Origin of the sequence: Yersinia artesiana, from assembly GCF_902726545.1 — a bacterium.
In the GTDB taxonomy this organism is placed as follows: domain Bacteria; phylum Pseudomonadota; class Gammaproteobacteria; order Enterobacterales; family Enterobacteriaceae; genus Yersinia; species Yersinia artesiana.
Genome location: NZ_CACVAD010000002.1, coordinates 57672 through 99451 on the forward strand (window position 1 = coordinate 57672; position 41780 = coordinate 99451).

Sequence of the window (41780 nt, forward strand, 5' to 3'; positions counted from 1 at the left end):
ATCTGCTAATACGGTACCAACCAGATTGAATTTCCCTTGAATAATCACTACGCCAACTAAAAATAGCGCCATCACCACAGCACGAACCGCGGTTGCGGTATTGGCATCTAAATGCTGCAAACCTATTTTACCGAAGATAGCGACCAGAGAAGCTGAGAGGGCAGACAGCAGGGCGTAAATCAACCAAGTGCTCATAATAAACAAGACCTATTATCATTAAAATCCTGATGCTACGCCGTTGGGTTTATTATTCATAGCCTTAAAGAAATTTTATAACAAATCAATCGTTATGGGATAAAACGATAGCCGACACCGGTCTCCGTAATTAAGTGCTTCGGCCGGGTAGGGTCGCTTTCTAGTTTCTGGCGCAGGTGGCCCATATAAATGCGCAGATAGTGGCTGTGCTCAACATAATTCGGCCCCCAGACCTGGTTTAGCAATTGGCGTTGGGTAATGACCTTGCCAGTATTTGCCAATAACGCTGAAAGTAAGCGAAACTCGATGGGGGTCAGATGGAGGTCAACACCGGCGCGTGTGACCTGGCGGTTAATTAAATCCACACTGATATCTGAAAAATTCACCAGCGGGCTTTCCTGGCTACCCCCGCTGTGACGGCGCAAAGCCACCCGTACTCGCGCAAGTAATTCACTGATACCAAAAGGTTTGCTGAGATAGTCATCAGCACCAGCATCCAGCGCCGCAACTTTGTCTTCTTCGCTGTTGCGGGCTGATAACACAATTATTGGGATAGCGCTCCACTGGCGCAGATCCTGAATATAGCTCAGGCCGTCGCCATCCGGCAGACCCAAATCCAAAATGATCAGATCCGGTTTGCGTGTGCCAGCCTCAATCAGGCCCCGTTGTAGGGTATCGCTTTCAAATACGCGCCAGCCTTCACTTTCCAGCGCAATGCGGACAAAGCGGCGGATCTCTTTTTCATCTTCGACGATGAGGATGTTAGTCGGCGATATAGTCATTTTTCAGCATCGATATTTTCACCTTCAATTTCCGGCGCTTTCTCCAGTGGCAAGGTAAAGTGGAAACTTGCGCCCCCCTCTTGATTCTTTTCAACCCAGATGCGCCCACCGTGTACATCAATAATGGCACGACAAATGGCTAAACCCAAGCCCACCCCTGGAATCGCTGACTCTTTGTTACCACGAGAAAATTTGTCAAAAATCAGTTGTTCCTGCCCAACCGTGACTCCAGGGCCATTATCCCAGACTTCGACATTGAGCCACTCACCTTGCACGGTGGCGCGAATCCCTAGCAATGCGTCGTAACCGGCGTATTTATGGGCATTTTCCAGTAGATTGATAAATACCCGCTCCAGCAAGCTGCCATCACAATTGATCAACACCATTTCATCCGGTAACTCGACACGAATGTGATGATGATTCAAAGCAGTTTCCAGCATATGTAACGCGCTGCCGACGATCTCTTCCAGTGATTGCCACTCTTTGCGCAGATTAAATCCACCCGATTGGATGCGCGCCATATCAAGCAAATTGTTGACCAGCCGGGTGGTGCTTAGCACTTGCTGGCGGATTTGGTTTGCTTGTGGCGCGTGGCGTGAACCTTCAGCGGCCAGGTCGAGAGTCAGGATTTCCGCCTGACCGAATAGCACTGTCAGCGGCGTACGTAAATCATGAGAAAGTGCTGCCAGCAGAGAATTACGCAGTTGCTCGCGTTCCGCATCCAGCTTGGCCAGTTCGGCGCTGCGGGCCAGATGCAACCTTTCTAATGCGTTGGCAATCAGGTTGGTAAAGGTTTGCAGCAAACGCTGTTGCTCCGGCACCATGAGCTGGCGCAGGTTAGCCGGCTCAATCGCCAGTACACCATAAGTTTGTTTAGCTGCGGTGAGCGGCAGTAATTGATAAGGCACTCCCGGCAAGGTGTCGGTGCCCGCGCCAGCGGGTGCACCGTTGTTAAAGCTCCAGCGGGCAATGGCCTCATCAACGGAAAGTGCACCGCCTTCGTCGGTGGCGATTTGTTGCAAACGCCCATCCTCTTGTGGCAGTAACAGGTCAGTTTTGGCCTGAAAACTGCTGGAGAGAAAATGACGGCTGGTTTTGGCAATATCCGCTGGGGTGAGGGCGCGGCTTAATCCTCGAGACATTTCATACAGATGTCGCGCACGTTGCTCGCGGTAACGGGCAATTCTGGCTTGATAACGCACGCCAGCAGTCAAGTTCCCCACCACGATACCGACAATCAGCATGACAGCAAAAGTCAGCAAATATTGCACGTCAGTGACCGCCAGCGACCAGTGTGGCTGGACAAAGAACAGATCGAAACTGGCAACATTGATAACAGCCGCCAATACCGAAGGCCAGCGGCCATAAAACAGCGCAATAATGACCACGCCCAACAAGTAAACCATCACCAGGTTGGCTTGGTCGAATCCCGGTATTAGCCATTGCGATAATATGGTGATCAGCGCGCATAAGCCGATGGCGGCGGCACAGCCGCGTAATTGCATGCGCCACTTGTCAGTGAAAGTACGCGAGTCCGTCTCTTTCACTGCATTGGTCGGGTTATCGCCCTCCAGCGCAATAATCACCAAATCTAAATCTGGCCCGAGTTTCCCCAAGCGGTCAGCAAAGCTGCCACGTAATTTCCAGTGTTTTTCCGCACGGCGGCCAATAATGATTTTGCCCAAATTATGTTCGCGGGCGTAACATAATATCGCCTGTTCTTCGCAGGCCTCAGATAAGGTTGCCGTTTCAGCCCCCAGCTCTTGCGCCAGTTTGAGGATACGCAAAATAGCACGGCGTTTGGCCTCCGGCAGGCGGTGTAGCCGTGGGGTCTCAACATAGACTGCATGCCAGATACATCCCAGCCGTGCCGCCAGTCGGGCAGCCGTTCGTACCAGTTTTTCATTGCCGCTATTATGGCCGATACACAATAAGATGGCATCGCGGGTGTGCCAAACCCGCTCGCGCCCTTGTGTGTCGCGAAAGGCACGCATTTGGTCGTCGACCCGATCAGCAGTACGGCGCAGGGCCAGCTCGCGTAATGCAATCAGGTTGCCTTTGCGAAAGAAATGCTCAATAGCCCGTTCCGCCTGCCCAGGGATGTACACTTTGCCTTCATTGAGGCGCTGGCGCAGGTCATCGGGGGGAAGGTCGACCAACACCACTTCCGTCGCTTCATCAAACATATGGTCAGGCACGGTTTCCCGTACCCGAATACCGGTTATCCCTCCGACTACATCATTCAGGCTTTCCAAATGCTGCACATTGACGGTGGTGAGCACATCAATACCGGCATCCAACAGCTCTTCCACATCTTGCCAGCGCTTTGGGTGGCGCGAGCCATGCGCATTGCTGTGTGCCAGTTCATCCATCAGGATCAAGGCTGGGTGGCGGGCGAGGGCCGCATCCAAATCAAACTCGCGCACCTGGCGATTGCGGTGATGAATCCGCTTTGGTGGCAGGATATCCAGCCCTTCCAGCAATGCGGCCGTTTCGCTGCGTCCGTGAGTTTCTACCACGCCGACCAACACATCCAGCCCCTGAGCACGCAGACGCTGGGCTTCTTGTAGCATGGCGTAGGTTTTGCCTACCCCCGCGCAAGCCCCAAAAAAGACTTTTAGCCGACCGCGAGACTTTTCATTCGCAACGGCAAGCAGGCTGTCAGGGTTTGGGCGGGTTGGTTCTGCATCCACCATGTTATGTCCTTAAGATTTTGTCGAAGTCGCCGGGACTTTCACATGGCTTTGGGCATCCAGCGCCATATTCAGGTTCAGTACGTTGACCACAGATTCACCAAAGAAATTAGGTGTCGCTTTTTGTACATTGTTATCAATCAACTGTTTCACCTCAGACAGCGGCATCTGGCGAATACTGGCAATGCGCGGCGCTTGATAATAGGCCGCTTCCAGTGAAATTTGCGGATCGAGGCCACTGGCGGAAGCGGTCACCAGATCAACTGGCACCGGCCCTGTTTGCGTCGGGTTTGCCTGGCGCAGTAATTTCACGCGCTCAGTGATAGCTTTATCCAGTTCTGGGTTGCTGATAGCCAGATTGCTGCCACCGGATGCCATTGGATTATAAGGCATATCAGCTGTCACGGATGGGCGTCCGGAAAAATACCCCGGTTGGGTAAAGTTTTGGCCGATCAAACTGGAGCCGACCACTTCATCACCCAGCATAACCAGTGATCCGTTCGCTTGCTGTGAAAACATCAGTTTAGCCAGCCCGGTGGTCAGCAGAGGATAAGCTATTCCGGTGATAAGTGTCAGTAATATCAGTAACACCAGAGCTGGGCGCAGGTATGACATATTGGTGATCGATGACATCTTCTATTACCTCAATTTGAGTCTTATAACCGGCCACCGTCAAAGCGCGGTGACCATTGCAAGATATTGTTAGTCGGGCAGTTAACTCATTATCAACGCGGTCAGCACCAGGTCGATGAGTTTGATACCGACAAATGGCACCAATAAGCCACCCAAACCATAAATCCACAGATTACGGCGCAGTAGGGCGGCGGCGCTCATCGCCTTATAACTGACCCCTTTTAGGGCCAACGGAATCAAGAACACGATGATCAGCGCATTAAAGATTACCGCCGACAATATTGCTGAGGCCGGTGAGTGCAACTGCATCACATTCAGGGCGTTGAGCTGTGGGTAAGTCGCCGCAAATGCAGCCGGAATAATGGCAAAATATTTGGCGACGTCGTTGGCAATACTGAAGGTGGTCAATGAGCCACGGGTCATCAACATCTGCTTGCCGATATGCACCACTTCAATCAACTTGGTCGGGTTAGAGTCCAAATCCACCATGTTGCCCGCCTCTTTGGCGGCTTGAGTCCCTGAGTTCATTGCCACCGCCACGTCAGCTTGTGCCAGCGCCGGTGCGTCGTTGGTACCATCGCCGGTCATTGCGACCAGTCGGCCTTCTGCTTGATATTGACGAATCAATGCCAATTTGGCTTCCGGTGTCGCTTCGGCCAGAAAATCATCCACGCCCGCTTCAGCCGCAATCGCCGCTGCTGTTAGCCGGTTATCGCCGGTGATCATCACGGTTTTAATGCCCATTTTACGTAGTTCCGCAAAACGTTCTTTAATGCCACCTTTAACAATATCTTTTAGTGCAACCACACCCAGCACCCGTGGGCCATCAGCGACTACCAATGGCGTCCCCCCGGTGCGCGCGACACTTTCTACGGCATCTTCTACCGCGCGTGGGAAGTGGCCCTGATTGGATTCCACATGACGGCGAATAGCATCGACAGCCCCTTTGCGAATCATCCGATCCTGAACATTGACACCACTCATCCGCGTTTGCGCTGAGAAGGGCACAAAGGTGGCATTCAGGCTGTGCAAGTCGCGTTCGCGCAAGTTAAAGCGCTGTTTCGCCAGCACCACAATGCTGCGGCCTTCCGGGGTTTCGTCGGCCAGAGATGAGAGTTGCGCGGCATCCGCGAGTTGTTGCTCGGTAACACCTGGTGCCGGTAAAAACTCGGATGCCTGGCGGTTACCCAAAGTGATGGTGCCGGTTTTATCCAGCAGCAGCACATCAACATCTCCTGCCGCTTCAACTGCGCGCCCGCTGGTGGCGATGACGTTAGCCCCCAGCATGCGGCTCATCCCGGCGACACCAATGGCAGAGAGCAACCCGCCGATGGTGGTTGGGATCAGGCAAACCAACAGTGCCACCAACACGGTGATAGTGACCGGTGAGCCGGCTTGATTAGCCTCAACACTGAAGACTGAGAATGGATACAACGTCGCGGTAGCCAGTAAGAAGACGATGGTCAGTGCCACCAGCAAAATGGTCAATGCCACTTCGTTGGGGGTTTTGCGCCGTTTCGCGCCTTCAACCATAGCAATCATTCTGTCGAGGAAAGTCTCGCCGGGGTTGACGCTGCACTCGACTACCAGCCAGTCTGACAGCACGCGAGTACCGCCGGTAACGGAGGAGAAGTCGCCGCCGGATTCGCGGATAACCGGCGCAGATTCACCGGTAATGGCGCTTTCATCGACTGAGGCACCGCCTTCCAATACTTCGCCGTCACAAGGTACGGTGTCGCCCGCTTCAATCAGTACCACATCGCCTTTGCGCAGGCTGTCGGCAGAAACTTTCTCTTGCGGCGCATCAAAGCGGGCTGCGGACAGTTTTTTCGCCCAACTGGTTTTTTTCACGCCACGCAGGCTTTCGGCTTGCGCTTTACTGCGCCCCTCGGCCAGTGCTTCAGCAAAGTTGGCAAACAGTACGGTAAACCACAGCCACAAGGCAACACTGCCGGTAAACAGGGCGCTGCCGGTGGTTTGTCCGCTTAAAATAGCCAGCCAAATCAGGGTAGTCAGCCCACTGCCCAGATACACCACGAACATCACCGGATTACGCCACTGAACGCGCGGGTCCAGTTTTTTTATGGCATCAATAAGCGCAGTACGAACCAGTGCGGGTTCAAAAATTGCGCGTTGTTTGCGGGTCATAGTTATTCTCTCTTCAGTGTACTAACCAAATTTGCAGATGTTCTGCGACCGGGCCTAAGGCCAGTGCGGGGATAAAGGTCAATGCGCCCACCAATAACACGGTGCCCACCAGTAAGCCGATGAACAGTGGCCCCGCGGTTGGCAGAGTGCCGTTGCCCGCCGGTTGGCGTTTCTTCACCACCAAGGAGCTGGCAATCGCCAACACCGGCAAAATCACCCCGAATCGCCCCAGAAACATCGCCGCAGCCAGCAACAGGTTATAAAACGGCGTATTGACACTCAGGCCCGCGAAGGCGCTGCCGTTGTTGTTGGCCGCCGAGGAGAGGGCGTAGAGCACTTCACTAAAGCCATGTGCGCCGGGATTCAGAATGCCTGCGCGCCCGGCATCGGTGCAGAGTGCCAGTGCGGTGCCAAGTAGCACCACTGCGGGCGTGACCAGAATCGCCAGCGCGGTCATTTTCATATCAAAAACGTCAATTTTCTTGCCAAGGTATTCTGGGGTACGGCCAATCATCAGCCCGGCAATAAACACCGTCAGCAGCACGAATAACAGCATGCCGTACAAACCAGAACCGACGCCGCCAAACACCACTTCGCCAATCTGCATCAGCCACATTGGCACCATGCCACCCAGCGCAGTAAAGGAGTCGTGCATGGCGTTAACCGCACCGCAAGATGCCGCGGTGGTGGCTACGGCATACATGCTGGTGGCGAGAATACCGAAGCGTGATTCCTTACCTTCCATATTGATATTGCTGTCCGCGCCCAGCTTGATTAGATGCGGGTTACCGGCCAGCTCGGCGTACATCACCACCACCACCGCCACCACAAAAATCAGTGACATCGCCCAGATAAGCGCATGGCCCTGACGGGTATCCCCAACCACCTGGCCGAACGCGAAGCACAGCGCACAGGGGATGAGGAAGATAGCCAGCATCTGGACAAAGTTGCTAAATGCCGTCGGGTTCTCAAACGGATGGGCCGAGTTGGCACCAAAGAAGCCGCCGCCATTGGTTCCCAGCATTTTTATTGCTTCCTGCGAGGCCACTGGCCCCATTGGTAAGGTCTGTTTCACGCCTTCCAACGTGGTGATATGCAGGTAGCCATCCAGATTTTGTAATACTCCCTGACTGACAAAAATCAGCGCGATGATCAGTGCAATCGGTAATAAGACATATAACGTGATGCGCACCAAATCGACCCAGGCATTGCCTAATGTGGCAGCCGAATGACGGGCAAATGCACGGATCAGTGCAAAAGCAACCGCAATACCGGTGGCGGCGGAGAGGAAGTTCTGTACGGTCAGGCCGGCCATTTGGCTGAGATAGCTGAGGGTATTTTCACCGCTATAGGCTTGCCAGTTGGTGTTAGTCACAAAACTGACCGCCGTATTTAGCGCCAGATGCCACGACATTCCCGGCATATTTTCTGGGTTGAGAGGCAATGAACCTTGCATCATTAACAGCGCGAACAGCAGCGCAATACCCAGAATATTAAACAGGAGAATTGCCAGCGCATATTGCCAGCCGGTCATTTCTTCATTTTTTACCCCACTGCATCGCCATAAACCGGCCTCAATTTTTTGCAATGGCGTGAAGGGGTCGCCTTCGATAAGGCGTGCCAAAAAGCCCCCCAATGGGCGAGACAGCACCAACAACACCAGCATAAAGCTGGCAATAAGTAGAAATCCTGACGCCGCCATTTAAAAGTCCTCCGCGTTAAATAGGGCATAAACCAGATAGCCCAATAGCAGTAGAACCAGTAGCGCACCGCATATGATGCTGACACTCACGATATACCTCCACAGCCCTTATTTTTTGATAACAGCAGCTTAGGAAGTTGTAAGAAAAGATCTTGATAAAAAAATAGGAAGGCGTGTAAAAAAAGTATAAAAACGAACAAAAAATAAGCTGAAAATGCGTGTAAATTAATCAATGGCGCAATGCAGTATTCAATTGAGTAAGCGGAGTAGATATTTCTTAGGTAAATACATCCAGTTTTCTAATTGATAAATTGCCGGTAACGCCAATGCAACAAATTATAAAGTGATATTAACCTTGCTGTAACAAAATTACAGAATGGGTGTTTTTTTTCTTTTTTTATGCAATTGAGTGGTCGGATGAGTGGTAAAGTTTCAACCAATGCGGTAAAATTTTGCTCAGTTTCCAATTTGTTTATTTTACTTTCAACGCCAAGCGGTAATAGGCCTGCGGTTAATAGGGTTAGCTGTTACACAACGGCGTTTTAAAGGAGGATTATTATGTCCATTTACAACGCATACCCATTACATCAAGTGATCTTGCGTCGCGTCGCAGTGATTCTTATGGGGTTATTGGCGCTGCCGGTCATGCTATTTCGCAAAGACCGCGCCCGCTTTTATAGCTATCTGCACCGTGTCTGGGTGAAAACCAGTGATAAACCGGTGTGGTTGGAACAGTCAGAAACAGCACCGCAATATTTTTACTGAGATAAACTATCAGGTTTACGGCGGTAAATTGCAGTAAAGTGAAAGGCCCATGAGTGAATGCTCATGGGCCTTTTTATTGATTGATGGAGAATGAAATGCCACAAAGTCATCAGGTAACACCGAGTCTGGAATATTGCCATGCGCGCGATGATCTTGATGCTCTCTGTGCAGCAGGTATCACCCGAGGCCAATTGATGGCGTTTCATAGCCGCTATAAATTAGTGTTGCTGGCACATTCGCAACCGGAATACCGTGAAATTGGGCCTTTTATTGCCTCAATGGATAAATGGTCATCACTGATTGAATTTACCGCTGAGTATCGCCAGCGTTTGCTGCAGCTACTCTCTCATTCTCCATCTGTGGCGAACCATACCAATGTACTCATGCATGTGCAGGGTTATTTCCGTCCTTATCTCACCTCTACTCAGCGTCAGGCGCTAGCGCAACTGATTGACCAATATCGCTTAGGTGAGTTGCCACTTAGTGCACCGATCGCTCAGATAACTGCTTATATGGTTGAATTTCCCAATGATTATCTGGCCGGGCAGCACTATTTCAATTTTTACTCAGAGTAAGGATAAGGCATGGCAACGCATCTGGTCTGGTTTCGAAATGACCTACGTATCACGGATAATTTGGCGCTGCATACAGCGTGTCAGGACCCACAAGCGACTGTGATTGCAGTGTTTATTGCCACGCCAGCACAATGGGCGGCGCATGATATGGCTCCACGACAAGCCGCTTTTTTGCTGCAAAACCTGCAATTGCTACAGGAGGCGCTCACTGCGCGGGCGATCCCGCTGCATTATCATCAGTGTGATGACTTTAACGATTCGATTGTCTGGTTGGATGATTTTTGTCAGCAGCAGCAAGTGGATGCACTGTTTTATAACCACCAGTATGAGTTGAATGAACGGATGCGCGATGAAGCATTGATGACAAAACTGAGTCATCGTGCGATTGCCTGTCATGGTTTTCATGACAGTGTGTTATTACCGCCGGGCAGTGTCCTGACGGGTAATAATGAAATGTATAAAGTGTTTACTCCGTTTCGCCGTGCTTTTATCCAGCGCTTAATGATGAGTGATTGCCGCAGTGTTCCCGCACCGAAAGCTCGCACCACCGCAGCGGTGATCCCCTCGCAGCCCTTGGCTCCGTTCGATTACCCGCAACAACCGGTTGATAACTCGCTATTTCCGGCGGGTGAAGAGGCGGCATTACAGCGTTTGCGCAGTTTTTGTCGCGAGGATGTTCAGGATTATCAACAGCAACGTGATTTTCCCGCTGTGGCGGGCACCAGTTGCCTGTCACCTTATCTTGCGCTGGGAATACTTTCACCTCGTCAATGTGTTAATCGCCTGCGTGCAGAATGTCCGGAAGTGTTGGAAAATGTCGATGGCGGGGCTTTTATCTGGCTTAATGAATTGATCTGGCGTGAATTTTATCGCCATTTATTGGTGGCTTATCCACGGTTATGCCAGCATCATCCCTTTATTGATTGGACTGATGCAGTACTATGGAATCACTCCCCGCAGCAATTAATCGCCTGGCAACAGGGGCGAACCGGTTATCCTATTGTCGATGCGGCCATGCGGCAGTTAAATGAAACCGGCTGGATGCATAACCGCCTGCGCATGATCAGCGCCAGTTTTCTGGTTAAAGATTTGCTCATCGACTGGCGACAAGGCGAGCGCTATTTTATGTCGCAACTCTTGGACGGTGATTTGGCGGCGAATAATGGCGGCTGGCAGTGGGCAGCATCAACCGGCACCGATGCCGCACCCTATTTTCGTATTTTCAATCCCACCACGCAGGGTGAGCGCTTTGATAAAGACGGCGTGTTTATTCGCCGCTGGTTGCCTGAACTGGCGGCGGTGCCAGACAGTGATATCCATCAGCCATGGCGTTGGGCTGAGCGACAACAACAACCATTGGATTACCCACCACCGCTGGTGGACCACAAGCAAGCCAGATTGGCAACACTCGCGGCAATTGAAGCCGCTAAGCGGGATGGCAGCAAGGATCCCTAATAACAAGGAGCCTTCATGTTTTTGACCTATATTTCGACTCAACCGGCATCGGCAGTCAATAAAACCAGCAGTCATAAGCGCCGTAACCGGTTGTTTAACGCCGGGTTGGTTCTCTCTTTTAGCCTTTATAGCAGCCTGGCTGCGGCAGGGTTTGAAGTGGTGGCACTTGGCGTGGACGGTGGCGTCAGTGACGGCAACCTGACCTCTTACCTGATACGCGATGATAGCCAGCCCGTGTATTTGGCGCTGGATGCCGGATCGGTGCTGCCGGGGATAGCCAAAGCATTGGCGAAAGGTAATTTCTCAGATATTACGGATGAAATGGCTGCACCGTTGACTCGGCAGGGCTACATTTTCCGTCAGCGCATTAACAGCTATTTCATCAGCCATGCCCATCTTGATCATGTCTCTGGGCTGATTATCGGCTCGCCGGAAGACAGCAAAAAAACTATTTATGCATCAGCTGATACTATCGATGTGCTGAGAAATTACTATTTTAACTGGCGCGTCTGGCCCAATTTTACGGACAGTGGCAGTGGCACGCGTTTGGGGACTTACCGGTTGCAACTGGTGCGTCCGGCTCAATCATTAAGCCTGGGACTGACTCATTTAACCGGCGAAATGTATCCCTTAAGTCATGACAAATCACCTTCTTCAATGTTGCTTATCACCAGCAATAATGCGGCTTTCGCCTATTTTGGTGATACAGGTCCGGATGAGATAGAAAAGTCGAAAAATCTGGACACGATCTGGCGTAAATTGGCAGAAAAGGTCAAACAGCAGCAGTTGAAAGGGATGATTATTGAAGTTTCTTATCCGAACGAAGTGGATGATGGCAAGTTGTATGGCCACATGACTCCCAAGTGGTTGCTGAAGGAATTGAAAAATCTTGAGAAATATAGCGGTGAAGGGCAGCCATTAAAGGGCTTACCGGTGGTCATCAGCCATATCAAACCCTCATTCCAGCAGGGTCAGGATGTGCGGAAACTCATCGCAACTGAACTAGAGCAAGGTAATGATATGGGCGCTAACTTTATCCTAATGGATCAAGGTGATAGCCAAAAATTCTAATTATCGTTTATTTTGCTAAAATGAGCTTAACGCACACTAAATAGTGAGACTGACAAAATGCGCAATACCGTACTGGAAGCTCTACTCAATAAGCAACTTGACACTACGGCTTTTCAGGATTATGCACCTAATGGCTTGCAGGTTGAGGGGCGTGAGGAGGTCCGGCGCATAGTGACTGGCGTCACCGCCAGTCAGGCATTGCTGGATGCGGCGGTTGGGCAACAGGCCGATGCTATCTTGGTGCATCACGGCTATTTCTGGAAAAATGAACCGGTAGCTGTGCGGGGAATGAAACGTAACCGGCTGAAAACGTTACTGACCAACGATATCAATCTGTATGGCTACCATTTGCCGTTAGATGCGCATCCAGAATTGGGTAATAACGCGCAATTGGCGAAGTTACTGGGGATTCGGGTGCTGGGGGAAATTGAATCCCTATTACCCTATGGTGAATTTGATACGCCATTAAACGCAGTCATTTTACGTGAACGGCTGGAAAAGCTACTGGAACGCCCGGTGTTACATTGTGGTGATCGCGCACCAGCGGATGTGCGCCGTATTGCCTGGTGTACCGGGGGCGGGCAAGGATATATTCAGCAAGCGGCTGAATTTGGTGTTGATGCATTCATCACTGGCGAGGTTTCTGAGCAGACAATTCATATTGCCCGTGAGATGGGGGTGAATTTTTATGCGGCAGGGCACCATGCCACGGAGCGTTATGGTATTAAAGCATTGGGTGAGTGGCTCGCGAACCATCATCAGCTTGACGTTATCTTTATCGATATCCCTAATCCAGCCTGACCCAATGTGACATTATGCACCGGTAATCAGTATCGGTGCATAACCTGCCGCTGATTTTTCCTCGTTAAAGCATCATTAAACCATACGTAAAACAAGGTCTTGTTCTTCTGCCGGCTATTTAAAATCATCATCTGGCCGTGGATGGGGGATAAAACGGTGGTTTTTAAGAATATCTTCTCGCTCTACTCTGATTCTAAATAAGAAAAAATCGTATCTATCCTCCTGTTATAGTGAAAAAACTATAAAAAGAAGTATTTGTAGGGATTAATATTGGCCTTTTCATCAGGTTTAGTGATTGCTCACAGCTATTAGATAATTCAGTTCTATTGACAGCGGCCAGACGCTAACGCATAAATATAAACTTATAACGAGTATTTATATAAAAAATGAAAGCTAGAAATTAATCAGGGGGACGGGAGTGCAACGAGCGCGATGCTATTTACTGGGAGAAAGTGCGGTGGTTCTGGAGCTGGAGCCGCCGGTTACATTAGCAAGTCAGCAACGGATTTGGGGGTTAGCTGATCGTCTGATTCATCATCCCGATGTACTTGAAGCCATCCCCGGAATGAATAACCTGACGCTATTGCTGACAGATCCACACCATACCGCATTGGATGCTATCGAACGGCTGCAACGTTGGTGGGAAGAGAGTGAGTCATTAGTACCTGAATCGCGCGATGTCACCATTCCGGTGATTTATGGCGGTGAAGCCGGGCCAGATTTGGCAGAGGTGGCGCGTCATACCGGTATGACTGAACGTCAGGTGGTTGAGTGTCACGCAGGGGTGAGTTATATCGTCTATTTCCTTGGCTTCCAGCCGGGTTTTTCCTATCTGGGGGGCATGCCGGAGCAACTGGCAACACCACGACGCGCGGAGCCACGTCTGGTTGTGCCCGCCGGTTCTGTCGGGATTGGGGGCAGCCAAACCGGTATCTATCCGCTGGCAACGCCGGGTGGCTGGCAATTGATTGGCCGCACATCACTGGCATTGTTTAATCCATTAGAGATGCCGCCAACCTTGTTGCGTCCTGGTGATAATGTGCGCTTCTTGCCTTTAAAGGAGGGCGTATGCTGAAGATTATTCGTTCAGGGATTTATACCACGGTGCAAGACAGTGGCCGTGGCGGTTTTCGTCGCTTAGGCATTAGTCAGGGCGGGGCTCTCGATTTACCGGCGCTGAGTATGGCGAATATGCTGGTGGGCAATGAGGCGGGTGCCGCTGGGCTAGAAATTACATTGGGCCAATTTACTGCCGAGTTTACCCGACCGGGCTGGATTGCAGTAACGGGCGCGGGTTGTGAAGCCATGTTGGGTGATCAATTGCTCTGGACGGGATGGCGTTATCCGGTCAAGCCGGGCCAGCAGTTAAAACTCAGTGTGCCACATCATGGTATGCGCAGTTATCTGGCAATTTCTGGCGGTATTGATGTGCCGGAAATGCTGGGGTCACGCAGCACAGATTTAAAAGCAGGCTTTGGTGGTTATCAGGGGCGGCTTATTAAAGAGGGTGACTGCTTGCCATTGGGTAAACCGACACGTTTACCGCGTGAATCTGTTGGTGTTAAACAACTGCTATTTGGTAACCGCGTGCGTGCCGTACCGGGGCCGGAATATCATGAATTTGACCCTGTTTCACAGGGCGCTTTTTGGCGTGAAGCCTGGCAACTCAGCCCGCAAAGTAACCGGATGGGGTATCGCCTGACCGGGCGCGGATTAACGCGCACCACTTCTCGCGAGATGCTATCCCACGGCTTATTGCCCGGAGTGGTGCAAGTGCCGCATAACGGCCAGCCCATTGTGCTGATGGCAGACGCACAAACTACTGGCGGTTACCCGCGAATTGCCTGCGTGATTGAAGCTGATCTCTACCATTTGGCGCAACTTCGCCTCGGAGAATCGGTGCATTTTGTGCCCTGTACTGTAGAAGAAGCACTTCGTGCCAAGTCAGAACAACAACATTTCTTGCAGCAGATTGAATGGGGCTTACAGTCAGGATTCGATACTGTGGAGGCCACATGAAGGTTGATTTAAACGCAGATTTAGGTGAAGGCTGTGCTAATGACCAGGCGCTGCTGCAATTGGTCAGTTCAGCTAATATTGCTTGTGGTTTTCATGCCGGTGACGCGCAAACCATGCGCCAGTCGGTGCGCTGGGCCATTGAGTATGGCGTGGCGATTGGCGCACACCCGAGCTTTCCGGATCGCGAAAACTTTGGCCGCACGGCCATGCAGTTACCCCCTGAGACAGTCTACGCCCAAGTGGTTTACCAACTCGGTGCGCTAGCCGCCATCGTGAAAGCCGAAGGGGGAATCATGCAGCATGTGAAACCTCACGGCATGTTGTACAACCAGGCGGCACTCGACCCGCTGCTGGCTGATGCTATCGCTCAAGCGGTCAAGGCTGTCGACCCGACATTACGGTTGGTGGGGTTGGCGGGAAGCGAATTGATTCGTGCGGGTGAACGGGCGGGTTTGGTGACGCGTCAGGAAGTGTTTGCCGATCGCCGTTATCAATCCGATGGCACGCTGGTACCGCGTAGTCAGCCCGATGCGTTAATTGAAAGTGACGACTTGGCTTTGTCACAAACCTTAGCCATGGTGCAACGTCATCAGGTGCAGGCGCGTGATGGCAGTTGGGTGCCAGTGCAGGCGGACACGGTTTGTGTGCATGGTGATGGTGCGCATGCTTTGAATTTTGCCCGCCGTTTACGTGACAGTTTTCAGCAGGAAAATATCATCGTCACCGCGCAATAACTGGGTAGTAAAAACCATAACCGCCTGGCCCGGGTGGAATAGCATCATAAGTTAGATACTAATAAACCTATTTTAGGACAGGAGAAGCACCTTGGAACAAACGGTAAACCTTTGGCCGCTGATTGGGATCGCGGCGATTGTAATAGGATTTTTACTGCGCATAAACGCAGTTTTGGTGGTGATTAGCGCCGGGATCATCACAGGTGTGGCGGCACTGATGCCAATAGCCACTATTTTAGAAAAACTGGGTGAGGGCTTTTTGAACACCCGTAATTTGCCCTTGATTCTGTTACTGCCACTGGCGGTTATTGGCTTACTTGAACGCCATGGTTTGAAAGAACGGGCGCAGGCGTGGATTTCGCAAATTAAAAGTGCCACTTCTGGCCGCTTATTGATCGTGTATCTGTTTGTTCGTGAAGCCACCGCAGCACTGGGGTTAACCAGCCTTGGTGGTCATGCGCAGATGGTTCGGCCGCTATTGGCCCCGATGGCTGAAGGTGCGGCAAAGACGCGTTATGGTGAGTTGCCGGAGAAAGTGCGTTATCGCCTGCGCGCCATGTCAGCGGCAACCGATAACGTTGGCCTGTTCTTTGGTGAAGATATTTTTGTCGCTTTTGGTGCCATCATTTTTATGCATAACTTTATGTTGGAGTCCGGTGGTATCCAAACCGAGCCGCTGCATATTGCGTTGTGGGGGATTCCGACGGCTATCTGTGCCTTCCTTATCCATGCCTATCGTTTGCAACGTTTAGATAAACATCTCGCCGCTGAATTAACCGCGCTGAATCAGTCTGCCCTGGCAACTAAGGGAGACGCCAAATGATTTTCCAACAACAATATCTATATTGGCTGGCTGGCGCAGTATTACTGATAGTTGCCGTCATGTCATTTCGCGATAAAGCTAACCCGCGCCGTATCACCACCGGGCTGTTTTGGGGGTTGTATGGGCTGATTTTCCTGGTGGGAGATTGGACTTACCGCCTGGCAAACACCCTGGCGGGTGAGGGGCCAGATGAAAAGCGGGTCCTGAATATTACTGTCGGCGTGGTGGTGGTTATCATGGCGCTAATTGCCGGTTTTGGCGGGGTAAAACTGGGTAGCTATCACCAGCGCACCGAGCAAGAACGTGAAATGAGCGCCAGGCGCCTCGGTAACCGGTTATTCCTGCCGGCACTGACCATTCCGGTTGTCACTGTTATCGGCGTGCTACTGTTTAATAATATTCCAGCTCTGGATCTGTGGTTATTTGGTGCGGGTAACCATGCCACTTTGGTGACGTTATTCTCGATGACAGTCGGTTGTGTCCTCGGCTTGCTGATTGCGGTACTTATGACCCGTGAAACTGCCGCTCAGCCGGTGCAGGAAGCACGGCGTTTATTGGATTCTATCGGCTGGGCATTTATCTTGCCGCAGATTCTGGCGACACTTGGTCTGTTGTTTACCACGGCGGGTGTCGGGACGGCGATTGCCCATCTGACGCAGGAATATCTGGCGGTAGATCATCGCTTTATTGCCGTGGCAGTCTATGCTATTGGCATGGCGGTACTCACCATGATTATGGGGAATGCCTTTGCAGCTTTCCCTATTGTCACTGCTGGTATTGGTATCCCTATTTTAGTGTTGCAGCATGGCGGTAACCCGGCAGTGATGGCCGCTATCGGCATGTTCTCTGGTTACTGCGGCACCCTGATGACCCCAATGGCTGCCAACTTTAACATTGTTCCTGCTGCATTATTGGAGCTGCCGGATAAAAATGCGGTGATCAAAGCTCAGATCCCAACTGGGGTCACTCTTCTGATTGTTAACGTATTTTTACTGTATTTCCTGATGTTCCTCTAGGAGAGGCGATGAGACGAGTATTAATTACCGGGTTTGAGCCATTTGGTGGCGAAGCTGTGAATCCTTCTTGGGAAGTGGTTAGTCAACTGAATGATTTAATGTTGGGTGGCGTCAGAGTGGTCGCGCGTCAGTTGCCATGCGCTTTTGGTGAGGCACTAACCGTACTCAATGCTGCAATAGATGATATTCAGCCCGTATTGGTGTTGGCCGTTGGTCAGGCTGGTGGGCGCGCTGATATCACCATCGAGCGGGTTGCGATTAATATTGATGATGCCCGCATTGCGGATAATCTTGGCAAACAGCCGGTCGACCAGCCGATAGTTGAAAATGGCCCAGCGGCTTATTTTACCCGTTTACCGATCAAAGCCATGGTGCAGGGGATTCGTGACGCAGGTATTCCGGCCTCGGTGTCCCAGACTGCTGGCACCTATGTCTGTAACCACGTCATGTATGGGTTATTGCATCGACTGAATCAGACGAATAATGAGATTAAGGGCGGTTTTATTCATATCCCTTATTTACCTGAGCAGGCGGTCAATCATCCTGGTGCGCCAAGTATGTCAGCACAATCGGTAGTGATAGCGCTGGAGTTGGCTATTTCTATTGCATTACAGGTTGATCATGATTTGCATATTGCAGGTGGCGCAATCCACTGATTCCACTATAAAAAACGCCACCGTCTAAGGTGGCGTTTCTTGATTAAACAGACAAGTAAATCTGCTTACTTCTTCAACTGGCTCTTGAAGTCACGTTCGGCGTAACCGGTGTAAAGCTGACGCGGACGGGCGATTTTGATGCCGTCATCGTGCATTTCATTCCAGTGAGCAATCCAGCCGATGGTACGGGCGATAGCAAAGATTACGGTGAACATGGAAGACGGAATACCCAACGCTTTCAAGATGATACCTGAGTAGAAATCGACGTTTGGATACAGTTTTCTCTCGATGAAGTACGGGTCGTTCAGCGCAATATGCTCTAACTCCATCGCCACTTCCAGCAAGTTATCGTTCAGGTTCAGCTCTTTCAACACTTCATGGCAGGTTTCACGCATGACAGTCGCGCGCGGGTCATGATTTTTATACACACGATGACCGAAGCCCATCAGGCGGAATGAGTCATTTTTATCTTTGGCACGTTTGATAAATTCTGGAATGTGTTCAACGCTTTTGATTTCTTCCAGCATTTTCAGGCAGGCTTCGTTCGCACCGCCGTGAGCTGGCCCCCACAGAGAAGCGATCCCCGCAGCAATACAGGCAAACGGGTTAGCACCCGATGAGCCGGCAGTACGTACGGTAGAGGTTGATGCGTTCTGTTCGTGGTCGGCATGCAGGATGAAAATACGATCCATCGCGCGTTCCAACACCGGGTTAACTTCATATTCTTCGCATGGGGTAGAGAACATCATGCGCAGGAAGTTACCGGCATAGGACAGGTCGTTGCGTGGATAAACAAACGGCTGGCCGATGGAGTATTTGTAGCACATTGCGGCGACTGTCGGCATTTTTGACAGCAGACGGAAGGCGGTAATTTCACGATGCCGCTCATTGTTAACATCCAGCGCATCATGGTAGAAAGCGGCCAGTGCGCCTGTCACACCGCAGAGTACGGCCATAGGGTGTGAGTCGCGGCGGAACCCGCGGAACAGACTGGTTATCTGCTCGTGGATCATGGTATGGCGGGTGACTGTTGCTTTGAAGGTTTCATACTCTTCTGCGGTGGGGGTTTCGCCGTATAGCAGGATGTAGCAAACTTCCAGATAAGTGGAATTTTTTGCTAATTGATCAATCGGATAGCCACGATGCAGTAATATCCCTTCATCACCGTCAATAAAGGTAATTTTTGATTCGCAGGATGCGGTAGAGGTGAACCCAGGGTCATAGGTAAAATACCCTTTAGAACCTAAGGTACGGATGTCAATCACATCGGTGCCTAGAGTTGGGGATAGCACGCCCAGTTCGATCGCAGCTTCGCCTTCCAGATTCAGCGTCGCATTTTTGTTAGCCATTTACAGTCTCCTTAGCGCTTATTTTAAAACCCCTAACAACTGAAATGTCTTAGATGCCCCTGGGGTCATCTCCTCATCAGCACTGCTCTGTTTTATTCACTATAAAAACATGATTTAGGGTACAGAGTGTCTCGCCAATGCGGCCAACAATCCGTGGGGTTGGATTGATGGCGACGTTACAAAGTTGTTAACGATTTGTCGGATACTTATCGTTTATGGTTCATTGCCTACGATATCTATGGGGATATTCACTCACTACACTGTTGCATAACTTAAGCTTATGGGGAAGTGTATCCGCAGACCTTTAGTGCATCATAGGGCTTATTTCTACCCTAGTTGTAATGGAAATGTTTATTCTTTGTCAAATCAGATAATTAATTTTATATAAATTGTGTAAATCGTGATCCTAATCACTGTTCAGGGGAAATGTTACCAATCAGTTTGTGTGGGAATTGTAATAAGAATGTGAACCACCTATACTGCCGCCAGGTCTCCGGATTACCCTGAAGTAGGAGCACCCAGCGTTATACAGAACACGCCATTTAAGCATTCAGGATGTTATGTCTAAATGTGCGATGTGAAGGGTTTCGGCTCTTAACGCTGTCTGATCCATGCCCAGGCCCGGAGGAAGGAAAATAATAAGAGCTGTGTGGGCAAAACCGTGAAAAAACAAAGACCTGTCAATTTGGATCTGCAAACGATTCGATTTCCTGTTACTGCGATAGCGTCCATTTTACACCGAGTCTCTGGCGTAATGACTTTCGTTGCCGTTGGTATCCTCCTTTGGCTGTTAGGTTTGTCTGTATCCTCGCAAGAAGGGTTCATGCAAGCCGCGGCTGTCATGAATAGCTTTTTTGTTAAATTCATCTTCTGGGGAATACTCACGGCACTGGCTTATCACGTTTGCGGTGGCATCCGTCACTTGCTTATGGATTTTGGCTATGTCGAAGAGAGCTTGGCTGCGGGGACCCGCTCCGCCCAAGTCGTCATGGTGTTAACCTTGGTGCTGTCAGTTTTAGCTGGAGTCCTTGTATGGTAAGCAATGCTTCTGCGTTAGGGCGTAATGGAGTACACGACTGGCTGTTACTGCGTGCTTCTGCAATCGTCATCACTCTATATATTCTTTATATTCTGGGCTTCGTTGTTATTGTCCCAGACATCACCTATGAAATCTGGCGTGGCTTCTTTGCTTCGCACATCACAAAAGTATTTACCCTGCTGACATTGCTGTCGATTCTGGCTCACGCCTGGATTGGTCTGTGGCAGGTATTAACGGACTATATCAAGCCGCTAGCGGTTCGACTGGTGTTACAACTGGCCGTCGTGATTACGCTGCTGGTCTACCTATTATATGGAACAATTGTGGTGTGGGGTGCTTAAATGAAACTGCCGGTCAGAGAGTTTGATGCTGTTGTTGTTGGTGCGGGTGGCGCAGGTATGCGCGCGGCACTGCAAATTTCACAAATGGGGCTGTCTTGCGCCCTGATATCCAAAGTATTCCCAACCCGTTCCCATACTGTATCTGCGCAGGGTGGTATTACTGTCGCACTGGGTAATACCCATGAAGATAACTGGGAATGGCATATGTATGACACGGTAAAGGGTTCCGATTATATCGGTGACCAGGATGCCATCGAATATATGTGTAAAACAGGCCCTGAAGCGGTGCTTGAATTGGAACACATGGGGTTACCGTTCTCCCGTTTAGAAGATGGCAGCATTTATCAGCGGCCATTCGGTGGGCAGTCGCTCAACTTTGGTGGTGAGCAAGCGGCGCGTACCGCGGCTGCGGCTGACCGTACCGGTCATGCACTGTTACACACCCTTTATCAGCAAAACCTGAAAAACCACACCACTATATTCTCTGAGTGGTATGCACTGGATTTAGTGAAGAATCAGGATGGCGCTTTTGTGGGCTGTACGGCTATCTGCATTGAAACCGGTGAAGTGGTCTATTTCAAAGCGCGGGCCACCGTGCTGGCCACCGGCGGTGCCGGCCGTATTTACCAATCAACAACCAATGCGCACATTAATACCGGTGACGGTGTTGGCATGGCCTTACGTGCCGGTGTACCGGTGCAGGACATGGAAATGTGGCAGTTCCACCCGACAGGTATTGCCGGGGCGGGCGTGTTGGTTACCGAGGGTTGCCGTGGTGAAGGCGGGTACCTGCTGAATAAACACGGCGAGCGCTTTATGGAACGCTATGCACCGAACGCCAAAGATTTGGCCGGTCGTGATGTGGTTGCGCGTTCTATTATGATTGAAATCCGTGAAGGCCGTGGTTGTGATGGCCCTTGGGGCCCGCATGCCAAACTGAAATTGGATCACTTGGGTAAAGATGTGCTGGAATCCCGTCTGCCGGGCATCCTTGAGTTATCTCGTACCTTCGCACACGTTGACCCTATTAAAGAACCTATCCCGGTCATCCCAACTTGCCATTATATGATGGGCGGAATTCCGACCAAAGTGACCGGTCAGGCCATCACAGTAAATGAAAAGGGTGAGGATGTTGTCATCCCTGGTCTGTTTGCTGTGGGTGAAATTGCCTGTGTTTCCGTCCACGGTGCCAACCGTTTGGGGGGTAACTCATTGCTGGACTTGGTGGTCTTTGGTCGCGCAGCCGGTATGCATCTGCAAGAGTCTTTGATGGAGCAGGGCGCTAGTCGCGATGCCAGTGATTCTGATATTGAAGCATCACTGGATCGAATGAACCGCTGGAATAACACCCGCTCAGGTGAAGATCCGGTTGAGATCCGCAAAGCATTACAATCCTGCATGCAGCATAACTTCTCGGTATTCCGTGAAGGTGATGCGATGGCTAAAGGATTGGAAGAGCTAAAAACTATCCGCGAACGTCTGCAAAATGCCCGTCTGGATGACACTTCTGGCGAGTTCAATACCCAGCGTATTGAGTGTCTGGAGTTGGATAACCTGATGGAAACTGCGTTTTCCACTGCCGTGTCAGCAAACTTCCGTACCGAAAGCCGTGGCGCGCATAGCCGCTTCGATTTCCCGGAACGTGATGATGCCAACTGGTTGTGCCATTCGCTCTATTTGCCAGGCACTGAAAGCATGACCCGCCGTGAGGTAAACATGCAACCTAAGCTACGCGCGGCATTCCCGCCGAAAGTGCGTTCTTATTAATGCATGTGTCGTGTTGATAGGGTTAAACCTAACCCGCTGCGGAGGAAAAGGTCATGAAACTTGAGTTCTCAATTTATCGCTATAACCCGGACGTCGATAACGCGCCGCATATGCAGGATTACACGTTAGAAGCGGAAGAAGGCCGGGATATGATGTTGCTGGATGCACTTATCCAGTTAAAAGAAAAAGATCCGACGTTATCGTTTCGCCGCTCATGCCGTGAAGGGGTTTGTGGCTCCGACGGTTTGAATATGAATGGCAAAAATGGGTTGGCTTGTATTACGCCGGTTTCAGCTTTGCAAAAAGGCAATAAAAAGATTGTGATTCGCCCATTGCCGGGCTTACCGGTGGTGCGGGATTTAGTGGTCGATATGGGGCAGTTTTATACTCAGTACGAGAAAATTAAACCTTACCTGTTGAATGACGGCAAAAATCCGCCAGCACGCGAGCATTTGCAATCGCCAGAACAACGCGAAAAATTGGATGGCCTGTATGAATGCATCCTGTGCGCTTGTTGTTCCACATCTTGCCCGTCATTCTGGTGGAATCCGGATAAATTTGTGGGGCCGGCAGGGTTACTGGCTGCCTATCGCTTCCTGATAGATAGCCGTGATACGGAAACAACAGCACGTTTGGATGATCTGGACGACGCTTTTAGTGTTTTCCGCTGCCATAGCATCATGAATTGTGTCAGTGTTTGTCCTAAAGGCCTTAACCCGACCAAAGCAATCGGCCACATTAAGTCGATGTTGTTACAGCGTAGTGCATGATAAGCGCTTCACAACGGATCATAGTTGCAACATAGTGCATGATGTGAGTTTATTAACCTGGGGAATGTTTCCCCCAGGTTGCTTAAAGGTAGGGAATCTCTAAAAACCGGCAAGTTGTCCGTTTTTAGAGGTTCCTTGAACGGGACCGTTAAGGTCCATAACAGAACGTGCATTGAGCACGTCGAGTGAACCGTTTTTACGGCAAACCGTTGATATTACGGTGTATATGTTAACCACGGCGAAAACTGAAGCTTCAAAGCTTAAGGGATCATGATGCAGAACGGCGCAATGAAGGCCTGGCTGGATTCCTCCTATCTGGCGGGCGCGAACCAGTCCTACATAGAGCAGCTCTATGAAGACTTTTTAACCGATCCTGGTTCCGTTGATGATAGTTGGCGTTCAATTTTTCTACAACTACCGACAACGGGTGTAAAACCTGATCAGTTCCACTCTCAAACACGCGAGTATTTCCGTCGCCTGGCGAAGGATCCCTCTCGTTATAACTCATCCATCAGCGATCCTGAAAATGATGCCAAGCAAGTTAAGGTGTTGCAGTTAATCAACGCCTTCCGCTTCCGCGGCCATCAACATGCCAACCTTGACCCACTCGGTTTGTGGAAGCAGGAGTCTGTTCCAGACCTTGACCCTGCCTATCACCATCTGACTGAAGCCGATTTCCAGAACACCTTCAATGTTGGTTCTTTTGCTATTGGCAAAGAAACCATGAAGTTGTCTGAGCTATATGCAGCCCTGAAACAGACCTACTGTGGTTCGATTGGCGCTGAATATATGCACATCACCAACACCGAAGAAAAACGTTGGCTTCAGCAGCGTATTGAGTCGGTAGTTGGGAAACCCACTTTCAGCGATGAAGAGAAGCGCCGCTTCCTGAGCGAACTGACTGCCGCTGAAGGTTTGGAGCGTTATTTAGGGGCTAAATTCCCTGGTGCCAAGCGTTTCTCACTGGAGGGCGGCGATTCGCTGGTCACCATGTTGAAAGAAATGATTCGCCATGCCGGTAAAAATGGCACACGTGAAGTGGTTCTGGGTATGGCGCACCGTGGCCGCCTGAACGTATTGATAAACGTGTTGGGTAAGAAACCGGAAGATTTGTTCGATGAATTTGCCGGTAAGCATAAAGAGCATTTGGGTACCGGTGACGTTAAATATCACCAAGGTTTCTCTTCTGATGTAGAAACCGAAGGCGGCCTGGTTCACCTGGCGTTAGCCTTTAACCCATCGCATCTGGAAATTGTTAGCCCGGTGGTTATCGGTTCTGTGCGAGCACGCCGTGACCGTCTGGATGAAGCGCGCAGCAATATGGTACTGCCAATCACCATTCATGGTGATGCGGCGATCGCCGGGCAGGGCGTAGTGCAAGAGACGTTGAACATGTCTCAAGCCCGTGGTTATGAAGTGGGCGGGACAGTGCGTATTGTTATCAACAACCAGATTGGTTTCACCACCTCGAACCCACTGGATGCGCGCTCTACCCAATACTGTACTGATATTGCCAAAATGGTACAGGCGCCTATTTTCCACGTGAATGCTGATGATCCTGAAGCTGTGGCGTTTGTAACCCGTCTGGCGTTGGATTTCCGTAACACCTTTAAACGTGACGTGATGATCGATCTGGTTTGCTACCGTCGCCATGGGCATAACGAAGCCGATGAGCCAAGTGCAACACAGCCAGTGATGTATCAGAAGATCAAAAAACACCCGACGCCGCGCAAGATCTATGCTGACAAGCTGACCGAGCAAAATATCGCCAGCCTGGAAGATGCCACGGAAATGGTCAACCTGTATCGCGATGCATTGGATCGCGGTGACTGTGTGGTGGAAGAGTGGCGTCCGATGAATCTGCAATCCTTCACCTGGTCACCGTATCTGAACCATGAATGGGATGAAGAATATCCAAGCAAAGTTGATATGAAACGCCTGCAAGACTTGGCGCGCCGTATCAGCCACGCGCCTGATGCTATTGAAATGCAATCCCGTGTTGCCAAGATCTATAGCGATCGTGCCTTGATGGCAAATGGCGAGAAACCATTTGACTGGGGCGGAGCTGAGACACTGGCTTATGCCACTCTGGTCGATGAAGGAATCCCCATCCGCCTATCGGGTGAAGATGCCGGGCGCGGGACTTTCTTCCATCGTCATGCTGTGATTCATAACCAGAAAAATGGCTCTGTTTATGTGCCACTGGCAAATATTCACAGCGGGCAGGGCGATTTCCAGGTATGGGACTCGGTATTGTCGGAAGAAGCTGTTTTGGCCTTTGAATATGGTTACGCTACCGCAGAACCGCGCACTCTGACTATCTGGGAAGCGCAGTTTGGTGACTTTGCCAACGGTGCTCAAGTGGTTATCGACCAATTCATCAGCTCCGGCGAGCAGAAATGGGGCCGCATGTGTGGTCTGGTTATGCTGTTACCGCATGGTTATGAAGGTCAAGGCCCAGAACACTCCTCCGCTCGGTTGGAGCGCTATCTGCAACTTTGTGCTGAACAAAACATGCAGGTGTGTATTCCGTCAACGCCAGCACAGGTTTACCACATGATTCGCCGTCAGGCATTACGTGGTATGCGCCGTCCACTGGTGGTGATGTCACCTAAGTCATTGTTGCGTCATCCATTAGCAGTATCGTCACTGGATGAATTGGCCAATGGCAGCTTCTTACCAGCCATTGGTGAAATTGATGAGCTGGACCCGAAAGGCGTCAAACGTGTCGTGATGTGTTCAGGCAAAGTTTACTATGATCTGCTGGAACAACGCCGCAAAAACGGGCAAACCGATGTCGCCATCGTGCGTATCGAGCAGCTTTATCCATTCCCACACCAAGCGGTACAAGCGGTGTTGGAACAATTTGCACATGTCCATGATTTCGTTTGGTGTCAGGAAGAGCCGCTCAACCAGGGTGCCTGGTATTGCAGCCAACACAACTTCCGCGAAGTGATTCCATTTGGTGCTTCCTTGCGTTACGCAGGCCGCCCAGCCTCAGCTTCACCGGCAGTGGGATACATTTCCGTACACCAGAAACAACAACAAGCTCTGGTTAATGACGCGCTGACTGTTGAATAGCGACCGGTTAACACATAAAGGATAGAGAATGAGTAGCGTAGATATTAATGTTCCTGACCTCCCTGAGTCTGTCGCCGATGGTTCGGTAGCAACCTGGCACAAAAAACCGGGTGATAGCGTCAAACGCGATGAAGTGTTGGTTGAGATTGAAACAGACAAAGTGATTCTGGAAGTTCCGGCCAGCCAGGACGGTATTTTGGATGCCATTTTGGAAGACGAAGGTGCCACTGTGACTTCGCGTCAAGTGTTGGGTCGCATTCGCCCAAGTGACAGCTCTGGCCTGCCGACCGAAGAAAAAAGCCAAAGCACCGAGTCCACTCCTGCTCAGCGCCAAACCGCCAGCCTGGAAGAAGAAAGCAACGATACTCTCAGTCCGGCGATCCGTCGTCTGATTGCAGAACACTCTCTTGATGCTTCCGCCATTAAAGGCAGTGGTGTGGGTGGTCGTATCACGCGTGAAGATATTGATAACCATTTGGCAACGCGTAAATCAGCACCCGCTGCCGTGGAAACCAAAGTTGAAGCTGCCGCACCGGTTGCCGCACTTGCTGGCCGCAGCGAAAAACGTGTGCCGATGACGCGTCTACGTAAACGTGTTGCCGAGCGTCTGCTGGAAGCTAAAAACAGCACCGCAATGCTGACTACGTTTAACGAAATCAACATGAAGCCAATCATGGATCTGCGCAAGCAGTACGGCGAGGCTTTCGAGAAGCGTCACGGTGTGCGCCTGGGCTTTATGTCCTTCTATATCAAGGCGGTGGTTGAAGCGCTGAAACGCTATCCAGAAGTGAATGCTTCTATCGATGGCGAAGATGTGGTGTACCATAATTATTTTGATGTCAGTATTGCTGTTTCTACCCCACGCGGTCTGGTTACCCCAGTATTACGTGATGTAGACACCATGGGCATGGCTGATATTGAGAAGAAAATCAAAGAATTGGCTGTAAAAGGCCGTGACGGCAAATTGAAAGTTGAAGAACTGACTGGCGGTAATTTCACAATTACCAATGGCGGCGTATTCGGCTCATTGATGTCGACTCCGATCATTAACCCACCACAAAGCGCAATCCTTGGTATGCATGCTATCAAAGACAGGCCAATGGCGGTCAATGGTCAGGTAGTGATCCTGCCAATGATGTATCTGGCACTGTCCTACGACCACCGGTTGATCGATGGCCGCGAATCCGTTGGCTATCTGGTGACGGTGAAAGAGATGCTGGAAGATCCAGCTCGCTTACTGCTGGATGTATAAAAAAGATAAATAACAAGGCCAGCCTGATTGCAAGGTGTTGATAACCTGCCTCCGCGCAATCAGGCTACCTGGTAGGCTTCGGCCCAACTCAGACCTTATATGGATAGAACATCATGAATTTACACGAATATCAGGCAAAACAACTGTTTGCTCGGTATGGCATGCCAGCACCAACTGGCTACGCTTGTACCACACCGCGTGAAGCAGAAGAAGCCGCATCTAAAATCGGTGCTGGCCCGTGGGTGGTTAAATGTCAGGTACATGCTGGTGGTCGCGGTAAAGCGGGCGGCGTGAAACTGGTTAACAGCAAAGAAGATATTCGTGCTTTCGCTGAACAGTGGTTGGGTAAAAAACTGGTCACTTACCAGACAGATGCCCATGGTCAACCGGTTCACCAAATCTTGGTTGAAGCGGCAACTGATATCGATAAAGAGCTGTATCTGGGTGCGGTTATTGACCGTAGCTCCCGTCGTGTGGTGTTTATGGCATCCACCGAAGGCGGCGTTGAAATTGAAAAAGTGGCCGAAGAAACACCGGAACTGATCCATAAGGTTGCGTTGGATCCATTGACTGGCCCGCAGCCTTATCAAGGTCGCGAACTGGCATTCAAACTGGGCTTAACCGGTAAGCAAGTGGCTCAGTTCACCAAGATCTTTATGGGGCTGGCGACGCTGTTCCTGGAACGTGATTTGGCGATGGTTGAAATAAACCCGCTGGTTATCACCAAACAGGGTGATCTGGTTTGTTTGGATGGCAAACTGGGTGCCGATGGTAACGCCTTGTTCCGTCAACCAGAATTGCGTGAAATGCGTGACAAATCTCAGGAAGACGAGCGCGAAGCGCAGGCCGCACAGTGGGAGCTGAACTATGTCGCCTTGGATGGCAACATTGGTTGCATGGTAAACGGTGCCGGTTTGGCAATGGGTACTATGGACATCGTGAAACTGCACGGTGGTGAACCAGCTAACTTCCTTGATGTGGGGGGCGGTGCCACTAAAGAGCGCGTGACTGAAGCGTTCAAAATCATTTTGTCTGATGACAAAGTGAAAGCAGTTTTCGTTAATATCTTCGGCGGGATTGTCCGTTGTGACCTGATTGCTGACGGCATTATTGGTGCAGTTGAAGAAGTGGGTGTCAACGTGCCAGTGGTGGTTCGTCTGGAAGGGAATAACGCCGAGCTGGGTGCCAAGAAACTGGCAGACAGCGGTTTGAATATCATTGCTGCGACCAGCCTGACAGATGCGGCTCAGCAAGTTGTAGCGGCAGTGGGGGCTAAATAATGTCTATTTTAATTGATAAAAACACCAAAGTTATTTGCCAGGGTTTTACCGGTAGCCAAGGGACTTTCCACTCCGAACAAGCTATTGCTTATGGCACAAAAATGGTGGGCGGTGTGACGCCAGGCAAAGGTGGAACCCAGCATTTGGGCCTGCCAGTGTTCAATACCGTACGCGAAGCAGTAGAAACGACCGGTGCGACTGCATCTGTTATCTACGTTCCTGCGCCGTTCTGTAAAGACTCGATTCTGGAAGCTATCGACGCAGGTATCAAATTGATTATCTGCATTACCGAAGGCATCCCGACTCTGGATATGCTGGTGGTCAAAGTCAAACTGGAACAGTCTGATGCGCGGATGATCGGCCCGAACTGCCCAGGTGTTATCACCCCAGGTGAATGTAAGATTGGTATTATGCCAGGTCACATCCACTTGCCAGGCAAAGTGGGTATCGTTTCCCGCTCCGGCACACTGACCTATGAAGCAGTAAAACAAACGACTGATATCGGTTTCGGTCAGTCAACTTGTGTTGGAATCGGTGGTGACCCGATCCCAGGATCTAACTTTATCGATATCCTGAAGTTGTTCCAGGAAGATCCACAAACTGAAGTCATCGTAATGATCGGTGAGATCGGTGGTAACGCGGAAGAAGAAGCGGCTGCTTATATTAAAGAGCACGTGACCAAACCTGTGGTGGGTTATATCGCGGGTGTGACTGCACCTAAAGGTAAGCGTATGGGCCACGCAGGTGCCATCATTGCCGGTGGTAAAGGAACAGCGGATGATAAATTTGCTGCTCTGGAAGCTGCGGGTGTGAAAACCGTCCGTAGTTTGGCTGAAATCGGCAATGCCGTGAAAGCTGTTTACCAAAGTAATAAATAGCATCGAGTGCACTGGTTTCAGTGCTAGTTCGACACCTCAGGCCACCTTGCGGTGGCCTGAGGTTAATGACAAGTAACATAGTGAGTGAAGGGTTTACCGCACCTCGGGGCACTCCGGTCGCTTACGCGACTACGACCCCAACGGCACGATTCCCCTTCATTTGACTTTGAGAGCACTCTGAGGCCACCTAGCGGTGGCCTTTTTAATATCTGATCAGAACTTATTTAACGCGGTAATTAATGCAATATCAGTTTGAGCCTGTTGTTTGGCCTGTTCACTGCTTGCTGGGGTGACTTGCTGGTGCAATGTTGCTAACGCCGCCTCATAGCTGGCTTTATCTTTAAATATCTTATCTTTGACATTAATGGATGCAATGTTGGTATAGCGGCCATCAGCCGTCGCGGGCACAGCAAGGGTGCCGTTATTAATCAGTTGCTTAACAATCTGCCGCTCTTTCTCGTAGCCTTCCAATCCCACTAAATGCCAGCGCTGTTGCAGCTTGCCCTCATATTTACCCGTCTTAACATCAGTCAGATAACGAATAGTCAGATTACGGATAGTGCCGGCTTCCTCTCCATATTGGGCTTTACTGTCTGATAGCACTGGGAATGTTTGTCCCTCGAGCACGCCACCTTTTTGCGTCAAATGCCCCATTCGATAGCTGTTCATGCCCAGATGAATTGGCGTAGTATCCGTAACGGGCGTGCCGTCATTGAGGCGCAGGTCGGTGATACGTGAGCCGACTGGCTGACGTAAATCAATGGTGTAAGTCACGCCGTCAAAGAAATCATTGGTGGAATATTTGGAGGCGCGGCGCTGAGGGTTAAAGCTGTAGGTCACATCCCCTGGCTTAACCTGGTTAAAGTAATCAGCCGACCATTCCATATATTGCTTCAGTTCTTTGCCCGTCAGAGCATAAACGGTAATTTCCCCACCGGCATATTGATAGTTAAATGCAATGTCTTTAGCTGTGATATCACCCACATCCATTTTTGGCCGGTCATTATCAATCTGCAAGGCAATGATTTGCGCCTGCGGAGCGTAATAATGGGCGGCTTCTTGATATAGTGCGCTGATGCCAGTGTCTTGCACATGGACTTGCGGAATGCCTTTAATCTCATCCGGCGGGACTAAATTCGTGCCACTTAGTTTTGCAATCACACGATTAGCATTGGCGCGTAAAATGTCGTGGTAAGGCTGATAGAGTGATTCCAGTGATTTATCGGACTCAATGCCTTTGATAGGGTAGGTGTAACTGTCTTTGTCTATCAGATGGTATTTTCCATCTCGCTGTTCAAATTTCAGGTCAATACGTGACAGAGCACGACCATATTTATCTGGCTCAGTGATAATGACACCATTCACCACGGCCTTATCAATCTTCACATGCATATGACCTGCGACGATGGCGGCAAGCTCAGGGTTGGCCTGAGCTATATCACCAACACCGGTTCCAGGGCGCTGATTTTCATTATCAATCCCCATATGCGCGACCAGAACAATAGCATCGACCTGTGGCTGGATCTGCTGAATGACCTTTTTCACTTCCTGTACCGGATCAGTAAAATGGATGCCATTGATGCGATCCGTGCCCTGTGCAAACTCGGCAGTCATGGGGGTGTCCATGCCGATAATGCCGATTTTAACCCCTTGGCGTTCAATGATTTTATAGGAGGGGAGATAAGGTTTGCCTGAATCCCAGAAGATATTACCCGCCAGCGCAGTGCCATCAAATTGCTTGAGCGAGGTAGAAAGGGCTTTTAAGCCAAAATCAAATTCGTGATTGCCCATCACCCATGCATCATATTTTAAGGCATTGAAGCCCAGTATCATCGGGCTAATAGGCTCATTTTTAAAGGTTTCGACAAAGTTACCCTGGATGGTATCTCCGGCATCCACCAAAATAATATTCGGCTGTTCGGCGCGTATTTTATGCACTTTGGTGGCAATTTGACTCAAACTGCCAGCCAAGTTCTCGCTGTCACTGGCGTAGTCCCATGGCACAAAGGTGCCGTGCAGGTCAGAGGTTCCCAAGATGGTGATATCAACTTGTTGAGCGGCGAGAGCGGGGGTACTGATACAGAGTAAAGTGGTGAGTGCTATTTTTTTCATCGTAGAGGATTCAATCTTTTATAATGTTATAGCACTTCATCATGCAACAAAATGGCAACACTTGCGAACGCTTCCCTCAGGATGAACTACTATATTGATATAAAACTTGGAAATGTGATTTAACTCACTCTGAAAATAATAAATTTAAACGTTAACCTGGATCGCATAATAAAGATGTAATAAAGCATTAGCTAAACGATAAAATTACATTTTATTAACAGCAATGGATTATATAAAAACAATCGAACTTTTAATTAACATGAGAAAGAATTAATTGTTCTAAATCAACTTTTGAATATGGCAATAATGTTCATATGGGCTTAAATTGTTCTGGATCAAATTACGGCGTGATAGGCGAATGGCCTATTTATTGACCTGTATCCAGAACTCGAAGCTGGGTCACGTAAAATCCTATTTATTGTGTGGGATTAGAAGCGTACTATTACCGCGGTGTAATACTGGGTAGTTGATATTGTTATTTTTGTTGTGTTTTTTTGGGCATTCACTGCGGGTAATTACTAAACTTCCAATATAGCGGAGGTCAAGTTGCCGCAAGTCGGAGTCTTCCTGCGAGGAGCAAGGAGTCAAGATGTTTGATATTGTCGAACTGTCACGGTTACAGTTTGCCTTAACGGCGATGTACCATTTCTTATTTGTCCCACTAACGCTGGGTATGGCGTTTATGTTGGCAATTATGGAATCGGTTTATGTGCTGTCTGGCAAACAAATCTATAAAGATATGACCAAGTTCTGGGGTAAGTTATTTGCGATTAACTTTGCCCTGGGTGTTGCCACTGGTCTGACTATGGAGTTCCAATTCGGGACTAACTGGTCATATTTCTCTCATTACGTCGGTGACATCTTCGGTGCCCCTCTGGCAATCGAAGGTTTAATGGCGTTCTTCTTAGAATCTACCTTCGTTGGTCTCTTCTTCTTCGGTTGGGATCGTCTGAGTAAACACCAGCATTTGGCCGTAACCTGGCTGGTGGCGTTAGGCTCTAACTTCTCTGCGCTGTGGATCTTGGTTGCGAATGGCTGGATGCAAAACCCGATTGCATCTGACTTCAACTTTGAAACCATGCGTATGGAAATGCTGAGCTTCTCAGAATTGGTGCTAAACCCAGTTGCTCAGGTGAAATTTGTTCACACTGTTGCAGCAGGTTATGTCACCGGCGCGATGTTTGTTCTGGGTATCAGTTCTTACTATCTGTTGAAAGGCCGTGATATTCCGTTCGCCAAGCGTTCCTTTGCTATTGCTGCAAGTTTTGGTTTGGCTGCCGTCTTGTCTGTTATCGTGCTGGGTGATGAATCCGGTTATGAAATGGGTGACGTACAGAAAACCAAACTGGCTGCAATTGAAGCTGAATGGGAAACTCAGCCACCTCCGGCTGCATTTACGTTGTTTGCTATCCCAAATCAGGAAACCATGGAGAACCGATTTGCGGTTCAGATTCCATTCGCCTTGGGGATAATTGCGACGCGTTCACTGGATACACCTGTTATCGGTCTGCGTGACTTGATGTCTCAGCACGAAGTCCGTATCCGTAATGGTATCCAGGCATACAGTCTGCTGGAAAAATTACGTGCAGGTAATACTGATCCTGCCGTGCGTGAAGCATTCAGTAAGACCAAGCAAGATTTGGGCTACGGTCTGTTGTTGAAGCGTTATACACAAAACGTAACGGATGCCACTGAAGAACAAATTCAGTTAGCCGCCAAAGACTCTATTCCACGTGTTCTGCCGCTGTACTTCGCTTTCCGCATCATGGTGGCTTGTGGCTTCCTGATGTTACTGATCATCGGCCTGTCGTTCTATAACGTGGTTCGTGGTCGGATTGGTCAGAAGAAATGGCTATTACGCGCTGCCCTGTTCGGTATTCCGTTACCGTGGATTGCAGTGGAAGCAGGTTGGTTTGTGGCGGAGTATGGCCGCCAACCATGGGCCATCGGTGAAGTGCTACCGACAGCAATCGCAAACTCATCGGTCACCGCCGGGGATATTCTGTTCTCCATGGGGTTGATTTGTGGTTTGTACACGCTGTTCCTGGTGGCAGAAATGTACCTGATGTTCAAATTCGCGCGCCTTGGGCCTAGCAGCCTGAAAACTGGCCGCTATCATTTTGAACAGCCGACTGCCCCAGTGCAGGAAGCACGGTAAACAGGAGTCCACTTATGTTTGATTATGAAGTATTACGATTTATCTGGTGGCTGCTGATCGGTGTGCTGCTGATTGGTTTCGCAGTCACCGATGGTTTCGATATGGGTGTCGGTATCCTGCTGCGTATCATCGGTAAGAATGATACAGAACGTCGTATTATGATTAACTCGATTGCCCCCCACTGGGATGGTAATCAGGTTTGGCTGATAACTGCGGGTGGGGCACTGTTTGCTGCCTGGCCAATGGTGTATGCAGCGGCATTCTCCGGCTTCTATATTGCGATGATTCTGGTGTTGGCTGCATTGTTCTTCCGCCCGGTCGGTTTTGACTACCGTTCTAAGCTGGAGAACAACCGCTGGCGCAACATGTGGGACTGGGGCATTTTTGTCGGTAGCTTCGTGCCTGCGGTGGTGTTCGGTGTGGCGTTCGGTAACTTGCTGCAAGGTGTGCCGTTCCATATGGACAGCTACATGCGCCTGTTCTACACCGGTAACTTCTTCCAGTTGTTGAACCCGTTTGGCTTACTGGCGGGTGTGGTCAGCTTAACCATGCTGGTGACTCAAGGTGCGACTTACTTGCAAATGCGCACCCGTGGTGAGTTACACCTACGTGCCCGTGCTGCTGCGCAGATTTCTGCTTTGGTGATGGGCGTCGCCTTCCTGCTGGCCGGTATCTGGTTAGTTAAAGGTATTGATGGTTTTGTTGTGACTTCAGTATTGGATACAGCAGCTGAATCTAACCCGATGCGTAAAGAAGTTGCTCATCAGGCAGGTGCGTGGTTGATTAACTTCAACAAGTATCCAAGCCTGTGGGCGCTGCCAGCACTTGGCGTGATTCTGCCACTGTTCACCATCTTGTTGTCGCGCTTTGAAAAAGGGGCTTGGGCCTTCGTATTCTCATCACTGACTATTGCCTGTGTGATCCTGACGGCTGGGGTAACGATGTTCCCATTTGTCATGCCGTCAAGCACAGTGCCAAATGTCAGCTTGACAATGTGGGATGCGACATCTAGCCTGTTAACGCTGAAAGTGATGACTGTTGTTGCGATAATCTTTGTTCCTATCATCCTGATTTACACCAGTTGGTGTTACTACAAGATGTTCGGACGTATTGATAAAGACTTTATCGAAAACAACAAGCATTCACTGTACTAAGGAGCATAAAGCATGTGGTATTTTGCCTGGATTCTAGGGACACTTCTGGCCTGCTCCTTTGGTATCATTACTGCTCTGGCGTTGGAGCAGAGTGAGGCCAATGCAGCAGCGAAAGCCGCTAATAATGGCAAAGATGATGTTGTCCGATAAGCTATACGATCTGATGGATAAGGGCCCGTTACGGGCCCTTTCACTGGTGCTCGCATTTGCTGTGGCTTTCTGTGTGTTCTGGGACCCTTCGCGTTTTGCGGCGGCGACCAGCTCACTTGAAGTCTGGCAAGAGGTCTTTATTGTGTGGGCCGTGTGTACCGGTGTGATTCATGGCGTAGGTTTTCGTCCCAAACGGATGTGGTTGCGTGCTTTTTTCTCACCACTTCCAGCAATTGTGATCTTGGGCGCGGGATTATTCTACTTTTTTGTCTAATCTGGTCTCGTTTCGCCTAATCTGAACACAATCTCTCCTTATGGGCCACCCGGCCCATAATTATTTTCGTTCTATTCTCGCAAGTGATTCCAAAGCTTAACGCTCTTCAGTATAGTGTGTCCGTTAACTGCATTACTGGGAAGTAGAGTGAGTAATACGTTGTTTCGATGGCCGGTTCGTGTCTACTTTGAAGACACTGATGCAGGTGGCATGGTCTACCATGCACGCTACGTTGCCTTTTACGAAAGGGCGCGCACTGAAATGTTGCGCCAACGCAATTTTCACCAGCAGCAATTGCTCAGTGAGCATGTCGCTTTCGCTGTCCGCCGCATGACGGTAGAATACCTGGCACCTGCACGTCTGGATGATATGCTGGAAGTTCAGAGTGAAATTACCGCAATGCGTGGGGCTTCTCTCACGTTTGCTCAACGAATTCTCGACTCACATGGCAATCTTCTGAGTAGTGCAGAAGTATTGATCGCATGTATCGATCCACACCAAATGAAGCCAAGAGCGCTTCCTAAGTCTATTGTCGCGGAGTTTAAGTAGTGGCTGACATGAACATTCTGGATTTATTCCTACAGGCAAGCCTATTCGTTAAGCTTATCATGCTGGTATTGATGGGCTTTTCTATTGCTTCATGGGCGATCATCATTCAGCGAACGCGTATTCTGAATGCTGCCACCCGCGATGCAGAGGCTTTCGAAGACAAATTCTGGTCCGGTATTGAGCTGTCTCGCCTGTATCAAGAAAGTCAGGCTCGCCGTGATACGCTGGGTGGTTCCGAGCAGATCTTCCATTCCGGATTTAAAGAGTTTGCTCGTTTACATCGCGCAAACAGCCATGCGCCTGAAGCCGTCATTGATGGTGCTTCCCGTGCCATGCGCATTTCTATGAATCGTGAATTGGAAGCGCTGGAAACTCATATTCCTTTCCTTGGTACTGTTGGTTCCATCAGCCCGTATATCGGCCTGTTTGGTACAGTATGGGGGATTATGCACGCCTTTATTTCTCTGGGTGCAGTCAAACAGGCGACATTACAAATGGTCGCACCAGGTATTGCTGAAGCACTGATTGCCACGGCAATCGGTCTGTTTGCCGCTATCCCTGCTGTTATGGCTTATAACCGCCTGAATCAGCGTGTGAATAAACTTGAACAAAACTATGACAACTTCATGGAAGAGTTCATTGCTATTCTGCATCGCCAGGCTTTTGCCAGCGCCGAGAGCAAATAAGTAGGGGGTTGTATGGCGCGAGTACGTGGTCGTAAACGGCGCGAGCTTAAGTCTGAAATTAACATTGTTCCCTTGCTCGACGTCTTATTGGTGCTATTGCTGATTTTTATGGCGACAGCACCGATTATCACGCAAAGCGTTGAGGTGGACTTACCTGATGCGACGGATTCCAAAACGGTCTCCAGCGATGATAATCCTCCGGTGATTGTCGAAGTATCAGGTGTCGGTCAATATTCGCTGGTTATTGATCATCAGCGGATGGAGCAACTGCCATCAGAACAAGTGGTGGCAGAGGCTCAGGCAAGGTTGAAATCGAATCCGAAAACTGTATTTCTGATCGGCGGCGCGAAAGAGGTTCCTTATGATGAAATCATTAAGGCCCTTAATATGCTGCATCAGGCTGGAGTGACATCGGTGGGCTTAATGACTCAACCGATATAAATTTGCGTTGATATTGGTTGGATTGATAATCAGTCCGGCCAGTAGATACCCTGTTTTTGGCAGTTCCGTTTTTTAGCAATAGATCGCGGACATCGAGTGTGGAAATCGAGCGTGGGTAAGGCAACCGAGCAAAATGATAAGCTGAATCGCGCTGTTATAGTGTCGGTGGTTCTGCACATCATATTGATTGCCCTGTTGATTTGGGGCTCTCTGACGCAGACGACTGAAATGGGCGGCGGCGGTGCTGGCGGCGAAGTTATTGACGCCGTTATGGTCGATCCGGGCGCAGTGACAGAGCAGTATAACCGTCAGCAACAGCAGCAGACGGACGCTAAACGCGCGGAGCAGCAACGCCAAAAGAAAGCTGAACAGCAAGCTGAAGAATTACAGCAAAAGCAGGCAGCAGAACAGCAACGCCTGAAAGAATTGGAAAAAGAGCGTCTGCAAGCGCAGGAAGATGCGAAGCAGGCGGCTGAAGAACAGAAAAAACAAGTAGCTGAACAGCAGAAACAGGCCGCTGAGCAACAGAAAGCTGCCGCTGCCGCCGCTGCAAAAGCGAAAGAAGAGCAGAAGCAAGCCGAGGCCGCTGCAGCGCAAGCTAAAGCAGAAGCCGATAAGCTGGTGAAAGCACAGGCAGAAGCACAGAAAAAAGCTGAAGCCGAGGCCAAAAAAGAGGCTGCTGTGGCCGCTGCGGCGAAGAAACAAGCTGATGCTGATGCGAAGAAAGCCGCAGATGCTGCTGAAAAGGCTGCAACAGCCGCCGCTGAAAAGAAAGCAGCAGCTGATGCTGAGAAGAAAGCTGCCGCGGATGCTAAAAAAGCCGCTGCCGCTGAGGCCAAGAAGAAGGCTGCCGCAGAAGCCGCAGCGGCAACAGATGTTGATGATTTATTTGGTGGTCTGGCTAATTCCAAGAATGCGCCGAAAAGTGGTTCCGGTGCAGGTGCTGCTGCTGCCGGTAAAGGTGGCGGCAAGAAGAGTGGGGCGTCAGCAGGTGATATCAGCGGCTATTTGGGCCAGGTCACTGCTGCAATCCAAAGTAAATTTTATGATGCCGATCTTTACAAAGGTCGCACCTGTAATCTGCGAATTAAACTGGCACCAGATGGTCTATTAATTGATGTTACACAGGAAGGGGGCGATCCGGCACTGTGCCAGGCGGCTATCGCTGCGGCGAAACTCGCTAAAATACCTAAACCGCCAAGTCAGGATGTGTATGAGGTGTTTAAGAATGCTCCGCTTGTATTTAAGCCTCAATAAGGTTTGATTGACAGGGTATAATTCTGTTAATCAACCGTGGATCATGTAGTTTTGTTTGCGTTGGTTTGTTAAAATTCTGCTAATTATCGCGGGCATCCCGCTCGGATAAGGGAGATAAGATGAAGCAGGCATTTCGAGTTGCGCTAGGCTTTTTAGTATTATGGGCTTCTGTTTTACACGCAGAAGTTCGAATTGAGATTACCCAAGGGGTAGACTCTGCTCGTCCGATCGGCGTTGTTCCATTCAAATGGATGGGGCCAGGTACACCACCGGAAGAGATTGGCGCGATCGTTGGCGCGGATTTGCGCAATAGTGGCAAATTTAACCCAATTGATGCGGCGCGTATGCCACAACAACCTTCTACCGCAGCTGAAGTCACCCCTGCGGCCTGGACTGCGCTCGGTATTGATGCCGTGGTGGTGGGGCAAGTTCAGCCGGGTGCTGATGGCAGCTATGTGGTTTCTTACCAGTTAGTGGATACTTCTGGTGCGGCTGGTAGCGTTTTGGCGCAAAATCAGTATAAAGTGACCAAACAATGGTTACGTTATGCCGCGCATACCGCCAGTGACGAAGTATTTGAAAAACTGACTGGCATTAAAGGGGCTTTCCGTACCCGTATTGCTTATGTTGTGCAAACCAACGGTGGCAAGTTCCCACATGAATTGCGGGTTTCTGATTACGATGGTTACAACCAGTTTGTAGTTCACCGTTCTCCAGAGCCTTTGATGTCACCAGCCTGGTCTCCAGATGGTAGCAAAATTGCTTATGTTACTTTTGAGAGTGGCAAATCAGCACTGGTTATTCAGACGCTGGCAAATGGTGCAATCAGACAAGTGGCTTCATTCCCACGTCATAACGGTGCACCCGCCTTCTCACCAGACGGCACTAAACTGGCCTTCGCTTTGTCTAAAAGCGGTAGCTTGAACTTGTATGTTATGGATCTCGCCTCTGGCCAAATTAGCCAGGTGACTGATGGCCGTAGCAATAACACTGAACCAAGCTGGTTCCCGGATAGCCAGAACCTGGCCTATACCTCGGATCAGGGTGGTCGTCCACAAGTGTATAAAGTGAATATTAATGGCGGTGCGCCACAGCGAATCACGTGGGAAGGTTCTCAGAACCAGAACGCAGATGTGAGCCCTGATGGTAAATTCCTGGTATTGGTTAGTTCCAATGGTGGGGGACAACACATCGCCAAACAGGATCTGGTAACGGGAGCCGTTCAAGTGTTAACGGACACGTTCCTGGATGAAACGCCTAGTATCGCGCCTAACGGCACCATGGTTATCTATAGCTCGACACAAGGGCTGGGAGCCGTGTTACAGCTGGTCTCGACTGATGGGCGTTTCAAAGCGCGTCTTCCGGCAACTGATGGACAGGTCAAATTTCCTGCCTGGTCGCCGTATCTGTGATGCATGTGTAAATACGTATGTATGGCAAACTATAAAAAAGGATCAAAGAGATGCAACTGAACAAAGTGCTAAAAGGGCTAATGTTGGCTTTGCCAGTTCTGGCTGTAGCAGCTTGTAGTTCCAACAAAAGCGCAAATAATGACCAATCTGGCATGGGCGCTGGCACTGGTACAGAAAACGGCAGCAACCTGTCTTCCGAAGAGCAAGCGCGTCTTCAGATGCAAGAACTGCAAAAGAACAATATCGTTTACTTCGGTTTCGATAAATACGATATCGGTTCTGACTTCGCTCAAATGCTGGATGCACATGCTGCATTCCTGCGTAGCAACCCATCTTACAAAGTTGTTGTTGAAGGCCACGCGGATGAACGCGGTACGCCAGAATACAACATCGCGTTGGGCGAGCGTCGTGCAAACGCAGTGAAAATGTATCTGCAAGGTAAAGGCGTTTCTGCTGACCAAATCTCTATCGTTTCTTACGGTAAAGAAAAACCAGCAGTACTGGGTCATGACGAAGCCGCATTTGCTAAAAACCGTCGTGCAGTTCTGGTTTACTAAGAGAATCGCATGAACAGTAACTTCAGACGTCACTTAGTGGGTCTGTCGTTACTGGTTGGCGTAGCGGTCCCATGGGCCGCTACTGCCCAAGCGCCAATCAGTAATGTCGGCTCCGGCTCGGTAGAAGATCGAGTCACTCAACTTGAGCGTATTTCTAACGCTCACAGCCAGCTATTAACTCAACTTCAGCAACAACTGTCAGATTCGCAACGCGATGTAGATAGTTTACGCGGTCAGATCCAAGAAAATCAGTATCAGCTCAATCAAATTGTTGAGCGGCAAAAACAGATCTACCAGCAGATGGATAGTCTGAGCGGTGGTCAGGGGGCGTCTACTTCAACGCCTGCGGCTGCTGGCGCTGCGACAGATAATGCAGCGACTGGAAGTTCTGATACTGCCGCCGCAGGCGCAGCAGCAGCCACAGCGGCACCTGCAGCCAGTACTGGTGATGAAAACAGCGATTATAATGCAGCGGTTTCTCTGGCTCTTGAGAAAAAGCAATACGATCAAGCGATCACTGCTTTCCAGGGCTTTGTGAAACAGTATCCAAAGTCGACTTACCAACCTAACGCCAATTATTGGTTAGGACAGTTGTATTACAACAAAGGTAAGAAAGACGATGCCGCATATTATTATGCTGTTGTAGTAAAGAATTATCCAAAGTCTCCAAAAAGTTCAGAAGCGATGTTTAAAGTTGGGGTGATCATGCAGGATAAAGGCCAAAGCGATAAAGCGAAGGCGGTTTATCAACAAGTGATCAAGCAATATCCCAACACTGATGCTGCTAAACAGGCACAGAAACGTTTATCTGCTCTTTAGCCTTTTTCGAGCCCAGAAATCGGTCTTATTGACTAATTTCTGGGCTTTGGCGAGCGAAGAACAAGCAGTTAGACGTCTTTACAGAAATTTAAGTTGCACTGTGAAGAGAAATTAGTAATATATGCCGCCGTTGCCAAGACAACTTGTAAAACGTTAAAGCAACAGGAAATTATGGTTCGTAGTAAACATAATGGGTCGTTAGCTCAGTTGGTAGAGCAGTTGACTTTTAATCAATTGGTCGCAGGTTCGAATCCCGCACGACCCACCATTATGTTTTACAGTAAAGAGTAAGCAGTACCGCATGACAGCGGGTCGTTAGCTCAGTTGGTAGAGCAGTTGACTTTTAATCAATTGGTCGCAGGTTCGAATCCCGCACGACCCACCAT

Annotated in this window: 39 protein-coding genes and 2 tRNA genes (1 of these 41 only partly in view); 32 read left to right on the forward strand and 9 right to left on the reverse strand. The window is 49.9% G+C overall.

Annotated elements, in window-relative coordinates:
- From HU019_RS01100 to HU019_RS20490, 7 genes are all read right to left on the reverse strand, one after another.
- Nucleotides 1–195, reverse strand: the beginning of a protein-coding gene (locus HU019_RS01100; protein ID WP_174849779.1) for an EamA family transporter. Its footprint begins 234 nt before the window's first position; only the first 195 of its 429 coding nucleotides appear in the window; it begins with the start codon at nucleotides 193–195; its stop codon lies off the left edge, out of view.
- A 92-nt stretch (nucleotides 196–287) separates the two neighbouring features.
- Nucleotides 288–977, reverse strand: coding sequence for a two-component system response regulator KdpE (kdpE, locus tag HU019_RS01105; RefSeq protein ID WP_077293477.1), 690 nt, complete (start codon nucleotides 975–977; stop codon nucleotides 288–290).
- On the reverse strand, nucleotides 974–3673 hold the full coding sequence (gene kdpD / locus HU019_RS01110; RefSeq protein ID WP_174849780.1) for a two-component system sensor histidine kinase KdpD: 2700 nt from the start codon (nucleotides 3671–3673) through the stop codon (nucleotides 974–976). The genes kdpE and kdpD overlap by 4 nt, the downstream gene beginning before the upstream one ends.
- A 9-nt stretch (nucleotides 3674–3682) precedes the next feature.
- Entirely contained in the window at nucleotides 3683–4285 is a 603-nt protein-coding gene (gene kdpC, locus HU019_RS01115; RefSeq protein WP_174849801.1) for a potassium-transporting ATPase subunit KdpC, read from the reverse strand.
- A gap of 99 nt (nucleotides 4286–4384) precedes the next feature.
- Complete coding sequence (gene kdpB, locus HU019_RS01120; RefSeq protein ID WP_174849781.1) at nucleotides 4385–6451, reverse strand: potassium-transporting ATPase subunit KdpB; 2067 nt, start codon at nucleotides 6449–6451, stop codon at nucleotides 4385–4387.
- 13 nt (nucleotides 6452–6464) lie between these two features.
- Complete coding sequence (gene kdpA, locus HU019_RS01125; RefSeq protein ID WP_174849782.1) at nucleotides 6465–8153, reverse strand: potassium-transporting ATPase subunit KdpA; 1689 nt, start codon at nucleotides 8151–8153, stop codon at nucleotides 6465–6467.
- On the reverse strand, nucleotides 8154–8243 hold the full coding sequence (locus HU019_RS20490; RefSeq protein WP_032819844.1) for a K(+)-transporting ATPase subunit F: 90 nt from the start codon (nucleotides 8241–8243) through the stop codon (nucleotides 8154–8156). It lies immediately after the preceding gene.
- A 468-nt stretch (nucleotides 8244–8711) separates the two neighbouring features.
- Here HU019_RS20490 and HU019_RS01135 point away from each other — a divergent pair, with 468 nt between their 5' ends.
- The 11 genes from HU019_RS01135 (at nucleotide 8712) to pcp (ending at nucleotide 18068) form a co-directional block, all read left to right on the forward strand.
- Nucleotides 8712–8918, forward strand: coding sequence for a YbfA family protein (locus tag HU019_RS01135; protein ID WP_174849783.1), 207 nt, complete (start codon nucleotides 8712–8714; stop codon nucleotides 8916–8918).
- A gap of 95 nt (nucleotides 8919–9013) precedes the next feature.
- Entirely contained in the window at nucleotides 9014–9493 is a 480-nt protein-coding gene (locus tag HU019_RS01140) for a YbgA family protein (RefSeq protein ID WP_174849784.1), read from the forward strand.
- A 9-nt stretch (nucleotides 9494–9502) separates the two neighbouring features.
- Nucleotides 9503–10948, forward strand: coding sequence for a deoxyribodipyrimidine photo-lyase (gene phrB / locus HU019_RS01145; RefSeq protein WP_174849785.1), 1446 nt, complete (start codon nucleotides 9503–9505; stop codon nucleotides 10946–10948).
- Nucleotides 10949–10963: 15 nt separating this feature from the next.
- Complete coding sequence (locus HU019_RS01150) at nucleotides 10964–12019, forward strand: MBL fold metallo-hydrolase (protein ID WP_174849786.1); 1056 nt, start codon at nucleotides 10964–10966, stop codon at nucleotides 12017–12019.
- Nucleotides 12020–12076: 57 nt separating this feature from the next.
- Nucleotides 12077–12820, forward strand: coding sequence for a type 2 GTP cyclohydrolase I (locus HU019_RS01155; RefSeq protein ID WP_174849787.1), 744 nt, complete (start codon nucleotides 12077–12079; stop codon nucleotides 12818–12820).
- A gap of 418 nt (nucleotides 12821–13238) precedes the next feature.
- Nucleotides 13239–13895, forward strand: a complete 657-nt coding sequence (gene pxpB / locus HU019_RS01160) for a 5-oxoprolinase subunit PxpB (protein ID WP_174849788.1) — start codon at nucleotides 13239–13241, stop codon at nucleotides 13893–13895.
- Nucleotides 13889–14839, forward strand: a complete 951-nt coding sequence (gene pxpC / locus HU019_RS01165; RefSeq protein WP_174849789.1) for a 5-oxoprolinase subunit PxpC — start codon at nucleotides 13889–13891, stop codon at nucleotides 14837–14839. The genes pxpB and pxpC overlap by 7 nt, the downstream gene beginning before the upstream one ends.
- Complete coding sequence (gene pxpA / locus HU019_RS01170) at nucleotides 14836–15573, forward strand: 5-oxoprolinase subunit PxpA (RefSeq protein WP_174849790.1); 738 nt, start codon at nucleotides 14836–14838, stop codon at nucleotides 15571–15573. Before pxpC ends, pxpA begins: the two co-directional genes overlap by 4 nt.
- Nucleotides 15574–15664: 91 nt before the next feature.
- A complete protein-coding gene (locus HU019_RS01175) occupies nucleotides 15665–16396 on the forward strand; it encodes a DUF969 domain-containing protein (RefSeq protein WP_174849791.1) in 732 nt (243 codons plus the stop codon).
- Entirely contained in the window at nucleotides 16393–17412 is a 1020-nt protein-coding gene (locus HU019_RS01180) for a DUF979 domain-containing protein (RefSeq protein ID WP_050077785.1), read from the forward strand. Before HU019_RS01175 ends, HU019_RS01180 begins: the two co-directional genes overlap by 4 nt.
- An 8-nt stretch (nucleotides 17413–17420) precedes the next feature.
- Nucleotides 17421–18068, forward strand: coding sequence for a pyroglutamyl-peptidase I (gene pcp / locus HU019_RS01185; protein WP_174849792.1), 648 nt, complete (start codon nucleotides 17421–17423; stop codon nucleotides 18066–18068).
- A gap of 65 nt (nucleotides 18069–18133) precedes the next feature.
- Here pcp and HU019_RS01190 read toward each other — a convergent pair whose 3' ends face one another.
- Complete coding sequence (locus tag HU019_RS01190) at nucleotides 18134–19417, reverse strand: citrate synthase (RefSeq protein ID WP_174849793.1); 1284 nt, start codon at nucleotides 19415–19417, stop codon at nucleotides 18134–18136.
- A gap of 649 nt (nucleotides 19418–20066) precedes the next feature.
- On the opposite strand from HU019_RS01190, the gene sdhC reads away from it, so the two are divergent.
- The 8 genes from sdhC to sucD all read left to right on the forward strand — a co-directional run bounded on the left by sdhC (nucleotide 20067) and on the right by sucD (nucleotide 29825).
- A complete protein-coding gene (sdhC, locus tag HU019_RS01195) occupies nucleotides 20067–20456 on the forward strand; it encodes a succinate dehydrogenase cytochrome b556 subunit (protein WP_005165474.1) in 390 nt (129 codons plus the stop codon).
- Nucleotides 20450–20797: a succinate dehydrogenase membrane anchor subunit gene (sdhD, locus tag HU019_RS01200; protein ID WP_004700691.1), complete on the forward strand. Its 348-nt coding sequence runs from the start codon at nucleotides 20450–20452 to the stop codon at nucleotides 20795–20797. Before sdhC ends, sdhD begins: the two co-directional genes overlap by 7 nt.
- Nucleotides 20798–22564: a succinate dehydrogenase flavoprotein subunit gene (sdhA, locus tag HU019_RS01205; RefSeq protein WP_174849794.1), complete on the forward strand. Its 1767-nt coding sequence runs from the start codon at nucleotides 20798–20800 to the stop codon at nucleotides 22562–22564.
- Between the two features lie 53 nt (nucleotides 22565–22617).
- Nucleotides 22618–23334, forward strand: a complete 717-nt coding sequence (locus HU019_RS01210; RefSeq protein ID WP_005165479.1) for a succinate dehydrogenase iron-sulfur subunit — start codon at nucleotides 22618–22620, stop codon at nucleotides 23332–23334.
- Nucleotides 23335–23607: 273 nt separating this feature from the next.
- Nucleotides 23608–26415 carry a 2-oxoglutarate dehydrogenase E1 component gene (gene sucA / locus HU019_RS01215; RefSeq protein ID WP_174849802.1) on the forward strand — a complete coding sequence of 936 codons (2808 nt, stop codon included), beginning with the start codon at nucleotides 23608–23610 and terminating at the stop codon, nucleotides 26413–26415.
- A 28-nt stretch (nucleotides 26416–26443) separates the two neighbouring features.
- Nucleotides 26444–27667 carry a 2-oxoglutarate dehydrogenase complex dihydrolipoyllysine-residue succinyltransferase gene (odhB, locus tag HU019_RS01220; RefSeq protein WP_174849795.1) on the forward strand — a complete coding sequence of 408 codons (1224 nt, stop codon included), beginning with the start codon at nucleotides 26444–26446 and terminating at the stop codon, nucleotides 27665–27667.
- Between the two features lie 113 nt (nucleotides 27668–27780).
- Nucleotides 27781–28947: an ADP-forming succinate--CoA ligase subunit beta gene (gene sucC / locus HU019_RS01225; RefSeq protein WP_005165485.1), complete on the forward strand. Its 1167-nt coding sequence runs from the start codon at nucleotides 27781–27783 to the stop codon at nucleotides 28945–28947.
- Complete coding sequence (sucD, locus tag HU019_RS01230) at nucleotides 28947–29825, forward strand: succinate--CoA ligase subunit alpha (RefSeq protein WP_005165487.1); 879 nt, start codon at nucleotides 28947–28949, stop codon at nucleotides 29823–29825. The genes sucC and sucD overlap by 1 nt, the downstream gene beginning before the upstream one ends.
- A 213-nt stretch (nucleotides 29826–30038) precedes the next feature.
- Here sucD and HU019_RS01235 read toward each other — a convergent pair whose 3' ends face one another.
- Nucleotides 30039–31937, reverse strand: a complete 1899-nt coding sequence (locus tag HU019_RS01235) for a bifunctional metallophosphatase/5'-nucleotidase (RefSeq protein ID WP_174849796.1) — start codon at nucleotides 31935–31937, stop codon at nucleotides 30039–30041.
- Between the two features lie 589 nt (nucleotides 31938–32526).
- On the opposite strand from HU019_RS01235, the gene cydA reads away from it, so the two are divergent.
- The 13 genes from cydA to HU019_RS01300 all read left to right on the forward strand — a co-directional run bounded on the left by cydA (nucleotide 32527) and on the right by HU019_RS01300 (nucleotide 41779).
- A complete protein-coding gene (cydA, locus tag HU019_RS01240) occupies nucleotides 32527–34095 on the forward strand; it encodes a cytochrome ubiquinol oxidase subunit I (RefSeq protein WP_174849797.1) in 1569 nt (522 codons plus the stop codon).
- 14 nt (nucleotides 34096–34109) lie between these two features.
- Nucleotides 34110–35249, forward strand: a complete 1140-nt coding sequence (gene cydB / locus HU019_RS01245) for a cytochrome d ubiquinol oxidase subunit II (protein ID WP_077174344.1) — start codon at nucleotides 34110–34112, stop codon at nucleotides 35247–35249.
- A 12-nt stretch (nucleotides 35250–35261) separates the two neighbouring features.
- Nucleotides 35262–35399 carry a cytochrome bd-I oxidase subunit CydX gene (cydX, locus tag HU019_RS01250; protein WP_005165495.1) on the forward strand — a complete coding sequence of 46 codons (138 nt, stop codon included), beginning with the start codon at nucleotides 35262–35264 and terminating at the stop codon, nucleotides 35397–35399.
- Nucleotides 35386–35673: a cyd operon protein YbgE gene (gene ybgE, locus HU019_RS01255; protein WP_050077798.1), complete on the forward strand. Its 288-nt coding sequence runs from the start codon at nucleotides 35386–35388 to the stop codon at nucleotides 35671–35673. The genes cydX and ybgE overlap by 14 nt, the downstream gene beginning before the upstream one ends.
- Nucleotides 35674–35820: 147 nt before the next feature.
- Entirely contained in the window at nucleotides 35821–36222 is a 402-nt protein-coding gene (gene ybgC / locus HU019_RS01260; protein ID WP_174849798.1) for a tol-pal system-associated acyl-CoA thioesterase, read from the forward strand.
- Nucleotides 36222–36908: a Tol-Pal system protein TolQ gene (gene tolQ, locus HU019_RS01265; RefSeq protein ID WP_004393307.1), complete on the forward strand. Its 687-nt coding sequence runs from the start codon at nucleotides 36222–36224 to the stop codon at nucleotides 36906–36908. The genes ybgC and tolQ overlap by 1 nt, the downstream gene beginning before the upstream one ends.
- Before the next feature lie 12 nt (nucleotides 36909–36920).
- A complete protein-coding gene (gene tolR / locus HU019_RS01270; RefSeq protein WP_004393306.1) occupies nucleotides 36921–37349 on the forward strand; it encodes a colicin uptake protein TolR in 429 nt (142 codons plus the stop codon).
- Between the two features lie 111 nt (nucleotides 37350–37460).
- Nucleotides 37461–38606, forward strand: coding sequence for a cell envelope integrity protein TolA (gene tolA / locus HU019_RS01275; protein WP_174849799.1), 1146 nt, complete (start codon nucleotides 37461–37463; stop codon nucleotides 38604–38606).
- A 119-nt stretch (nucleotides 38607–38725) separates the two neighbouring features.
- Nucleotides 38726–40018: a Tol-Pal system beta propeller repeat protein TolB gene (gene tolB, locus HU019_RS01280; protein ID WP_174849800.1), complete on the forward strand. Its 1293-nt coding sequence runs from the start codon at nucleotides 38726–38728 to the stop codon at nucleotides 40016–40018.
- 50 nt (nucleotides 40019–40068) lie between these two features.
- Complete coding sequence (gene pal / locus HU019_RS01285) at nucleotides 40069–40575, forward strand: peptidoglycan-associated lipoprotein Pal (RefSeq protein ID WP_005278500.1); 507 nt, start codon at nucleotides 40069–40071, stop codon at nucleotides 40573–40575.
- Nucleotides 40576–40584: 9 nt separating this feature from the next.
- The gene (gene cpoB / locus HU019_RS01290) at nucleotides 40585–41394 is read left to right on the forward strand and encodes a cell division protein CpoB (protein ID WP_005165506.1); all 810 of its coding nucleotides are present in this window, start codon (nucleotides 40585–40587) and stop codon (nucleotides 41392–41394) included.
- 192 nt (nucleotides 41395–41586) lie between these two features.
- A tRNA-Lys gene (locus tag HU019_RS01295) sits at nucleotides 41587–41662 on the forward strand.
- Between the two features lie 41 nt (nucleotides 41663–41703).
- Nucleotides 41704–41779 (forward strand) — tRNA-Lys (locus tag HU019_RS01300).
- The last annotated feature ends 1 nt before the right edge of the window (nucleotide 41780 follow it).

What these genes read in the sequence shown, in the direction of transcription:
- kdpE (WP_077293477.1), bottom strand. Translation starts at nt 977, where the DNA reads ATGACTATATCGCCGACTAACATCCTCATCGTCGAAGATGAAAAAGAG.
- kdpD (WP_174849780.1), bottom strand. Translation starts at nt 3,673, where the DNA reads ATGGTGGATGCAGAACCAACCCGCCCAAACCCTGACAGCCTGCTTGCC.
- kdpC (WP_174849801.1), bottom strand. Translation starts at nt 4,285, where the DNA reads ATGTCATACCTGCGCCCAGCTCTGGTGTTACTGATATTACTGACACTT.
- kdpB (WP_174849781.1), bottom strand. Translation starts at nt 6,451, where the DNA reads ATGACCCGCAAACAACGCGCAATTTTTGAACCCGCACTGGTTCGTACT.
- kdpA (WP_174849782.1), bottom strand. Translation starts at nt 8,153, where the DNA reads ATGGCGGCGTCAGGATTTCTACTTATTGCCAGCTTTATGCTGGTGTTG.
- HU019_RS01135 (WP_174849783.1), top strand. Translation starts at nt 8,712, where the DNA reads ATGTCCATTTACAACGCATACCCATTACATCAAGTGATCTTGCGTCGC.
- HU019_RS01140 (WP_174849784.1), top strand. Translation starts at nt 9,014, where the DNA reads ATGCCACAAAGTCATCAGGTAACACCGAGTCTGGAATATTGCCATGCG.
- phrB (WP_174849785.1), top strand. Translation starts at nt 9,503, where the DNA reads ATGGCAACGCATCTGGTCTGGTTTCGAAATGACCTACGTATCACGGAT.
- HU019_RS01150 (WP_174849786.1), top strand. Translation starts at nt 10,964, where the DNA reads ATGTTTTTGACCTATATTTCGACTCAACCGGCATCGGCAGTCAATAAA.
- HU019_RS01155 (WP_174849787.1), top strand. Translation starts at nt 12,077, where the DNA reads ATGCGCAATACCGTACTGGAAGCTCTACTCAATAAGCAACTTGACACT.
- pxpC (WP_174849789.1), top strand. Translation starts at nt 13,889, where the DNA reads ATGCTGAAGATTATTCGTTCAGGGATTTATACCACGGTGCAAGACAGT.
- pxpA (WP_174849790.1), top strand. Translation starts at nt 14,836, where the DNA reads ATGAAGGTTGATTTAAACGCAGATTTAGGTGAAGGCTGTGCTAATGAC.
- HU019_RS01180 (WP_050077785.1), top strand. Translation starts at nt 16,393, where the DNA reads ATGATTTTCCAACAACAATATCTATATTGGCTGGCTGGCGCAGTATTA.
- pcp (WP_174849792.1), top strand. Translation starts at nt 17,421, where the DNA reads ATGAGACGAGTATTAATTACCGGGTTTGAGCCATTTGGTGGCGAAGCT.
- HU019_RS01190 (WP_174849793.1), bottom strand. Translation starts at nt 19,417, where the DNA reads ATGGCTAACAAAAATGCGACGCTGAATCTGGAAGGCGAAGCTGCGATC.
- sdhD (WP_004700691.1), top strand. Translation starts at nt 20,450, where the DNA reads ATGGTAAGCAATGCTTCTGCGTTAGGGCGTAATGGAGTACACGACTGG.
- sdhA (WP_174849794.1), top strand. Translation starts at nt 20,798, where the DNA reads ATGAAACTGCCGGTCAGAGAGTTTGATGCTGTTGTTGTTGGTGCGGGT.
- HU019_RS01210 (WP_005165479.1), top strand. Translation starts at nt 22,618, where the DNA reads ATGAAACTTGAGTTCTCAATTTATCGCTATAACCCGGACGTCGATAAC.
- sucA (WP_174849802.1), top strand. Translation starts at nt 23,608, where the DNA reads ATGCAGAACGGCGCAATGAAGGCCTGGCTGGATTCCTCCTATCTGGCG.
- odhB (WP_174849795.1), top strand. Translation starts at nt 26,444, where the DNA reads ATGAGTAGCGTAGATATTAATGTTCCTGACCTCCCTGAGTCTGTCGCC.
- sucC (WP_005165485.1), top strand. Translation starts at nt 27,781, where the DNA reads ATGAATTTACACGAATATCAGGCAAAACAACTGTTTGCTCGGTATGGC.
- sucD (WP_005165487.1), top strand. Translation starts at nt 28,947, where the DNA reads ATGTCTATTTTAATTGATAAAAACACCAAAGTTATTTGCCAGGGTTTT.
- HU019_RS01235 (WP_174849796.1), bottom strand. Translation starts at nt 31,937, where the DNA reads ATGAAAAAAATAGCACTCACCACTTTACTCTGTATCAGTACCCCCGCT.
- cydA (WP_174849797.1), top strand. Translation starts at nt 32,527, where the DNA reads ATGTTTGATATTGTCGAACTGTCACGGTTACAGTTTGCCTTAACGGCG.
- cydB (WP_077174344.1), top strand. Translation starts at nt 34,110, where the DNA reads ATGTTTGATTATGAAGTATTACGATTTATCTGGTGGCTGCTGATCGGT.
- cydX (WP_005165495.1), top strand. Translation starts at nt 35,262, where the DNA reads ATGTGGTATTTTGCCTGGATTCTAGGGACACTTCTGGCCTGCTCCTTT.
- ybgE (WP_050077798.1), top strand. Translation starts at nt 35,386, where the DNA reads ATGTTGTCCGATAAGCTATACGATCTGATGGATAAGGGCCCGTTACGG.
- tolR (WP_004393306.1), top strand. Translation starts at nt 36,921, where the DNA reads ATGGCGCGAGTACGTGGTCGTAAACGGCGCGAGCTTAAGTCTGAAATT.
- tolB (WP_174849800.1), top strand. Translation starts at nt 38,726, where the DNA reads ATGAAGCAGGCATTTCGAGTTGCGCTAGGCTTTTTAGTATTATGGGCT.
- pal (WP_005278500.1), top strand. Translation starts at nt 40,069, where the DNA reads ATGCAACTGAACAAAGTGCTAAAAGGGCTAATGTTGGCTTTGCCAGTT.
- cpoB (WP_005165506.1), top strand. Translation starts at nt 40,585, where the DNA reads ATGAACAGTAACTTCAGACGTCACTTAGTGGGTCTGTCGTTACTGGTT.